Raw genomic sequence first — 57,671 nt, 5'->3', positions numbered from 1 at the left:
AGCGGCAGTTCAGGAAGCTGCAAGACGCCGTGTAGACGCGTCGCGGCTGGGGTGCCGACTACGTTCCCACGCTTGAGACTGCCAAAGCCGATGACATCGACTTCACCGAGGTCGTCGGGTTGATCGAGGAACACGCACGCTAGAACCAGACACAGCTGCACCAGGAAGAAACAGACCCCGGCCTCGACGAGGCCGGGGTCTGTACTGGTCGTTCCTGCTCAGTGGTCTAGAAGATCCAGTTAAAGAGATATCCCACGATGATGATACTGAATCCGACAATACCCGCGAAGGTTGCCAGGAGTTTCAGTTTCATCACCTGCAGGACGGCCCGCACCCCGATCCTCCGCCCCAGTCCATGGATCCGCCGATACCGCTGCCTCCACTCTGTGCGTGGACAGTCTCTGCAAGCCTACACTCGGCTCCACAGGTTGGACATACTGCGGTCCACCGTATGCAGGGTCCGTACGTGCGGTCGATCCACTCAGTCCTGGTACCCTCCGTCTCAAATTTTGTGCGGCATGCGTCGCAGTAGAATACGTTCATGTCTCCTCCTCGATTCGCGCTCCGGAACACATCCGGACACGTTGGATGACGGACCAGTAACCTTGGTGTCCAGTCTCCCAATCCTCACAGCGTCGACGCATTGCCAGACGCTTCCTCCGCCAGACTGGTTGACCATCTGCTGTGTTCTTGACTGCTTGACAAAGTAGATTCCCCAAGCTGATCGAGCCCCTCGACGAACACTCTGGATGACAACATAGGACTCACGAACAACGCAGGCTGCCCATCTCCATCAGATCCGATACAGCTTACGTTGTCGTTGCTGTGTCAGTGCGTCAGCGTCGAGTCTCGACTCCAGTCTTCTTGCCGGTCAGTTCCTTGATCTTAAGGTAGAATGTATCATTTGAGATGCCACCATAGAACGACCACTTGCTGTTCAACGCTGTCAGTGGCAGAGTGTACCCGCTTTCGGCCAGATGACGTACCTCATTGACCTGAGAGTCGCTGTCCTTCATGACATCTATGAACCTCAGCGAGCATTGATCTACTATATCGCTCGCACCGAGGGACGTCCTCAGACTCTCGAACATCTCGCCCATTGTCGGCGTTGGCGCAGCGTTGGGGCCACACCCACCCCCGCCACAGCCGCACGACGAGGCTGCAGGAGCCTCGTCCCAGATTCCGTAGACATCAATCTGAACAACATTCTCTGCCATTATGCAACTCCCTCAAATACGATTTTGTCCAGCATGTCCAACTTGTCGATACCACGAATGTCGCTGTCCATCATTGGAACCCGTAGCAATGCAGCTTCTGCAAAGCGTCGCTTTATCTCTTCCAGGTATCCCAACTGAAGCTGTCTCCGCTTCTGGAAGAAGGGTGTCGTCGCCTGTTCCTCCGCAATCAGCAGGTTCGCCACGACAAGCTGCGTTGCCACACCGATGCCCGCCAGTTCCTCCGATGCGCGGGATGCCTCAAGAATTGGGGTGCTCTCGGGATACATGACGAAACTGAACGTCGTCAGATCGGGATCCCGCATCGTCGTGACTGCCCGGTCAAACCGGTCCTTCTGTTGGCGGTCTCCAGCAGACAATGTCTCAGTGCCGCCAGTGGCCTTGAGCTTGATCTGTTCACTCCAATCCATAGGCAGCTCGAGCAATCTCAGCGTGTGACCCGTCGGCGCCGTATCGAAGACGATAACATCGAACCCTGGAGTACTCGAAAGGTCAATGAAGCGCTGGAACGAAGCCATCTCCTCAGTGCAGGGGGAGGCCAGTTCTTCGGTCATCGTCCGAATTGTGTCCTCATCGAACTTGGCTCGCGCATCGTCGAGAATACCCTTCTTGTAGTCCTCTGTTGCCTGCTTCTGGTCGATCTTGGCGGCAAACAACCCCGGGACGCCGTCGATGACTTCTACCTGATCCGTCACTTTTTTCCCAAGCACGCTGCCAGTATGTGCCGCAGGATCCGTAGTGAGGAGCAGAGTTCGGTACCCGCGTCTGGCAGCATGCACCGCGGCCAGACATGCCATGGTCGTCTTGCCCACGCCACCCTTGCCCGCGAAGAATACCTGCCTGGCACCCTTTGCACTTGGACGCAACAAACTCTCGATGTCAGCCATTGCTCGCCCCCCTCTGAAACAACATTGGAGCGACTTTACGGAACATCTCCACTCCCTTGATCTCACTGTCGAGCAACTCCATCGTCTGTACCGGTATCCCCGCATACGATTGCTTGGCGCGCTCCAGGTATGTCAGCTGCATGTCGCGTCGTTTCCGGAAGAACGGATTCACCGTCTCAGCCTCAGGGACAAGCCCGTTCACGATGATTCTCGACGTCGTCACGCCTATTGCTGCCAGCTCAGTGACCGAACGTGACGTCTCCTCAAGAGATGTCTGTTCTGCCTGCATGACGAAGATGAACTGCGTTCGGCTTGTGTCACGAAGTCGCGCCACAGCATCGTCGTACTTCTTCTTGCTGTCCTGAATCAGGGCGACGGGTCCCATGCATGTCTGACCACTGCCCTCCGCACTATCTTTGATGTGCTTGCTCCACTCGACCGGAAGCTCCAGAAGTCGCAACGTATGGCCAGTTGGCGCCGTATCAAAGATGATGACATCCCAATTGTCGTCCTCCATGAAATCGGTGAACTTGTCGAATGAAGCCATTTCTTCTGTACACGGACCGCTCAACTGCTCTTCGACAACCTTCAACATTTCGTCGTCAAAGAGACCCCGCATGGGGGCCAATGACCGCTCCTTGTACTCACGGGTGGCTTCGTCCGGGTCGATTTCCATGGCCCACAGATTGGGAACACCGGTAATGGGCGTTACGTGGTGGCCTATGGGCTGCTCGAATACGTCGGCCAGGTTCGATGCCGGGTCTGTTGTGACGATGAGGGTCTTCTTGCCGTTGTCTGCATGGTAGACCGCCGCCGTGCATGCCATAGACGTCTTGCCGACACCGCCCTTGCCTGAGAAGAAGACGTACTCAGGATTCATGCTATTCCTCCAGTCAGTGCAATTTTCATCTCATCGTACGATGGGTAGCTCATAGTCTTGAGAACCTTGCCGTCGACAGTAGTCACCGGAAGGATCTTTTTGCCATTGCCCGTTACTAGCTTATAGACGTCTGCATTGTCGCGAAACTTGAATGGCTGCTGATTGATCGCATAGCGTTCAACGATCATGCCAGGCTCCTCCCCTTGAAGACGTTTGAGATCTTCATTGAGCTGAACAAGATGTTCATCTACAGACGGTCCACACAGCCCCGTCGTGCAACACATAGGTGGTTCATAGAACTCGATTTTCAACGTGACCTCCTTGAAGATTCATATGAAGCAGTTCTACTTGCTTGTACTGGGCTTTCGAGAGTGCTGCTCAGCTTGGTGCCGTCCAGCGGGCATTGGCTTGGCAATCACATTACAGACAAACGCAGGAGTATCTGTCAAGCGGTTCCGGTCGTCGGGAAACTCGGCATGAACCTGGGCCGTGAGAAGAGACATAAAGCCGAGGATCCCAGACGGCAAATCGTCGCGAATTGTATACAACGTCCAGTAGCTCCGCTTGGACGTCATCAGGAGCCCCGCCTCAACCAGAACGCGCAGATGATCCGAGACGGTCGCCTGCGACAGACTCAAAGCAACTTTCAGCTCACAGACACACAAGGCACGTACACCCAGGAGCCCGACAATGCGTGCTCTTGTCTGGTCCCCCAGCGCCTTTGCAACCCAAATCCTGTTAATCTTCCCTGCACTAGTCGTCTGCATCGCCATTCTCCGATTATATCGTTATCAACCGATATAATATATGCCGACGCTCCAATGTGTCAAGAACGTACCATCTTCTTCTTTCAGGGATTGGAGGTCAGGGAAGAGTTCTTCGACACGAAGGACGCAGAGAATGTTACACTTCGGGACGGTTCCATACGTGTAACAGTCTCACCGCAACAAGGCACTTCCCCAGCGTGGAGGGGGAAGTGTACTGGCACCCTTACCCCTTTGTGGCGAATCAGAACGACTGCTGTTCGGTGCGTGCGATGATCTCCTCCTGCAGGCCAGGCGTCAGATCGCAGAAGTAGTCGCTATAGCCGGCCACGCGCACGATGAGATCACGGTACTTGTCCGGCTCGGCTTGGGCGGCACGCAGGGTCGCGGCGGTCACGACATTGAACTGGATGTGATGCCCATCCAGCGTGAAATAGGAGCGGATCAGGTGCGTAAGCGCGCCGAGCCCCACATCCCCTTCCACCAGTGACGGCGAGAACTTCTGGTTGAGCAAGGTGCCGCCGGTGCGTACATGGTCCATGCAAGCAGCTGAACGGATGACGGCGGTCGGGCCTTTCCTGTCAGCCCCTTGAACAGGCGATATGCCATCTGACAGCGGCTGCCATGCGCGGCGACCATCCGGCATCGCGCCGGTCACCGAACCAAAGTACACATGGACCGTGGTCGACAGATAGTTCACGTGATACGTCCCGCCCTTGGTGTTGGGACGACCGTCGATCGCGTCGAATACCACATCAAAGAGCCGAGCAAGGATGTCGTCGGCAGCCGGGTCGTCATTGCCATACTTGGGCGAGCGGTTCCACAGCAGCAGCCGCGTTTTCTCATGATCTACAAAGTCCACATCGACCGCCGCCAGGATCTCGCCCATAGTCAGGTCCTTCTGGTCGAAGACATGCGCCTTCAATGCAGAGAGGCTGTCAGTGCAGCTCCCCGGTGCCGTGACCTGGATGTACGTCGAATTGTACCGCGGGCCACCGTCGTTGTAGTCACGCCCGCGCGCAATGCAGTCCTCCACGAAAAGCGACAGGAACGGTGCCGGCATCTGCTCGGCATACAGCCGCTCGATAACGTTGTTGCCACGCACCTTGATGTCCACGAAGTGATACAGTTGCGCTTTAAATGCTTCAAACATCTCGTCATAGCTGGCAAAGGTTCGCGGATCACCCGTGTGCAGACCGATGACCTTGCCTGTACGTGGGTCCAGACCGCCATGCAGGGTCACTTCGAGGATCTTGGGCAGGTTCAGGTAGCCAGTGAGGATATACGCTTCACGGCCGAACGCACCGGTTTCGACACAGCCGGAAATGCCGCCCATGCGGGCATCGACCACGGATTTTCCCTGGCGGAGGAGCTCCTCGACGACCATGTCGGCATTGAAGACAGAGGGCTGACCCCAGCCTTCGCGGATGATCTCGGCGGCACGCCTGAGGAAGCGGTCTGGACTCTTGCGGCTGAGCTGGATGTTCGAGGACGGCTGCAGCAGGTGCATGTCGTCGATGACGTCGAGCAGGAGATAGCTGACGTCGTTCACACCGTCAGAACCATCGGGGCACAGTCCACCCACATTGATATTGGCAAAGTCCGTATACGTTCCGCTTTCGGCAGCCGTCACACCCACTTTCGGCGGCGCAGGCTGATTGTTGAACTTGACCCAGAAGCACTCCAGGAGTTCCATGGCCGACTCGCGGGTCAGTGTGCCGTCGGCAAGCCCTTTTGCGTAGAACGGCTCCAGGTGCTGGTCGAGGCGCCCGGGACAGAACGAATCCCAGGTGTTGAGTTCGGTCACGACGCCCAAATGCACAAACCAGTATGCCTGCAGCGCCTCGTGGAATGTGCGCGGAGCGTGCGCCGGAACCCAGGAGCAGACCTCGGCGATGCGCAGAAGTTCCGCCTTGCGCACGGGGTCCTGCTCTGCATTGTCCATTGAATGGGCCAAGCCGGCATTGCGCTCTGCATAGCCCATCATCGCATCTGCGGTAATGGCCATTGCCTGCAGCTCTTCGCGACGTGCGGTTGCCTGTGGGTCGTTCAGGAAGTCGAGGCCGGCAATGGCTTCTGCCACCTCCGCCTTCAGCTCCAGCAACCCCTTGTGATAGATGACGTCGCCCAGCACAGTATGACCTGGTGCGCGCTGCTCCATGAACTCGGTAAACACGCCGGCTTCGTAGGCGTCCTTCCATGCGGGTTCCATCAGAGCAAACATGCGGTCACGCATAGACCGCCCGTTCCATACAGGAATGACCTCCTCCTGCTGAATGCGGCGACCCTCATCGTCGACCTTGTAGGAGATCTTCTCCCGCGTATCGAGGACAGTGAGGTCCTGCATGCTGTGACAGCACAGCTCCGGAAAGGACGGCACGGCTTTGGGCGCGGGGCCACGTTCGCCCACGATCAGCTCGCCAGGTCCGATGAATAGCTGCTTATGTTCAAGAATGTACTGCAGGAGGCGTGCGCGGTAGACAGGTACCGACAATCCCCGCGCCTGCCGGTCGAACTCCGTCACCAGATGCGCTCGCTCCAGGGACAGCCGGGGTACTGCGTCAAGACTCTCCTGACGCAGACGTGCAACGCGCTCGTTCATGTTAACCTCCCACCGATGCTTCGATGCCGGCGTCTGCGAACATGCACCGGATGTTCTCCATGGCTTCCGCTGAAGGAGGCTGCAGGTCGGCCAGTTGGTACGGCCTTCCAAGCCTCCGGTACTTGTCCGTCCCGATGCGGTGATAGGGCAGAAGATCAATTCGACCCAGCCTCAGATGATGCATCATGCCGACCATCGCTGTCAGATTTGTGTCATCATCGTTGAGTCCAGGAATGACCGGAAACCGCACAACCACCTGCGCACCATGCTCCACCAAGGTGGCTAGATTCACCAGAATCGTCTCGTTTCCCACGCCTGTCGCTTCTCCATGTCGCGCGGTATCCATCAACTTGACGTCATACAGGAACAGGTCGACCTTGTCCGCCATCCCCAGCAATTCCCCTTGGTCAGTCATCCCGCAGGTCTCGACCGCAGTCGATATGCCCTGTTCTCGACACGCCTCAAGCAGATTTCTCAGGAATGCCGGCTGCATGAAGGGCTCGCCACCAGAAAATGTGACACCACCGCCCGACTCCTCGAAGAAAACGCGGTCCCGAACGAGTTCGCTTACCACCTCTGCCACTGTCATGATCCTGCCCGCAATCGTCCTGGCCCCGGCGAGACAGGCATCGACACACTGTCCACATGCGGTACACGCGTCAGTGGCCCCAGGTACTCCACCCTCCAGGATTGCCGCATGCGTCGAGCATGCCGTCAGGCAATCCCCACACCCGGTGCACCGTTCCGCCACAACCATTAGTTCAGCATCTGGGTTCTGGCTCTCGGGGTTATGGCACCACCGGCACGCCAGTGGACAGCCCTTGAGGAACACGACCGTGCGGATCCCCGGCCCATCATGTAAAGCATAGTGCATGATGTTAAAAACGATTCCATCCATAATGATATTCTAGCATAACGTCTTAGAAGTCCATGTGGATATTCATCATGGGATACAAAACGTACCAGGCTGGAGTGATCACTCCAGCCTGGTTACTCGCAATATTCTGGAACGTCCTAGCGCGTGATCACCAGGTCTTTGCCAAGATCAGTGATAGGCGTGCAGCCATCCTCTCTCACGATGACCGTATCCTCGATGCGCATCCCGAAGTGATTAGCAACATAGACCCCGGGCTCCACAGTCATGACATACCCGGGTACGAGCGTTGCATCGGAGTACGGCGAGAAACGGGGGTTCTCATGGATCTCGAGTCCGACACTGTGGCCAAGCCCATGGCCAAATCCAAGACCGTCCTCTGCCAGCTTGGCACGGACAGCGGTATCGACAGCCCGTGAGCTGACGCCGGCACGCACCATGCTAACTCCAACCTGTTGGGCAACACGCAGCCTGGCATAGGTGTCGACGATCTCCTTTGAGGGTTCACCGTCTGCAATAGTCCTTGTGCAGTCTGAAAGGTAGCCTTGATATTGCACACCAAAATCGACGACAACCGGCTCGCCCTTCTGGATGACGCGGGATGTCGGCATGGCATGCGAGATGGCGCCACGTGGACCCGATCCGACGATCGTCGGAAACGCTGTCCCGAGTGCCCCAGCTTTGTGCATCTGATATTCCAACTCCGCATCAACATCGTTCTCGGTCATGCCGGCCTTGAAATGAGTAAGCATGGCACGGAAGGCAGTATCAGCCAGATGCCCGGCAGTCTGGATAGACTCGAGCTCGGTGGCATCCTTTGCCCTCCGCAAGTCCTCCACCAGATTCCTCGTCGGCGCCAGCGTTGCAAACGCTGTGGCCGCTTGAATCGTCTCCAGTTGTGCAAACGGGATGCGCTCGCGTTCAAATCCTACCCAGTGCGCATGATGTTTTGCAAGAAGCGATGCAACAGCACTGACCCACTGGTTGCCTTCAGACGAAGAGTGTTCAATAACGTCAAGCCCCGGTGAATCCTCGTGCGCCTGCGTCGTAAATCTGCTGTCAACGATCAAATGAGGCTCACCGGCAACGATAAGCAGGAAACACTCATCGCCGGTAAATCCCGTGAGATACCGCTGGTTTGAAGGGGCCATTGTGAGGAAGGCGTCGATATTGGCCTTGTCCATGATCTCTGCAAACTGCACAACCCGTTTTTGATAGTACTGGTTCTTCATACAAACTTCCTTTCCGCCTTGTCGGCAAGTTTCAGACGTTTGAGAAGACAATTTTCATCTCGACAATCAACGACCAGTAGCCAGCCGGGGGCTGACCAGCCTCCAACAACAGTTGGAAGCCTGGCCGCCCCCCGCTTGTCTTCTTGTCTAGATCCTGAGTGCCACCGTCAAGAAGTTTCTGACAGCTATCCCATATAAGCGGTCTTCCAGTCAACAGTTCCAAGCGTCGACTGGTAGAAGTTCTTGATGCTCTTGCTCACGAGCACAGGGTTCGTGTAGAAGTAGATTGGAAGAATAGGCATCTCCGTCATGAGGATCTTCTCTGCGGCATGCAGGGCTGCCATGCGTACCTTCGGATCGACAGTGGCCTTTTCCTTTGCGATAAGAGCATCGTAAACCTTGTTACTCCAGCCAGTGCTGTTTTGTCCACCACCCGTGACCCACAGGTCCAGGAACGTGTTGGGGTCCATGTAGTCACCAATCCAGCCCGCAAATGAAACATCATAATTGATATTGACCATGTCATCCAACCAGACGCCCCTCTCCTCGCTCCTCAGGGTGCAGGTGATACCGAGGTTCTTCTTCCACATCTGCTGGATCGCTTCGGCCATGGCTTTGTGCAGGTCAGAGCTGGAAAACGTCAGTGTGAAGGCAGGGAATCCCTTGCCATTGGGATAGCCGGCCTGAGCAAGCAGTGCCTTTGCAGTTGTGATGTCGTTGTCCTTGAAGTATGAACCACCCACAGTGCGGAAATCGCTGCCAGGAAGCGCGTCTGCAATACCATGAGGAACCACGGCCAGCGCGGGAATCTCCCCACCTTTCGTGACGGCCGTAGTGATCTGCTGACGATTGATTGCGAGCGTCAAGGCTTTGCGCACGCGGACATCGCTGAACGGCTTCTCGGGGACATTGAACAAGAAGTACTGTGTCCCAAGGTATGGAAGGATCTTTACATCGCCTGAGGCGACCAGCTTGGACAACTCTGAGGAGGGTACCAAGACCGCCGCATCCAGTTGACCGGTCTCATACATCGAAAGCGCAGTCGAACTATCATTGACCATTAGGTAGGTGATCTTCGTGAGCTTGACCTTGTCCTTATCCCAGTATGTCGGGTTCTTGACAAAGACCATCTTATCAGAGTGTGACCACTGCGTGAGCTTGAACGGTCCATCGGTGACATAGTTCGTCGGATCGAAAGCCCATTTCTCGTTCGTGCTGACAACAGCCTTGCAGACCGGGTAAAGCGTAGCGGTCGCCGTCAAGTTGAGGAAGTACGGAGCCGGAGACTGGAGATAGACCTTGAGTGTCTTGGCATTCAGTGCCTTGACGCCAATGTTCTTGCTGGGATCGATCTCTTTCGCCATGTTCGCAACGGGGACGTCCTTGCCCCCTTCTTTCTTTGTGAGAGGATTGCCTTTGGCGTCGACAGTCTGGACATAGTACTTGCTGCCGACCTTGATGGATGTGTTGAATGCCAGACCACCATATACATAGTAGAGCGCGTAGGCATACGGGGAAGCCAGCTCCGGGCTGAGAGCACGCTTCCATGCATACTCAAAATCGTATGCTGTGACGGGCGTTCCGTTTGTCCAGTACGCATCGCGAAGCGTAAATAAATACGTCTTCCCATCCTTGGAGATCGTCCAGCTCTTTGCGATTGCGGGCTGCGGCGCATTCTTGTTGTCGAGACGCGTTAACCCATCAAAGACCTGTGCCACAACATTGTTTTCCGAAACGCCATTGGCCATGCCCGGATCGATCGTGGCGGGCTCAGTCCCCATGTTGTACGTTACCTCCTGAGCGACTGCCTTAGCTGACGGTACAACAGACAGTCCACCAAACAGCGAGACCAGAAGTACTGTTACCAAGACAAGTGACAGTGCTTTCCTCATGCAATAGCCTCCGATTTCCCAACAGGATTTGTCGCTCGCGCGACTACACTTGATGCTATCAATTGGAGGGGAAAATACAAATCCTTGTCACGGCCAACATCGCCGTATGCAGAAGCGCTGGTCTTCGTGACCGGCGCTTCTGCACGCATCTGGTATGTTCGAGTAGGTTTGTTCATGAGGCAACGATGCGATTTCGAAAAGAAAATGGATGAGGCAATACGCCCTGTTGACATGACGCACGTCACGGCACACACTACCAATACGTAACGGAAACCGAGCTAGTTGATGTAGTTCCACCGGGTTCAGTCTGCGTGGGGGGAAGATGCAGTAGAAATCTACAAAAGCGATCACGTGGCAAGTCCAATATTCATGATGGGAGGAAAAGATGGAATACACAAAGACTCCGACATTCAGAAAGTTCCTGAACCCCAACTTTGAAGTGCATCCCGAAGGTGACTACTGGGAGAAGTTCAAACCGCTGAAGGCCAAGACTGCACTGCTGATCATCGATGTTCAGAAACACGATCAGGACCTGGCTGTCGAGCTCAGGAATGCAGGCAACAGTTACCTGGAGGACCGACTGAAGGGCACGGTCATTCCAAACGCCAAGCGGCTTCTCAGCTTCTTCCGTGACCAGCAGATGGTCGTCACGTTCGCAACGATCGGAAATCAACGTGAAGACGGTCGGGACCGTTCGCCGACCGAGGCCAGGCCAGGCAGGGGCAACACTCTGTTGAAGATTGGCTCCACGGACCAGGAGGTTGTCGATGATCTGAAGCCCAGAGACGGCGAAATTGTCGTCTGCAAGACCACGGACAGCGCCGTGAATGGCACTCAGTACGGCCACATCCTGAGATGGATGGGCATCGAGCACGTGGTAGTCTGTGGCCTGTTCACGGATCAGTGCGTTTCCAGCACCGTGCGCGACTTGTCGGACTGGGGCTATACCGTCTTCCTGGTGGAGGACGCTACGTCGGCCATCAACGCCGACCTTCAGGTCTGGGAGACCAGGATCCTGAACCAGATCTACTGCAAGGTGGTCTCAACCGAAGAAGTGCTCCAGGACCTGGCGGACCAGTAGAGGAGAGGTTTATGGTGGAGAGAAGGGAAGCCTGAAGCGGGAAATCAGTCTCTTGACATTGGGTCCCATATCGGCGGGTCCTGTTCATCGGCGAAGGGGTTGCCGAAGCGCCTTATTGGTTCAAAGCCACGAGGGCAGGATCAGTGCCATTGTTCCCCATCCTCGCGATCCTGCTGATTCCGGTTGGGCTTGCAATTGCGGAGATGACCTCAATGATGCCTCTTGTCCCCGTTTCATGAAATTATTTTAGCGCAACACCCGGCAAGGTCATATTGTCCACGTGATGATCGCTCCGCATCCGTCGCCACGCCCTCTCGCGTCAACTCACGTAAGATTGTGCGTGAACGTCAGGTCGTGAACGCACCAGAACAGCTGCCTCGACCACCAACACTTGACGGTATCTCAGCGAGGGAGCAGCAACGTCACCGTCGTTCCAGATGTGAGTGTACTGACAGCGCTGACGGACCCCCGCATACACAAAGCAGCCTGCTTCACGATAGCAAGACCCAGCCCTGCGCCACCATGTTGTGCATGACTGCGGCTGGGGTCGGCGCGATAGAATCGTTCAAAAACGTGTGGCAGAGCTTTTACGGGAATGCCTTCTCCATGATCAGTGATGCTCATCCGGATTCTGTGTCGTGAAGCCACCTCGGCGCTCATTTCGATCACCGCACCTGCCGGTGACCACTGTGCTGCATTTTGCACAAGATTCTTGAGGACCATGAGTATCAGACCACGATTTGCAGACACCATGACATCGGCGCCGGCGATCTCGAGCCGCAGGCTCTTTTCTTCCAGTACAGGCGTAAGACTTTGCTGGACATCGGCACAGAGCGTTCCGAAGAGAACGGGGGTTCCAGGGCGTGCAGCTGCATCGGACATGCGGGCCAGCAGAAGCAGTGACTGCACCGTTTCCGAAGCGGAACGCGCCTGCCGGAGGGTGGCTTCGGTGTAGCTGTGCACCTGTTCAGGTGTGGACTGCGGCCGCAATGCCATTTCAGCATTCAGCTGGATAGCGGCAAGCGGTGTCTTCAGTTCATGGCCGGCGTCACCGGTAAACTGGCCCAGGCGTTCCAGCGCTGCCGTCGCCGGGCGGGCAGCGATCCTGCCGAAGGACAGTGTCACAATAGCTATCAGCAAGGCACCAAACAGGACCATCAGCCATACTACGCGGCCCAGGAACATACCTGTCACCGAAAGATCGTTGGCTATACGGATGCCAAACAGGACATATACAGGCTGACCTCCGATGCTGATGGATACAGGGGTCGTCATGTATGATTGAGTCCACATGCCACCACCTTTTGCGGGAACACGGATGACGACATCTTTTTTGGCCTGCTCCCAGAACGTATCCACGTCCTCGGGAAGCCACCCCCATACTGAACGGACACCTGAAGCTGTCGTTACAATGGCAAATCCCCCCGGTATTCTGATGCTGTTTGTCAGCCGGATGGCATGATCAAGAAGGTCCGACAGCTCGCGCGCTGAGGTGACTGGTTTCTGTACCCTAGGAGTCAGGCTTTTCAGTGTGTCGCGGTCATTATAGAGCATCTCCTGCGTCAGGTTGTGTTCGGTCTTCGTCTGCGCATAATCGCCCAACCAGAACATTGACGAAAGAAGGAGCGCGACGACAAGCGCGACAAACAATGAATAGAACAGATAGGTACGCCGCACCGGCACAAAAGCGCCGGGTTCGAGGCGACTGTCGAAACTGATGGGCCATACAAGGAGCGCGACGATGGCTGCAACAGGAAGCACGATCAGTATCAGGTTCTGAAGGTAGTCGATATGTCTGTCGTGGAGGGCAAGACCAAACACCACCACCGCAACGGCCAGCACCACCAGCAGTTCTGCTTTAAGGAAACGACCGAAAGCACTCGAAGGCATTCTCTGTTTCATCTATTCCCCTTGCCTGGCAGGCCGATGCCATACCCGATGCCTCGCACCACCTGGATAAAGTCCGGGGCGCCCACTGCATCCAGTTTTCTGCGCAGCCGCCAAACATGGACTTTGAGCGTATCGGTCCACATTGATGATTGATCATCCCAGACGTGCTCTTCCAGCTGACTGCGCGGGATGACACGACCAACATTGCACAGCAGGTATTCAAGGACCCGCTCTTCGTGAACAGTCAGCGATACAAGTTTGTTTGCGACCGTGCAGAGACGCGTTGCCGGGTCAAATGATACGGTTCCTGATGACAGAACAGTCTGCTGCACGGCAGGTCCTCTGCGAAGCAGGGCACGCGCACGTGCCAGCATCTCATCGATGGAAAATGGTTTGACCAGGTAATCGTCAGCTCCCTGGTCCAGCCCGGCAACGCGTTCCCTGATGGTATCGCGTGCCGTGATGATCAAAACAGGTGTCCGGTTTCCTTCGGACCGCAGCTGGCGCAGGACCTGAAGCCCATCGATCTCAGGAAGCATCAGATCAAGGAGAAGAAGGTCATACACTTGCTCGACATGGACCTTCGCGAGCGCACTGGCTCCATCATCTGCCGTGTCGACGGCATAGTGTTCCTGCCGCAGTGCATCCGCGAGCGCCTTGCAGATATCCGGTTCGTCTTCTACGACTAGGATTCTCATATATCTGTTCTCCTTCTCTGGCCTGCCGCTGATGCTCTATAGCTCTTTGATGAGTATATCATTGATGTCCCGATGGTTGCCTTGCGGGTGACTGGGGAGATGCAGCGTCTGGCTCTTCGTGAACCCAATCACTGCGATGGCGACAAGAATGGAACCGATTGCACTACCACGATGATGCCATTGCATCTATCACCCCTTGTTACAGACTCCGCACAATCTTGTGCAGGCAACAATGGTGTAATCGTCGAAAGTAACGGAATGGTAACGGACTCTTCCCCTCAGGGACGGTTTTCTGATTATGAGGGTTGCTGCCACCTGTTGTTGAGCCGGTTCAGCTCCAGTTCTGGACGAGTCGATGCGCTTGATTGCCCTTTGTCTCTGCTCGCCTACAATGGTTGCTGAGGTGAGATGATGGCGACGGTGACGGTGAGAGTGTATCTGGCAGAAGATTTCAAACAGGGACCCGTTCCACTCTCAGCCTCGACGTATATCGAGGCGCTGCGAAGCCTTGTTGCGGAGTATCCCGTCCTGAAGAGCGTCATCCTCACCGATGACCTGAGATTGAAGCGGGACTACATCTACCTGCTCAACGGGAGAAGTGTCGAGTTTCTGGGCAAGGAAGATGCTCTACTCAAGGACGGTGACACCCTTTCACTGTTTCCACCGATCGGCGGTGGCTAGACAGCAGAGACGCTCGAGGGTCTCTTAGCCTTTTGACAAGGTGGCCCCTTACAGGGCCACCTTGAAAACAGACGAATACAAGTCTGCGTGCGCAATGGTTCCATGCAGAACAGGGTTGATCATGGTGCTGATGTCGGTCTGGTCTCTCATCATCCTGAGATAGACGCCGGGATTGACGACACCTTCGCCGACGAAGACAAAACCTCTCAACTGGCCGTCCTTGACGACGATCTTCCTGTACTCGCCGTCACTCACGTTCCTGTAGACATCACCTTCGTCGTGCGTGCTGATCCCACCGGTGAAGAGGGTCTGTCCAAAGACCATCAGGATATTCCTGAGGACATCGCCACCGTAGGGCATCTCCATGCCGAGCATATTCTCGGCAGCGTTGTTCGCTTGCTCTACGGCTACAGGCCAGAGAGCGTGAAGTGTCTTCTCACCCAGCAGGATGTCGTCTGTCTCGACGGCATCCCCCGCGCCATAGATACCCGGTACACTTGTCTCAAGATACCGTCCAAGAACGACACCCTTGTTGAGCCGTACATCCGTTCCCTTCAGAAAGCCAGTGTTGGGGCGCACCCCTTTGCCATAAACAACGCAGGAGCCGCTGAGGACTTTCCCTGATGCGAGCTTCACCTCCAAGGCGCCGTCCTTCTCCTCGATTTCCTGGATGTCTTCGCCCTTGAGCAGCTCCACATCGAGTCCTGCAAACGACTTCTCGATGATTGCAGAAGCTTCTCGATCGACGATCTGGGACAGGACCCTGTCCGAAGAAATGACATAGGTCACAGGAATACCAAGCTTCACAAGAGCATCACCTATTTCAGCATTGACCAGCCCGGCGCCTGCCAGAATGACCCTCTTCTGTGTCGACTCCGCTATTCTCTTCCGAATGACCTCAATATCTCCGATATTCCTGACACCGACCACCGAAGGAAGTCTGGAACCGGGGATATCGGGGATGAACGGAGAAGTACCCGTCGCTATCAGGAGTCTGTCATAGTCGAGCTGCTCGCCATCCTTAGTATGGACGGTTTTCGACACCGTATCGACCCCGTCGACGTACTTGTTGAGGGCAATCTCGACCCCGTCCACGGAAGGCAGCATGCAGTTCTCAAACCAGGTCATCCCGGAAAGAATGTAGGGAAGGGACATCTTGCCATATGGCTGGACTCCCTCCCCTGAGAGGACGATCACCTCCTGCTCTGGACTGAGTTTCTTTATCTTCGCTGCAGCCGTTATTCCGGCGACAGAGGCGCCGATGATCACATGTCTCATGACAGGTCTTCGAGTCCCAGATCTTTCAGTCTGTCCTTTGTGGGAACGCTGTCCTTGCCCCATCCTCTCAGGGAGTAGTACTCACCCAGCATCTTATCGAGCTCTTCGATTTCGCCTTTGGAAGGGCCTGATGGGATCGGCTCGTTGAGGATTCTCGGAGGCAGGGTGTCGTCCTTCCCGGTGAGCCCTGACTTCAGGTTGAAGAGTTTCTCCATGTTCCAGATCCTCTCGCCGATCTTCAGGAACTCCTTGTCATCACAGTCAAAACCGGTAGCAGCTGAGTAAAGTTGTGCAAGGTCCTTTGCCTGCAGTCCAAATGTCGTAAACAGGCATGTCCCCGTAGAATCAAGTGCTGCCGTCAGATCCTGCAGGAACTTGGTGACAGCCGCCTTGCCCTCATAAGCCAATCTGTCAAGACCCGGGGAGAGTATTTCGGCAGCTATGGTATAGCCCCTGACATGACAGGCTCCTCTATTGCTGGTTGCATATTCCAGACCGATTCCCTTGATACCTCTCGGGTCATAGGCAGGAAACTCCTGCTTCTTCACCGACATGGACAGCTCTGGATGTCCATAGTGCTCAGCAAGTCGGTAGGAACCCTGCGCGAGCAGTCTTCCAAACTCATCCTTCTGCTCTCCCATTGCTCGTATTGATTCTACAACTGCATCCGCGTCGCCGAACCTCAGAGGGAAGGGCGCATCCTTGGCAGGCATGTACCCCTTCTCATAGAGCTCCATCGCACAGGCAACCGTTGATCCGGCAGAGATCGTATCGAGGCCGTACCGATCGCAGAGGTAGTTTGCCATGGTGACAGCATCGAGGTCCGAGTTGCCACACATTGCACCAAGTGACCAGATAGACTCCCACTCGGGCCCACCACCGTGCTCGCCTTTGTACTTGCCTTCTTTGATTGCAGTGACTCTTCCGCAGGCAATAGAGCAGTCAGAGCAACCTTCATTGCGTACCAGGTTGCGCGTCCGTAGCGTCTCACCACTTATCTTGTCCGCCTCAGGAAGATATGCATCCTGCGCATTTCGCACAGGCATTGAACCAGTGGAGTTTATGATGTTCACAAGAACTGCAGTTCCATACAGAGGAAGTCCTCCACTTGCAACGGGATTCTGTGCAAGGATCTCTCTTGTTGCCCGCACAGCCTCTGCAAACTTGTCATGATCAGCGACGGTGACGCCCAGATTTCCTCGTACAACAATACCCTTGAGGTTCTTGCTGCCAACGACGGCGCCGACGCCTGTCCTGCCCGAAGCTCTGTGCCCATTGAACATGACATTGGCGATCATGGACATCTTCTCGCCGGCAGGTCCAATCTCCATCGTCTCGGCTTCGAGATGTGTTTCCTCTCTCATCAGCTGATCAGACTCGTTGACGAGTTTTCCCCAGAGGTGTTTGGCATCACGGAACTCAACCTTTCCTTTATTGATCCAGAGGTACACGGGCTCACTGGACTTTCCCTCCAGGATAATCATGTCATATCCGGTTCTCTTCAGCATCGGTCCAAAATACCCGCCGGCATTCGAGCAGGCGATCGTGCCGTTGAGTGGTCCCTTGGTGATCACCATGACCCGGCCTGACGACGGCGCTGTCGTACCATCCAGGGGACCTGTTGCAATGACAACCTTGTTCTCAGGGGCAAGGGGGTCGACCTTTGGATCGACTTCATCACAGATGATTCTCGTGCCATACCCTCTGCCGCCGATGTATCTCTTCGCCCAGTCTTCCCGTAGAGCTTCTTCCTTCACGACGTGGTCCGTGAGATTCACCCTGAGGATCTTGCCCTGATAGCCGCCGTCGATCATGGGTTCACCCCCTTCACCATCTCCGCTGCAATGCGTCTGTACGTCTGTGCAACCCCCTGCTGCTTGCTGGCAACAACATCCTCGACTTCAACATACGTCAGCGCCTCGGCCTTGCAGACCTTGACGCAGGCAGGATCTCCGCTGCAATGGTCACACTTGATGATCTCCTTGCCCAGATGATTGATCCTGATGGAGCCCCAGGGACATGCTACGATGCACTGCTTGCAGCCGATGCATTTCTCTTTGAGGAAGTCCACAAGACCCGTTGTGGTATTCCTGACCAGTGCCGCTGTAGGGCAGACCTGCGCGCAATACGGCGTTTCGCATTGACTGCATACCGTCGGGACAAACATCAGGTCTTCGTGGAATGTGATCACGTTGACGCGGGAATCCAGTGGATTGAAGACCCCCGATTTCTCGAACGAACAGGCGTCCATACAAGCCCTGCATCCGGTACACTTCGCCGGCTCAAGCACAAGTACCTTCATGCTCACGCCTCCCTGTTTCGATTCCCTTTCCGAATGCGGGAGGTATAAGAGTTTTCCCTTATGCCCTATTGGCTTCACTCCGTAGCAACTGCCGTAGGCCATGAAGCTCGGGTGCCCTCCTTGTACCTTTTTTCACAGAATTGTCAACCGTATCGCCAACGGCAAACGGGATGTCATATACCAGCCTAGCGCTTGTTGGGTGCCTGTTTCGGCCTGACAATAATTGTATGCGTCGGCCGTCCGAGCGTGTGACGATACCTGAGCACATGGCCTACGTCATCTTTGAGGAAGGTGCCGTCCGTCATCCAGACGGAATAGCCATATGCGTACTGCGACGGTGGCACGAAGATCTCGGTGGGCTCCATGATGCCTGGGTCGTGACGGAAGGTGAAGCTCAGGACCTTGTGACGCATATCGAAGGAGAGATGCAAGGGTTCGCCGGCCGTGGCGACCGGATATGGGCGAACGACGGCACACAGCGCCCGTCCCCCACGGTCGAGGACTCTCGTATCTCGTCCCTGGTCCGCGCTCCAGATGGACAGGTCTTCGCCGTTCCAGCCGTCGCCCCTCTCGTTGGTGTTGCTGGCCGTGTAGTTCCAGATCGTGGCTGAGCAGAGGCTGCTTTCCACGGCACGAAGACTGCAGTCCATGAGTGCTTCCTGCTCCCGGTAGTCGCCGGTCCGGAAGGCCCTTCCCCCGCGAAGGTCATATGGGACGCCGATCTCACCGATGACGGTGGGTCCGTGCAGGCGTTCGGTTCCAGCCCGGCGGATGGCGGCGAGCTGCCAGGCGGCGCTGCGGCGTACAGCCCACGGTCCGAAAACGATCCGGCTGTGCACGACGTCATAACCGAACCATGCACTCGGCCGCTTCAGCAGCAGTGGAATTGCGTCGTACCAGTGCGGCGCGGACACGAACCCCGAACATCCTTCGCCGACCTGCGGCGGCAAAGACTGTGGTTCCCCCTCAGCAAAAATGAGCGCTTCGGGGTCTGCCGCCCGCACAGCGTCTGCATAGCGCCGTATGAACGGAACCAGGTAGTCGCACTCGAAGTCAACGTCTCGTCCGCCGACGTGCGAGAAGTAGTCTGGAACGAGCAGTTGGGGCTTACCCTCGTCGTCCACCGTCCAGACCCCGTGGTCGCGCCAGATGCACGGCCTGCCTTCCTTCCAGGCCCGGACGTGTCCTGTGTTGAGCAGTCGGTGTCCTTGCAGGCGTGCGCCGCTCCGTCCCATGCCCCAGACTCCCACCTCCTGCTCCAGCCCGTCGCCCAGGGCAAATGACTGGAGGGGTGTCGGTTGCAGGTCGGCCTTCAGCAGGCTTTCGTGGCCCGTGAGGTCTTTCCTGCCGATGTACCCGTGTGACGGCTCATTAAACGTGTCATAGCCGAGGACGCAGGGCATCCCCTTCAAGCGTTGCATGACCTGGACAACGGCGTCCACATAGTGCCGCTGCAGGTACTCCTGGACTGGTTCGCCCTCGACGAGAAGGTGTGGGGCGAAGTCGTTGCCTCCGAAGAAGAGTGTGAACATCGTCGCGGACGCCAGCCGATTCGCATTGCTCGGCCAGATGACACTCGAGAACGGGTCTCCGTGCGTCTGATGAACGATGGCGGCACACGTGTCTGCAAACCGGGTCATGTCGAAGCCGACCGCCTCCAGCGTCCAGCCGGGGGCCCCGTCGCCTCCCGTGAACCTGCTCCAGACGTCCTGGTGAGGGTCGATGAACACGGTGAAACCCATCTCCCCGGCCAGCCGGACGACCCGCTCGACGTAGTCCAGGTACTCGGTATCGTAGAGCCCCGGCCCCGCGTGCTCGATCGCCTCCCACGTCACCAGGAACCGAAGCATCGTCAGTCCCCAGGACTTGAGGCGCGACAGGTGCTCGGACACCTCCGAGAGCGGGAACGGCTGACCCACGAAGGAGACCATGCGGTGGTCGAAGAACCCTTGGGCCAGATGCGTCGCCCCATCCGGGATGACCGGGACCTTGCTGTTTCCTCCGAGGTTGACGCCACGCAGGAGGAGCGTGCGCCCCGCGTCGTCCTTGAACCAGTTGCCGTCAGGATGCAGCATCGCCCCACTCGAAGGGAGTCATGCGCCTGCCCTCACCGAGTCCCTGTGGCGTCCATCGTACGGGCAGTACGTGCCGAGAGTGGCAAGAGGTCGAGGACCGCTGTCGTTTCATCCCCGGTCAGCCCGAACAGGTCTATGTGCTCCCCATAGTCCTGCAGGACGAAAACCTGGTCTCCGTCACGTGTCAGGGCTATCTGCCACCACCAGAGAGACTCGTGGCCGGAACCGTGTCCCCCGACGACAGCCCTGGTGACCTCAGGGGTGACGGCACCCCAGAACATCAGGGCTCCGTCTTCACGTCTCCGTTCGATCGTCTCAGCGACCGGCATGAGCAGCTTGATAGCATCGGTGTCTTCTCGCAGACAGACGACCTCGAAGGTTCCCGAGCGACGCAGGACAAACTCGGCGAGGGGGACCCAGAACGCTGTTGAAACCGACGCTTGAATGCCGGGCAGCATGCCCCTCAGCTCAGGAATCGTGATGTGCAGCGATGTGAGTTTGTCGGTCGTCATGTCACAGCAGGCCGTATTCGTCCAGAAGCTGGAGCAACGGTGCCTCCAGCATAACGTGGACATCTCGTGCAACAGTCTCAGACACCATCGTTCTCCCTGTTCTCATGCGATATGATACCAGACACCATCAGTGTATCCCGCGCGGCAGGGAATCAAGAGACTCCGCCGGTCGTGTCACGGACGAACCGGGCCAGGTCCTGCCAGGGTCCGATATCGAAGAAGCGCCGCGCCAGACCGGAGGTCGATGGCAGGACCCACACCACTGTTCGCCCGACGCAGTCCGGCTGTCGACCCAGCACGGCGCGCCACCCCAGGAATTGAGCCGCCACGGTCCTGCTGGTGAACGCCAGCACGCGCGGCTGCCACCGCAGGACCTTTGCCCTGAGCAGTCTGCGCGCCTCGTCCAGGTCGACATGGCCGTCGAAGATGTGCACGTCCTGCCCGTGATCGGTTTTGACCAGGTCGGTCAGTCCAATCCCCCAGTCGACCAGCTGCGGGTATTCCTCAGCCACAAGCCGGCGAGGCGTCAGTCCGACCTCTGCCAGGGTCTGCCAGAAGCGATTGCCCGGGTTGGCATAGTAGGCCCTTCGTTCCCAGGAGACATCCCCCAGCGCCGAACCGCAGAAGACGACACTCAGACCATCAGTCAGTACGTCCGGGATGAGCTCTCTGGCACTTCGGCCATCAAGCGCTGGTTCCAGCTCGCCCCCGCCCTGTCCATGTTGGTTTCTCATATTTTCAGTATAGCAGTGTGAAGCCGACGGCTTGCAAAAATCGCTCCCGACTGTAGTCTCAGGAAAACTGCATCGAGGAGGCCCTATGAACGGCAAACGCATCTATAGCATCGCTGGAGGCCAGTGTGGCCGCGAGACCCTGCTCGCCATCCTCCGCGAGCATCCCGAGATTCGCTTCGTCTCTCTTGTGGCGATCGACCTTGCCGGCAACGACACCGACGAGCGTATCCCCATCCAGACCTTTGTCGCCGACATCGACGCGTTTCTGGCCGGAAAGGCTGTCCAGACCGACGGTTCGTCTGTCGTGCTGGGCGGCATGACCTCGCTGGACGATGCGCAGGTCGATCTTGCGCCGGACCTGACTGCCACCTGGTTCGTCGACTACAACGAGGAACACGTGGACCACGAGACCGGTCTCCCGGTGGGGACACTGCGCATCCCGTCCTTTCTGGTACACCGCGGTGAGCGCATCGACTCGCGCTCTCTGCTTGCAGCCACAGTGGAGTATGCACGGGCGGAAATCCTGAAGCTTGTGCGCGACCATGCCTCGTCCCCATTGCTTGCTCACCTCGAGCCCGCGCGACTTGCGGGCATCGAGTTCACCGTCGGGACAGAATTGGAGTTCTGGGTCAAGACTCCGACCGATACAGCAAACGTCGAGGAGCTCTCGGCAGCGCAGATGCTGCAGGAAAACTACTGGCAGCGCACGCGAGGCGTCGCCCGAACCGCTCTCGAACAGGCGGTGATGGCACTTGAAGCATATGGTCTGCAGCCCGAGATGGGCCATAAGGAAGTCGGCGGCGTCAAGGCAGCCATCGGGGCCGGCGGCGAACTGACCCACATCATGGAGCAGATGGAGATCGACTGGCGGTATGCCCCAGCGCTCCAGGCCGCCGACAATGAACTCCTTGCGCGCATCCTGGTGAAGGAAACGTTTCGCGCCAACGGCCTCACGGTCACCTTCAAGGCCAAGCCCATCCCGGGCGTCGCAGGTTCCGGCGAACATACGCACCTGGGCATCGCGGGCGTCCTGCCCAGCGGCAGGCGCATCAACCTCTTCGCACCCGCGAACATGCATGCCGACTTCCTGAGTGTGATCGGATACGGAGCGCTGATGGGTCTTCTCCGCAACTACGAAGTCGTCGGCCCGTTCATCTCTGCAAGCAACGATGCCTTCAACAGGCTCAAACCCGGTTTCGAAGCACCTGTCTGCATCGTCGCGGCGCTGGGACTCGATCCCGCCACCCCGTCACGCAACCGCACGGTCCTGGCAGGCCTAGTCCGAGACGTCGACAACCCGCGAGCAACGCGCTTCGAACTGCGGGCTCCCAACGCCTACACCAACACCTACCTTGCCGTAGCCGCGTCCATCCTCGCAATGCTTGACGGCATAAGATGGACGATCGAGTCCGGCACGCCACCCGAAGCGCTCCTCGCAGAGATCTCCAAGAAGGCAGGTGAACCCGGAAGCTACCTTGAACAGGACCGGGCGTACCGGGCGGAAGAGAACGTCTTCGAGAACTACTCACAGGAAGAGCGCGACCATCTCTTTGGCGTTCCTCCGGCCACCGTGTGGGAGAACATGCAGAATCTGGTGGCTTTTCCGGACCGCATTCGCGTTCTGACCGCAGGAAGTGGCCTGACACCACGCGTGATCAATGCGTTCCGCACTGCAGCCACTGCTCGCTGGAAACACGAGCTGCTGGTCCGCATCATCCCCGAAGACCTGGACGTTGTACGGGCCTGCCAGCCACTCGACCTGGCCAGCGACCGCGCTCAGGACCTGTGGAAACGCATCGACGCTCTGAGGCACGAGATGACCGACGATACAGTCGGGAATCCCGCCCTGTGCACCCGACTGATGTCCGCTCTCCTCAACAATTCTCTGCAAGAAGCATCAGACCTTCAGCTCGTCCTCGCCAACCGTATGAACCATCTGCGGCAGCTGGAGGACGAATACCGCAAACTGGTGTTCTAGCATGCAATCGGGCGGACCCGGAAGGTCCGCCCGATTGTTCATTCCGATCCGGAAAGAAGAGCCTCCTACTTCTCCACCGTCAGCTCACTGGTGCAATGTGGACACCGAGTAGCGTCGATCGAAATCTCCGACTTGCAGAAAGGGCACTCCTTGGTCGTGGGAGTCGGGGGCGTGACCACGATCTTCTTCTCGGTCATCTCTCTCAGCCTGTTCATCGACCTCACCATGATGAAAATGACGAGCGAGATGAGGAAGAAATCGATGACCGCGTTGAGAAACAGCCCGATATTGATAGTCGGCGCTCCGGCAGCCTCGGCCAGGTCGAATGTCGGATACTTCGTGCGTCCCAGATTGATGTAGATGCTCGAGAAATTGACGCGCCCCAGCAGCAGACCGATCGGGGGCATCAGGATGTCGTTGACAAGAGACGTGATGACCTTGCCGACCGCGCCGCCGATGATGATACCGATAGCCAGGTCGATCATGCTGCCTTTCAGAGCGAACCGCTTGAACTCATTCCACATGGGTCACCTCCACGTGCAGTATAACACCTGTCCCACGGCACGTCATTCCACGGGCGCATTCGTCGTTCCCGCGCAGGAACGACGGAAAAAGGCTCACCGGCGAGGGAGAGCGTTGCATGTGGTTCCTACAACGGTATACTTCTGCTTGTGAACAGCAAATGGAGAACCTTGGAGTGTCGCAAACCTGCACCGGTTCGCCAGTCAGCACCGGTTGTGACGCATCAGACATCGCTGCACCATAGCGGCTCGGCGCTGCGCCTGGTCGCCGGCATACTTGTTCTGGCAATGCTGATGAGCGCACCCGGGTGTGCGGCTCCAGGACGCCAGGTCGTCGCCATCGGCTCCTACGACATGACCGAGGTCGACCATCTGCTGAGTTCGGCTGCGCCCGCTGCACGTGGCATGGCCCTGGTCGTCGTGAAGGATAGGAAGGTCATCGAGAGTGCCGGCTACGCCAAATTCGGCCCCGGGACAGTCGTGGACATTGGCTCCGCTTCACGCTGGCTGGCCGCGGCGGCGATGATGACCCTGGTGGACCAGGGCACGCTTGCGCTGGGCGACCCCGTCTCCAAGTATTTGCCCGAGTTCACCGGCGAGAAGGCCGGCATCACGATACGACAGCTTTGGTCCTATGATTCCGGACTGCCGGCGACAGACGCCTCGATCACCGACCGGACGCTGACGCTGGAGGAGTGTGTCAAACGTATTGCCGCCGGACCCCTGCCCTCTCTGCCCGGAACCTCGGTGAGCGACGGGTCCGTTTCCATCCAGGTCGGAGCCCGTGTCTGCGAGGTCATCAGCGGGATGACGTGGCAGGAATTCTTCCGTGTCCATATCGCCGAACCTCTGGGGATGGACGACACGACCTTCAACCTGATGGGTTTCAACCGGAATCCAGACGTCGCTGGAGGTGCACGTTCAACAGCCGACGACTATTCCCGGTTCCTGACCATGCTCCTGCAGCGCGGCGTCTGGTCCGGCAAGCACATCCTCTCGGAGCAGGCCGTCGCCCAGATCGAGCAGGACCAGGCTGCCGCGTCCACCATCGCTGCGACTCCCTACACGACAGTCTCGTCACTTCTCCCTTCGACCAGCGGTGCTCGTCCAGGGCTGGGCATGTGGCGGGAGGAAACCGACCCCGGCATTGGAACCCTCCTCATCGCCTCCTGCCCCGGTACCTACGGGTTTACGCCATGGATCGACTACAAGCTGAACCTCGCAGGAGTCCTCTCCATGAAGTACGACCTGGCCAAAGCCGCCTACGACATCATGCGTGTGCGCCAGCTCGTGCCCCAGGCCATCGCCGCCGGGCTTCGATTCAAAGATGTCCCCGCCTCATCGTGGGCCTTTGCTGCAGTTGCCGACCTGAGCGCCCGCGGTCTGGTCACCGGGTACGAAGACGGCAAGTTCCATCCGGACAGTGCGATAACGCGAGCAGAATACGCCAAGCTGATCTGCAGTGCCCTCGGTATCCAGCCGCTCGCCATCACGTCAGATCCCTTCAAGGATGTCACGACGGCTTATTGGGCTGCAGGCTATGTCGCCGCCGCTGTCCACCAAGGTTGGCTGATCGGATACCCCGGCGGCCTCTTCAAGCCCGAGGAACCCGTGAGCGTGGCACAGGCACTCGTCGTCATTGCACGCTCACAGCACTGGAAGGACACGGCGATACTCCCCTATGTTGACGTCCAGTCCGGCTATTGGGCCCACGCGTTCATCGAGGCCTGCTTCACCAGGGGCATTATCAAGAACCCCGACCCCGGCATCGAATCCGATGGAAAGCTGAGTCCCGAGGGTCATTGCACACGCGCCCAGGCATGCGTTCTCCTCAGCCGTCTGCTTGCGCTGAAACCCTGACCCTCCGTTCAACGCTGTAACATTGGGCCTGTCCCCAATACTACAAACGCCCCGGATTACTCCGGGGCGTTCTGCATTCAGGAAACTTGGGCAAGCAACTAATCGTCTTCGTCGTCCTCGGCTTCGTCCGTTTCTTCCTCTTCCTTTTCCTCGTCGTCCCAGTCGATGTCGCTGTCGGCAAGGTCCTCGAGGATATCCTGAAGGTCGTCCAGCCGATCCATCAGATCATCGATAGCATCGTCCGCCAGGTCGGATGCATCGATCTGTTCATATGCCTCATCAAGCTCTGCACGCAAGCGTGCTGCTTCTTCCACTGCAACGTTGTCCTCGTCCAGCTCGCTGACCTTCAGTTCGAGCGCACTGACTATTCCCTCGAGCCGTACTCTCTCGTCATCCATGACTTCCTCCCATGCAAATATGCGGGTGTGATGCCGGCACTATAGATAAAACGCCCCACGTTTCAAGTCTCTGAGAGAGAAATGCCAGACGGCCGGGCAAAAACCCGGCCGTCTGCAGTGCCCCAACGAGGGCAGATTGCTGTGCCTAAACCTCGGTCTTGTCGACGGATGAGCCTTCGACGGTCGGTCTCGCCGGCGCGTCGACAAGTTCTACGGCAATGGTATAAGACGCCGCGAGAGCGGCGACTGCCCCGATGGCCGCCCATACGGGAAGCAAGACCGCGCCCACGACACCTGCGGTGAGCGGTACCTCAAACAGCGCGATGCCGTCCTTGTTCTTGATCGTGACACGTCGGACGTTGCCCTGATGGACCAGGTCCTTGACCTGCTGCAGCAGCTTCTCACCGCTGACTTTGAACTCTTCGGTTCGATTGCTCATATCTCATCTCCTCTGATGTTGTCGCAGATTCGCAGGATCACTGCACTGCGCCTGTCCTGCCGTCACCATGTTTACGCAGGTGAAGGAGCCAAGGTTACATGGGCCGCTGGTACGGCTGCCCCGTGAGGCTATACTAATGAAGAACGCGGCTCCACCGCGGAAGGGAGAAACCTCATGGAGAAACGACCATTTGGCAAGACTGGTGTTGAACTCCCGATCCTGAGCCTCGGATGCCAGCGACTGGTGGATGAGGAAGGTTGCAGCCAGGACCAGGCTGTTGCCATCCTTGAAGAGGCCCTGAAACGCGGTGTGTGCTACTTCGACACGGCACCTGCCTACTCGGAGGGCGAAAGCGAACGGCGTGTCGGGTTGGTGGCTGCCAAGCGGCGCACGGACATGTGGATAGCGACCAAAGTCAATAAGACCACACGAGATGGTGCCCGTCGGCAACTCGAGGCGAGCCTCGACCGACTGCAGACCGACCACGTGGAAGAAGTGCGTCTGCACAACGTCTTCAGCTTTGACCAACTGGATGCCATGACCGGCAAGGACGGAGCGCTCCAGGCTTTGATCGAGGCGCGGGACGAGGGACTGATCCGGTTCATCAGTATCTCGGGACATGCAAACCCCCAGGTACTTCTCGAGGCCATCCGGCGATTTCCTTTTGACACAGCTCTGTGCGCCGTCTCGGCGCTGGACCATTTCATCTACAGCTTTGCAGAGGAGTTCCTGCCATTTGCGCTCCAGAAATGCATGGGAATCGTCGGCATGAAGGTCCTGGGCTGCAAGGCCCTGGCCACCGACTGGCAGCGGGCGCTGCGGTACAGCATTGGCCTGCCGGTCACCACCGTCATTCCCGGATGCTCCACGATCGAGCAGCTGGACGGCAACATCGACGTCGCCGAGAACTTCGTACCGATGACCAGCGTCGAGCGCCTGGCATTCTTTCGCGACATCCTGCCAATGGTCACACCGCAGAATATGCCCTGGAAGTCGAAGGACTGGGGACGCAAGGAGTGGATAGAACGGAAAGAACCGTTTGGATTAACGCACACCGGTTGCCAGTAATGGTGAGTCACACCGAAAAGGGGGATGTCGATGCAGCATGAGCTGACCACGCAGGTGGACCTGTTGAACGACAGGGGCGAACTGAACGAGAAGGGCTGGGCACGCCGGCTGGTGGCCACCTACAACCGCGAACGCATTGCCACAAGCTGGCTGCGCATCAAGGAGTGGGACTACTACTGTGTCCTGACCCCGGACTACGGCGTAGCCATGACGATCTCAGACATCGGCTACCTGGCCAACATCTCGGTGACCTGGTTGGATTTCGTGAGCCAGACTGAGGTCACGGAAACCATTATGAAGCCGTTTACGCGGGGGTCGCTCAACCTGCCACATACGTCCGAGACAGGTGACATCGCGTACAAGGACAGCCGCATCGACCTGCGCTTCACTCGCAACCCCGCGTCACGCGTGCTGACCCTGGACTTTCCGGGTTTCGACTATGGCAAGGGGATCAAGGGCAGTCTGAGGCTGGACCAGGACCCGTCATTGGAAAGCATGGTCATCCTGACCCCGTTCGAACACGCACCGAAGGCCTTCTACTACAACCAGAAGATCAACTGCATGCCCGCGACTGGAACCATCACCGTCGGCGGCGTGGACCATGTCTTCGACCCACAGACCTCGGCCGGCATCCTCGACTGGGGTCGGGGCGTCTGGCCATACCGCAACACGTGGTATTGGGGTTCCGGCTCCGGCCGTATGGACGGGCATTCCTTCGGGTTCAACATCGGCTACGGGTTTGGCGACACCAGCGCCGCCAGTGAGAACGTCATCTTCTGGGATGGCAGGGTGCACAAGTTCGAGCGCATCGAGTTCCAGATCCCGCCGGACTCCTTCATCAAGCCCTGGAAGTTCGTGAGCAGCGACGGTCGATTTGACATGGGCTTTGAGCCCATCCTGGATCGCCATGTCAAGACTGATATCGGCGTCATCAAGACCGTTCAGCATCAGGTCTTTGGGCGCTTCACCGGTGACGCCGTCCTCGACGACGGGACCCGGGTGCACCTCGACCACTTTCTCGGTTTTGCCGAGAAGGTATTCAACGAATGGTGAGGCCATCATGAGCGCAACAAGGATTCTTCCGGTAGCAGTACGCAACGCAGGCGACCTTGCCACGATCTGTGCAGGAGAAGGCGCAAAGTCCGATCCATTGTGGGAACGGGCGACCAAGGCCAAGAGACAGTGGATCCGCGATCGTCTCGCCGAGCTGGGCACGTTTGCCTGGGTCGCCTACAACGGAGCTGACCCTATCGGCATGATCCAGTGTCATCCCGACCGTGACCCCATGGGCGTGGGTGTGGCCGTTATCGACTGCATCTGGGTCCCCAAGAAGTCCCGCTGGGGACGTGGCATAGGCAGCAAGCTTCTGGCAGAGGTTGAGACGACCATGCAGCGCCAGCATCGCTGGTTCGACGGCAAGCCTGCCGATGGCATTGCCGCCATGGCCTTTCATGGCGAAGCTGAGGGCCAGCAGTCCGCCGAATCGTTCTATGTGCACCACGGGTTTGTCCACGTGGATGGCGACCCGGACCTCATGTTCAAGCCCTTCCTGCCGGAAACCGTCTGGACCCCAACTCCCCGCGCAGTCGTGACACCGACGTCGCTGCCTGACGATCAGGCTCGCGTCACGGTGCTGCTCGGACCTCTCTCGTGTCCGTTCCAGTACCGCATCCTCGGCCAGACCGCCACGTATGTCGGCGAGAAGCTCGGCTTGACGGTCACCGAGGTGGACGCCGTGAACGATCCCGAAGGCTACCTGGCTCACGGCGGTCTCACTGGCATCCTCGTGAACGGCCACCTGCTCGGATATGACCTTCTGCGGCGTGAGAAACTCGACGAGGAGCTACGCGGATTGTAGGATCCCCCTGAAGAACTAGACCCGCTCAGTTTGCAGGCGGCTCAGACGGGGCCGCAACACCAAAGAGCGGCCCCGTCGTCTTTCGGAGAACATCAATGTTGGGGATGACATACGACACGCCGTCCACATACTGCGGCATCCCGGTGAAAGGAACCAATTCCACGTCTTTCTCCGCGACGTCCTTGTACGTCATTCCGATGAGCGCCATGACGTTGAACGACATGTCGGTTGTCACCACCGCCTGCACAGCACGGATGACGGCAGGCAAGCGCAGCAGTGTCCGTACGTCTTTCGTCTGATCGATGACAGCCGCCACGAGTTTCTTCTGGCGCTCCACACGCCCGTGGTCCTCGCCAGACCACGTGCCGAAGTCCCCGACAGCATCCATCCTGAAGCGCGCGTACCCCAGCGCCTGCTCGCCATTGAGATGCTGGACGCCCGGCTGCAGGTCGATGAATACGTCGACCGCCTTATAGTACATCCTCTCCTCGACGTCGATGGTCACGCCGCCCAAGGCGTCGATGATGGCGGCGAACCCTGCAAAATCGGTTTTGACCGTATAGTCGATGCGGAGGCCCGGCAACAGGTCCGTTGTGATGGTATCGATCAACAGACTGGTTCCGCCGTCCCGGTAGTACCCGCTGGAAGCCTGGTTCAGCTTGTTGACGCCATGGCCGGGGATCGTGACGCGTGTGTCACGTGGAAGAGACAGCAGGCGTACATGTTTTGTCACCGGGTCCAGCCGCACCAGCATGATCGTGTCTGCACGACCGGGGTCACTCGTCACGCGGGAGTCGGCCCCGAGCAATAGAATGTTGATGGGTTTGTTGAGATCGGGCTCCGGTTGGAGAGGTATCGGGGGTACCATACGCTGCGCAGGAGGGGGATGGTCGACAGCACCCGGCACCGAAGGGTTCACAGCGTCGTAGTATATGGGCACAGCACGTGACACAGCGACGACGCCGGCAAGCAACGCCGTTATCGCCAGTAGTGCCAGGATCGTGTGCAGAGTATGTTTCTGTACCACCTTCTGCTCCTTGTGCTCGTCAGCAAACTAGTTTTTCAGTATACAGCGTCGTCGAGCATTTCCAACGTCGGCGCGCTTTGCCACGATGTTGCATGTGAATGACGCTGTGTCATACTATAAATAATTAGATATGACAGGCAGGTTCAAATGGTTCTGACGGCCAGTAGGCCCGGGAGGACACTATGAGCATCAGACTGCGCCAGATCGACCGACATCACAAAGAAGAGTTCATGGACGCCAACGTCTCCGAAGAACTCGAGCGGTTCATGTCCCGCAACCTGGACACGATCTCCGGCAGCGGCCCGGACACTGACTATGCCCCCTATGCTATCGTCAGCGATGACGGCAGAATCGTCGGCTTCATCATGGTCGGGCAGAAACCGGAGGAGGGGAGCTATTGGCTTGCTAAGCTCCTGATCGATAGCTGTGAGCGCCGCAAGGGGTATGGGACGTCGGCCCTGCGGCTGGCGATCCAGATGCTGAAGGAGAGTCCTGGATACAAGTCCGTGCAAGTGACCTACCACCGTGACAACGTTGCGGCCAAAACCATGCTTGAGCGCCTGGGGTTCGTCTCCGCCGGCGATGGAAAAGACGGCCCGATCGTGGCCACCTTCACTGTCAGCAAGTAACAGGGTTATCGGCGGCCTGCAGAGCCCGATTCGTGCTGCGACTGGTTGAAACCGAACAGAGCGGCCACGCTTGGGACAAGATACAGGAGAGTCCCCATCACACGCGAATCCCGATTGAGACGCAGCGGCTCTGCCAGCAGGAGAACCAGCATGAGTCCCAGGGCCGCGCCGAAGATGCCGCGCCACAGGCTGTGAGGAAAATGCAGTCGCCACGCCACCAGCCACATGCCGGCCACGAATCCAACGGGAAAGGCAAGGACACTTCCAAACAGAGCCCCGATGATGTCCCCCCAGCCATCGCTGGCTCCACTGCCCAGCTTCGCTCCCGCCCAGCTGCCCAGCAGCAGCATGCAGCCTCCCAGGACAACGCCCCCGACCAGTTCCAGAAATGTCACCCGCAGTGACTGTTTCATAGATACGTCACGCTGCACTGCCGGCACACCTAGAGGACAGGCTTGAGCAGTTCGACCACGTCGCGCGCCGTCAGGATGCGCAGTTTTCCGAGCGGACCCTCGGAAAGCGCATTGAACGCGATGTCACGGAGCTCACCGGCTGCAATGCCAAGGTCTCCCAGCGTCGACGGAGCCCCCCAGCGCTGAAACGCTGTCTTCATAGCCGTGATGCCTTCTTCGACGGTGCCTGCGCCCCAGACGGTTCTCGCCCACCGCTGGAACTGGCCGGGGTTGTTCTCGCGCTGGTAGGTCATCCAGGCGGGAAGGATGACCGCCATGCCAGCTCCATGAGCTACTTCGGGGTGCAGAGCACTCATCGCGGATTCGATACTGCGGGCCGACCAGTCGCTGTCCTCGATGCCGGCGGAGCTCAGGCCGTTCATGGCCAGCGTGGCCGCCCAGGCGAGGTTCGCGCGCGCACCATAGTCGGCGTGGTCTGCCTGCAGCTGATCTACCATCTTGATGACCGTGCGCATCAGCCCCTCGCCAAGCGCAAGCGTCGTCTCCTCGAACGACCCCACCAGGTAGGTGGCCATGATATGACTGAGGACGCCAATTGCGCCGTTCACGGTCTGGCGCCATGGCAGGCTGGTCTGCACACTCGGATCCACGATCGCAAACCGGGGATACAGGACAGGAGAGGAAATACTCCACTTCCTGTGCTGCTCGCTCTCCGTCAGGACGGCCCACGGGTCCATCTCACTGCCGGAAGCCGAGATCGTCAGAACGACGAAGACCGGGAGCGCCTTGTCGATCGGACACCGTTTCTCGAAACAGCTCCAGAGGTTGTCGACATATACACCCGCTGCAACGCATTTGGCCGTGTCGATGACGCTGCCACCGCCGACAGCCAGCACGCTGTCCACCTGCTGCTCACGGGCGATCTGTACCAGCTGCTGGGCAAGCGCCAGCTCAGGATTGGGCCGAACACCCCAGGCTTCTACCACATTGATACCCGACACGCTCAGGGACTGGGTGACAGCCTGATAAACACCGTTTTCGCGGATGGAACCGCCACCGGCTATCAACAGCACTTTGTGAGCACCTTCGCGAGCAACGGCCGGGCCTACCTGCTGTACGGTCCCACGACCGAAGATCACCCGCGTCGGATTGTAGAACTCAAAACTGTGCATGCGTCACCTCTTTCGCGCCGGTCCAGCGCGTCCTTTCAGACTAGCACCTGTGATTGATGACTTCAAACATGCCGCTCCAAGCTGGCCAGTGCTCCAAACATGTACCAGACACCCGGCCCAACGGTTCGACCAGCAGCCTGCTCGCTCAGGAGGAAGGCTGGAATCTCATCTTTCATCAACAGGACGACCTCGATTTCCTCGCTCGGCTCCAGCTCCTGCTGAGGATGCTGATTGAGCGGGTCCGTCTCGTCGATCTCCGCGCTGAGAATATACTGGTCGTCGTTGGACATCCCGACGTTCACCTTCAAGGGACCGCTCGACGCGACGATGTGGCCGACGAAACCCGTCTCTTCACGCAATTCGCGCAGAGCCTCGACCTCGGGGTCGCTGCCCGCCGGCGCGGCACCCGCGCAGAGCCCGATGACAGTGTTCTCAATGGCCTGGCGGTACTGCCGCAGCAGCACGTATCGTCCGCTGGGCATCAGCCGCGCCACAACCACGACGACGTATGTGTCCGTTGCATGGGCAATGCACTCCCAATGCACCTCTTCGCCACTCTCGTTCACGAAGGTGTCTTCGCGCAGAACCAGCCAGTTCCCTTTCCCGATGATGCGTTCCCCTGTCTTTTTTATGTCCCTGTCTCCTTACCGTCCACAGCACGACACGCTGGACAGACGGTATCAGCATAGTACCTTTTCGCCACAGTACTCGTCGTGCCTAGTCCGGTTCCACTGTCAACGCGCCAATCCCGGGACGCCAGTCGAGCACAGCGATATCTCCAACCTTGTCGAAGCCAAGCCGGACATATAACTGCACGACCTCGAGGTTCGCCTGCAACACGAGATGCGAATAACCCATACGAGCTGCCTGGGCCAGAGCCTGTCGAGTGAGCAGGATGCCTGCTCCATGTTTTCGGAACATCTGAGGCACACCAAGCCAGTGCAATCCCGCCACTCCGTCACCTGCAAACAGCAGTGCGCCACCCACCGCGGTCCCGTCCTGCAATGCCGTCAAACGATGCCAGCGGCCGGAGAGGACGCCGGTCTCCGTAAGCATCGACTCCATGTCATGAAACTGTGTCAAACCAAACCCTTCCAGCACGACGCGCATCCACTGCTCTCGTTCATCCGCGGAGACTGATTCGACTACTGTGACGCCCGACGGTACCTCCTCTACTCCCTCTGGATCGTCGACCGAGCGGACCATGCCCGTCCAGACATATCGCAGCTCAAGCCCATGGCTCGCCAGCCGTGTCGCGAGGTCGCTGGGTCTGGAACAGCCGTCGACGTACCAGGTGACCGGCACGGCAGCGCGGCGAAACGGCAACAGGAGCTGCTCGATGCCCTGATCGGCGGTGTCCGCACCAAGACGAGCCCTGAAGATGCGATTGCGGTCGACTTGCGGCGCCCGTACAGAGGAAGCGGACGCGTCCCCCAGGATATATGTTCCTGGCTGACCGTCCACGGTCAGGAAGTACTGCGCCATCTCCTCGCTGACGAGGCAGGCACCGGCATCCATCGTCAAGCTTCCCAGAGCCATATCAGTCCTCTCCCTCTCCGTGACCGCCGTGATCATCGCCCAATGCCTGCTCAACCAGTCCTCGCATGTTAGCCATCGTCGACCTCCTGTTGCCGGAGCATTGCTGTTACTGCACGGCAACGCTGTTCCTGCCCCTATTCTATACACTGAGTTCTCCAACGCAACCATGTTGCGCTATACTGGAAATACGAGTCTGGTGCGTCTCTGCCAGACCATTCAGGAGACAACATGTCCAAACTTGTCAAAGCACCATCAACAGCACTGAGTGTGGCGCCGGCAGTCCTCGTGACTGCGGGCACGATGGAATCATCTGACATCACGACCCTCGCCTGGGTCGGCACACTGTGCTCAAAACCCCCGATGATCGGCATCGGTGTCCGTCCAGAACGCTGGCTGCATCACTTTATCGTCGAGGGAGGCGCCTTCGTCGTCAACGTGGCGGATGTTGCACATGCCCGGGAACTCGACCTCTGCGGCATGGTGTCCGGCAAGGATACCGACAAGTGGAAGCTGAGCGCTCTTACCCGCGAACAGGGAACGGCCACAGCCGTGCCTCTGGTGGCGGAGTGCCCCCTCAACATCGAATGCGTCGTGCGCCAGACCCTGCACCTCGGCAGCCACGACCTGTTCATCGGCGAGGTCGTCGCCGTCCACATGGACGAGCGCGCCCAGAAAGGCGGGCATGCCCTGGACCCAGTCTGCTTCGTGGGTGGGCAGTACTGGAAGCTGGGGGATCTCATCGGCTCCATGGGATTCTCGCGCAAGTAGCCAGGGCTTCCAGTCCGCAACCCGCTCCCGACGCTGTAGCGTGACAACGCAGTCCGGCGTTCATTCGCATTTGCCCTTGTAGAAATCTCGCCATGCTCTATTCTTCAGCTAGAATACGAGAGCAGAGCACCCGCCGTAGCCTCGGCCGATAGGCAGTAGTCTGGTCTCGACACATCAAGTTCGGGAGAGAAGGAGATGCGAATGAGGAAGATACTTGTTGCAGTGACACTCTTGGCGCTTGTCGTCGGTCTGGTTGGGTGTGGAGCGCCCAAGCAGCCTGCGACGACCAGCCCAGGTCTGGATACCTCAGGAGACACCAACAGGACAATTGTCGAGATCGACGCCAAGAAGCTCGAAGAACTTATCCAGACGGACCGTGACCTCGTCATCATCGACGTATCTGGCAAATGGGCCGAGGGGCACATCGTGGGGGCACTCGACACGCCGCTGGACAAGTTGCAGGGCATTATCAACGGCAACTTTACGCTCAATGCCAGCAAGCACTTTGTTGTATACTCGCACGATGAGGAATCCAGCAAGAAGGCAGCCAACGTACTGTTGACAAGCTCCTTCACGGTCATCAACCGCCTGGTAGGAGGGTATGACGCATGGGTGGCATACGGCGGCTATACCGAAAAGCAACCCTGATCCCCATAGACGACAACAGCCCCGACCTCATATGGCCGGGGCTTCTGCATTTCCTTCCGTCCTCCAGTTCAGGAGTGTGCCCCTCGTGGCAGGTTGACGTCGATAGCATGACCCAGGCGGCGCTCGACCTCTTCGGTGTACGTGCCTGAGCGTTTCTCGCCATCTTCGATTGCCTGCTCCGCGCGCGCATGGCCGGCAGCTGCGAACCAGTCCCGCGCAGTGATGCGCTCCATCCACTTGTGGATCCGAGTCAGCTCGGTCTCGTTTTCCTCGATCTCGGCGTACGTGAACTTCTCCTTCTCGGTCTCGCGGTCCAGCTCGTACACCAGGCGTTCGCACTGTTCCACGATCTCATCGTAATCTCCGTCGCGCTGCAGTTGAAACGCAGCAATCACGCGTGTATTGTCTTCTTCCTCGACGAACTCCATCCTCCCGACGAGAACCTCTCCCCCACTGGATACCACCTCGGCTTTGAGAACGAGTACCTGTGCGAGGAGCGTGTCCGTCATCGGCAGGACGGCGGCCCCCTGCTGGACGTAGACCGCGCCCAGCTCCTTCAGCTTCCTCCACAGGTACACGCGCGTGCGCGAGGGCTCTGTGGGGACCTTGTATGTAATCGTCAGCCAAGTCTTCATATTGCTCTTTCAGTCTCCTTACCAGAGTTTATGAGTACTGTCAGCGCGATCATGGCTACAAAGGCAAGAACGGACCCGAAGAGGAATGGGGCACTCGGGTTGATGTACTGCCACAAGATGCCCGCAATCAAGCTGGCGGGAAGGGCGCTGACGCCGATAGCTGCGTTGTAGATTCCATACGCAGTTCCACGCTTCTCAGACTCTGGTACCATATCAGCAACAAGCGCGGGACCGACAGCGTCGGTCATGGCGTAAAACACGCCGTAGATAGCATACAGGATCCAGACCTGCCACCCCTGCGTTGCGAGTCCGAAGCCAAGGTAGACCAGCGCATACACCAGCCAGCCAAGGCGAATGACACGCCCCCGGCCGATGCGGTCAGACAGGATGCCGGCGGGGATGGACAACGCCGACGTGACAGCTTTCCACATTGCCAGCATCAGAAAGATCTGCACAAGGTCCAGACCGGATCTCTGCGCCTTGAGCATGAGAAATGCATCGCTGCTGTTGCCCAGAGTGAAAATGACCATAATGGCAAGGAATAGCTTGAACCTCGTGTCAAACCCACGCAGGGACAGATTCAACGTGCGGTGGTTGGTTGCACGTGGTGCATTTTCACGGATAAAGAATGCGATGAGAGGTAGCGTAAGGAGGGCGGGAACGCTGACAAGAATAATGAGCCGTTGGTAAATGCTGCGTGTCAACGTCATTGCCATGGCCGAACCGCCCGCTGCAATCATGCCTGCTGCCGCCAGCATACCAAACACGGAGCCAAGGGTATCCATCGAATTGCCGTATCCGAACGAACGTCCCATCTTCTTCTTCTCGGAGGAGTCAGCCAGCAGAGCATCCTTGGGTGATGTGCGGACCCCCTTGCCCGTGCGGTCGGCAAATCGCAGGAATGCTGCCCATGGCCATGAGTTGACGAAGTAGAGAAACGGCTTGGTGATATTGGAGATGGCGTATCCGGTGAATGCCAGCCACTTCCGCTTCTTGAGCCGATCTGACAGCCAGCCGAAGACCCATTTGAGGATGGTCGCCGTGGTTTCGGCAAACCCCTCGATGAACCCGATGATCGCGGGCTGAACGCCGAGCGCATTGGCCAGGAACAATGGGAGCGTCTTCACCGTGACTTCGCTGCTGAAATCCGTCAGCATCGAGACAAAGCCGAAAACGAAGACGTTCTGGCTGAGACCGAAGAACTTGCGCTGCGGTTTCTCCTGGCTCGTCTCCACTCCCGTGTTCACTTCACTTGGGCCTTCCATAAGGTGCACCTCTCGCAGGGGATATGTAACTGTCGTTACAGTATATTCACCGTTACACGACGTCAAGAGGGCGGAACGAGACAATGGTTGCGACAATTAGAGTCGGAACATTTGACATTAAGTCGGGAGATTTGACAAAAGAGTCGGGCAATTGATGATGGCCGCAGTGACGGAATGAGCTTCAGTATCGCCTCCAACACTGATTGCGCCAGCGATGACGTCATCGCTCCGAGAATACCCCAGGTATCGTTTCCTTCCCAGTCTCTCTTGTTTGGCTTGTTTCAGTCGCTACAATTCGTTGATGATGCTGCACTAGTATTGGAAAGTACGGCGCGGCTGCCTTGATAACTGACGCCAAAGGGGGCACCATGGCACGCGGAAAGACAAAGGACAACACGACGGGAGCAAACCTGGGTTTCGAATCGAAGCTCTGGAGCATGGCTGACAGTCTGCGCGGTAGCATGGACTCGGCAGAATACAAGCATGTCGTCCTGGGCCTCGTCTTTCTCAGCTCTGCAATATTCATAGTGTAAGGAGGTGAATGATGGGTCGTGAATCCACGTACTTCACGCTGAGCCTGGAATCCCTCAGGGCCCTGGGGCACTGGGCTGCGGACTGCGCTGAAAGAGCGCTGCCGGTGTTTGAGAAGCATGCGGTTTCAGATACCCGACCCCGGGCGGCGATTGAAGGCATCCGGGTGTTTGCCGGTGGGGGAAGGCGCACGGCTCAGCTGCGCTCCCTTGCTTTTGCAGCGCTGGCCGCTGCCCGTGAGGTCGGCGATCCGGCTGCAGTTGCAGCCGCTCGCGCCGCTGGCCTTGCCGCATCGTCCGCCTACACGCATCCTTTAGTGGATGTCCACCAAACCAAGCACGTTGTCGGTCCAGCGGCCTATGCTGCCCTGGCACTGGAGCTTGACCACGCCGGCGATCCAACCATCGCTGATGGCGAGGTTCGCTGGGCGATCGAACACGTCCCCTCGGAAGTGCGCGAAGTCTTGCTTCAGATGCCCGCTCGTCAAGCGGGAAACAGCCGGTTGGACAAGCTCCTCTATGCCCTGGATGCGGGCGTCCGCAGTCGGACCTTGCCGCAGGATGCCTAACATCAAAATCGATACCGACAACGCTCCGCTTCCCCTTGGGGAGTGCAAATAGAGTTGCGTGATTTGGAAATGGGTTGCGTAATATCGAATTGAGTTGTGTGGTATCGAAGTGGAGTTGTGTAATTGATGAGCGCGGCACGACAAGCTGGTTGTCAGGCATTTCCTACCAAAGTAGCTCGATCCAAAGCATTCTCTCTGACGCTTCCAGAGCCACTTCAGGCAGACTGTGCTTCTTCTCACTTCGGCTCGTTCTCCTTACGTTGCATTCAGAGACGCCGAGTGGCTTTGCCAACGTCTATGCGCCCAGATTAGTCAAGACATAGCTGTTGCGTTATACTTATTTGAGAAGGTGCGATCTCTGTTGCGACGCCGCACCGATGTGGCGCAATGATGATAGCAGTGGCCGAGTTTCGATCGAGAAAGCACCTGTTGGAGGGCGCATAGCATGAAAATAACGAACGCACGACACAGTTCAAGAATCACGGCATTCACGGGAATCCTGCTTGCACTTGTGCTTGCAGCTGGCTGCACACCGAAAGCTGCCACTGGTACAGTTGATGTTCCTCAAGGCAACACCATGGCTCAAGATATTCAGAAGGGTACAACTCCATGCAAGGGTATCGTTCCCGCGTTTGTCCTGGACGGAAAGAGCCTTTACATAATGAATACTCAGGCTACCTTCAAAGTAACGGATGTCATCGACACCAGAACGGTGCGGGCAGACACTACCGCCCTGGTCACCCTTGCTGGACAGACTTCGAAGAAGCAATTGTCTGTTGTTTTCTATCTCTGCCAGCCGCTTTCAGACAAAGCAGACAGATCGCCTGATGGGACCATGACGTACAGTAGTGCAATCCCTCAGAAAGATGTTCCAACCCCCACGATCATCAAAGGACAGACCTACACAGTCACAGGGATTCTCCAACCTCACTGGCAGGGAATTCCTCTTATCTACCTTCCTTCCGCGTTCTGCTTTGTACAAGACACAGCAAATGAATCCTTCTTCTATGGTCCCAGCGACCAATTTGCACAAGAACCATCATCCATCGCCGCTAGAAAGGTCATCGAAGAGTACTTCAAATACTGGAATGGGAAAAACCTCGCTGAAATGGAAAAGCGCATGACACCGAACAGAAAGAACATAAATTGGGGTTTTGATGCAATAGACTATGTGAAACTGATAGATATCAACGAGAGGCATTCACAAGAGGCTCCCGGCACCAAGACCTTCAACGTGGTCTTTGAGATTAAGTACAAGAAAGGAAAGAGTTCATCCATAGACGAAGGAAGGGTTAGTTGGGGCTATTTACTCAAGAGAGACAATGCAAACTCGCCGTGGCTTATTTATGACTGGGGTGGTGGTGGGTATGATTGGTAGAGGTTACGAGAATAGCCGATTCGGTCACCAGAACTAACACCCCCGGTGTTCACTCTCTGTTTTCCCGGTTCATTTCCCAAAAGCCGTGTTCATTTCTAGATTCCCCGATTTGCCACCAACTTGCCAGATTCGCGATGACGTCCCTCTCCAACTGACCCTTCTGCCGTTTCTGTCTCTTTCTGTGTTGTCAGCCATGTCGGCCCATCATCAACCTGCCCCGGGAGTAATATCGTGTAATTCTGAGTGCCCTATGCAAGCATGCGGGTTTGCGGACACGGAATCACAGGACTCTAGTTGCAGAAACCACAAGAAGAGGATTCTCTATGAAAAGAGCACGGACGGCCCTCTCCTTTCTAACCACTTTCAGTGTTCACGATCGCTAGCTATACTTTCCTGTGTGGAGATGTTACAACGCGCTTGCTTGCTAGATGCATGAAAGGAATACATGCTTGTTGAATGCCCGAACTGCCATGAGCTGTACGACAATGCCGTTGATGATGCATGTCCAAGATGCACCGTTACGCACAAGATCGTCTGTCCCAAGTGCGGCAACACATATTCTCCTTCATTCGCAAAATGCCCATATTGCGGTGTCAATAACGACGCGTTCGTCCCAGTGCCAGCTGCAACGCTTCTCTATCCGAGCGTTATGTATATTGATGGCGAAGGCAAAGACAGAAAAACAGCTGCCATGCTCGCTCTCCTTCTCGGTGGTTTCGGCATACATGAGTTCTACCTTGGAAATACAAGAGCTGGAATCTTCATGCTGCTTTTCTCCTGGACCGGTATTCCGAGCGCAATTGCTATCGGACAGGGTATCCATTATCTGAGAATGACGGACGATGCCTTTGTTCAAATGATGAAGGTCATGCGCCAAAACGAGGAACTCCGCAAATCCATTCGTTAAAAAGGAAGTTGTATCTCACAAACGAACTCTCGGTGCCTATGAGCAGGACTAAGTAAGCGGAGGTTCAATATGCCATTGAAAGAAATTGATAAACGGCGAGGATTTACCTTTCTGGAATCCGGCCCGGTCGTGCTGGTTTCCACCAACGACCATGGCAAGAACAACGTGATGACGATTTCCTGGCACATGGTGATGGACTTCACCCCGCACATTGCCATTTCCACCGGCCCGTGGAACCACTCTTTTCATACCATGCTGGAAACAAAAGAATGCGTCATCAATGTTCCTACGGTTGAAATGCTGGAGACTGTGGTACGCATCGGCATGGTTTCCGGTACAGAAGTGGACAAGTTTGAAAAGTTCCATCTGACCGCACTTCCGGCAAAAGATGTGAAGGCACCGCTGATCGGCGAATGCCTTGCCGCTCTGGAATGCAAGGTCGTAGACTATGTGAAAAAACACGGTCTTGTAATACTGGAAGCAACCCGCGTCTGGTACAACGAAGGAAAAACGGAGAAGAGAGTCTGCCATGCCATCGGAAACGGCAGTTTCTCTGTGGACGCCGAAATCATCGACTATCGCAGCTTGATGGAAGAGAAGGTGCCTGACGGGGTCTAGTACAAAGTTCCCCGCGGTGGGCGCGACAATTGGAGTCGTGTAATTTGACAATATGCCGTGTAATTGATGACGGCGGCATGGGTGGGTGAGTTGCAATATCCCATTTACAGTTGATTGGGCCAGTGTCTGTGGTGGTGACGATGCCATTGCTCACGGGCGTTCCGAGTGTTACATCCTTCCCTTTCTCTATTGTCTGGTTTGTCTCGTCGGCTATAATACGTTGACAATGATGCACTAGTACTGGAAAGCACGGCGCAGCTGCATCAATATCTTGCGCCGAAGGAGGGCCTGGGTGATGCACGTGACGAAAGGCACTCAGCACGTTCTATTTGACGTTTGAACAGCATGGGGGAGGCAGACATGATCTGGTGGCCGATACTCTTGATAGCAGCAGTCATTATCATCGCGGTGTTGCTTACATTGATTGCGAAACGCGATAGAGCCGGACGTACAGACGACCCTGAGAACGAGTACCTTTCCATCGACGACAAAGAAGACGTCATCAGGAAGAACTCCGTCTTCTCAGCGTCAAAAGATACGTATCTCAACCACGAACCATATGGAGGTATGGTTCCGCGCGATATTGGAGACGAGAAGTCGGACGCTGAACGCCTGTAGGGAACTCGCTCAGAGCACGCCGGTTCATATTGACCAGCAACTGGCAAGCGCCCCCGATCAGTAATCCCTACGGGGGTCTTGCTATCCGTGACCATTCCTTGCACTTGCCGTAGACTCTCTTTCAAATTCCATTTCTGATCGAAAACGTCCCTCAATTTGTCATTGACCTTACTGGATCCTCAGCATGCCGCCTGAAGATTAATGTCGTGTAATCCTGAGTGCCCTACGCAACCATGCGGGTTTGCGGACCCGCAATTACACGACTCTAATTGTGCAGATACTAGTGGCGGTGAAAGGTGGAGTCAGACATTGAAGCACTGGCATTTCACGCCCACACTGGATTGCATCAGAGTCCATGGTGATGACGACTTGTTCCTTCAAGTAGCGTCTGCGCGTCGCCCATCGTCCAAGTTAGTCAAAACATCGCCACGCGTTATACTTGTAGTAGACGATACGATCTCCGCTGCGACGCCGCAACGATACGGCGAGCTGATGGCGCTGGTGTCCAGGTTCCATTCCAACGCCCCTGTTGAAAGTACGTGTTGGAGGCGCATAACATGACAACAACCAAGGCACGAAATCACTCACCTGCTGCGACCATCATGGTTCTAGCTCTGTGTCTCTCGCTAAGTCTCTCGGGTGTTCTGGTTTACACTCCTGTCGTGAAAGCGGCAGATGCCAACGCCTGGAAACAGCTTCCGATGTATGATGGCGGCGTCTCCATTCTTGCCGTTGATCCCGTCCATTCTTCCACCCTGTACGCTGCCACAGCAGGTGGCTTGTTCCGTTCCAAAGACAGCGGCGCCACGTGGGCGGCAATAAACGGCAAGTTCTCCACCACGCCCAGCGCTCTGGGCAACACTTCTGATTTCAGCAATATGACTTGCTTTGCCATCAACCCGAAATCCCCCTCTACGATGTTTGCCGGCACCAATGAAGGCCTCTTCCGAACCGTTGACGGTGGCACCACTTGGACGGTGTGCGGCACCATTTCTGCTCAGACAACTCAACCGTCCGTCACTTCCGTTGTCATAGATCCCCTCACTCCAACCACCCTGTACGTCAGCACCAATGGACATGGTGTCTTCCGCTCTGTCAACAACGGTGGATCATGGAAGGACATAAACTCTGAACTGACAAGAAACCAAATATGCTGGGAGATTGCTGTCGACTCAAAGACGCCAACCACGGTGTACACCGTAACCCAATCCTATATCTGCCGCTCCATCGATAGTGGTGCGACCTGGACAACACTGGGCAAAGGTTCTACTCTGGAAGGGGTTTCCTATTTTGCTATCGACCCACTGGCTTCGACAACCCTGTACGCAATTGGCTATGTGAATAGCTTCTCCAGGCGCGTCATCCTCAGAAGCGTCAACGGCGGCAGCACTTGGAAAGCATTGAGCATGCATATTGATAACGCGGCCCGCGTCGAGCTCGTCATTGGTTCGAAGACTTTTTCCACTCTGTATGTGAGGACCGACAATAGTGTCCTGTCGTCGACAGACAAGGGCGACACGTGGAAGACGATAAGTGCCGGTCTTGCCAGCAGAACGGTCAATTCTATTGCCAGTGATCCCAAGATCCCAACGACACTGTACGCCGGCACGAGTTCCGGACTCTTCCGTTCCACCAACGGCGGAGCCACCTGGACAAAGGTGAGTTTCCCGGTTGCCTTCACCGGCGGAAAGGTCGTAGGGGAGATGATCGTCGATCCGAAGACTTCCACCACCATGTATCAGAGTTGCATCAATGGCGTTCTCTACTCCCACGACGGTGGCATGACGTGGCACACGGCGAGCGCAACGTCAACCATTGGCTACGTCAACCATATCGCCTTCGACCCCAAGACTCCTTCTATTCTCTATGCCTCTGTCGCGAAGAAGATCTTCCGCTCTACAAACAGCGGGGCAACTTGGACAGCAGAAGCCACTCTACCGTGTACAAATGGGGTTAACTGCCTGATCGTCGACCACATTACTCCAACAACCTTGTACGCCGGAACCGATGCTGGCATCTTCCGCTCCACAGACAGCGGCGCTAACTGGACGGCGGCGAACACTGGCCTCACACGCATGATGGTCTCGTCTCTTACCATCGATCCTGTCATCCATACGACGCTATATCTCGGGGCCGACTACTTCTATCGCTCAACAGACAGCGGTGACCACTGGACTGCGATGGTCGTCAAGACGGGCCCGGATCAGATGGACAGCATTGTCGCACTGGCAATCAATCCAGCAAATCCTTCGATCATGTATGCAGCCTCCACCTATGGCGACTTTCAACAGATATTGTGCCGAATCCTGCGTTCCACCGACGGCGGTAGCACGTGGGCCATAGCGCTTGACTCCGACTCTCCACTTCTTGGCATGGACCTTTGGGAAATTGTTCTCGACCCTGCAACACCCACGACCATCTATGCCGCTGGGGATACTGGTGTCATTCGCTCAACCGATGGCGGGAACCACTGGACAGATACGGGTCTGCATCAATGGGTCACTTCCCTTGTCGTCAACCCGGGGGCTGCCACCTTGTATGCCTGCACCTCGCACGGAGTGTTCAGCTACAACATGTCCTCATCCCATACCTTGACGGCCGTGACATCCCCTTCTGCGGGAGGCTCGGTCGTCAGGTCCCCCGATGCGGTTTCCTACGCTGTGGGCACAACAATTGCTCTTACTGCAACTCCTGCCACCGGTTACTCCTTCACCGGATGGTCAGGCGACCTGTCTGGCACGAAGAATCCCGAAACCATCACGATGGACACGGACAAGACAGTCACAGCCTCCTTCGTCATGAACGCGGGAAGCCTAATGAAACTGACGATCGGCAGTAAGATGATCCTGGTAGACGGGAAGCAAGTCCCAATCGACGCAGCCCCCGACATCTTCAGCTCACGCACCTTCATCCCCATACGGATAATTACTGAAGTCTTTGGAGGAAGCATCGCCTGGGATGCGGCGGAGCAGAAGGTCACTATTGTGAGGAACGGTACGACGCTGAACCTGTGGATCGGAAAGAACGCTGCAGAGATAGACGGAAAGTCGGTCAGCATCGACACCAATCCCGCTGTTGTACCGGTCATCTCGTACGGAAGGACTCTCCTGCCTCTCCGGTTCGTCTCGGAGTCGCTTGGGCTGGACATTCAATGGGATGGGACCGCACACACGATCACGATAACAGCGAAGTCGTAAGAGATAAAATGATTACGCGCCCCCGGTCAATATCAATGACCGGGGTTGCGCCTGCGTGATACAATTCCCAATTCGTCGATATACTCCGTTATAGATACTACTCTTCAGGCAATAGGAGAAGACCACATGAGAACAGTGTCAAAACGAGCGCTTCTATCGGCGCTGTGCGTTGTAGTCATAGCCGCAGTTGTTTTGGTAGTGATCGTCACATTCGACAAGACTCAATATCGGAACGCTCAGTATGGTTTCTATGTTTCGCTGCCATCGACATGGAAAGGGTACTCCGTCATTGACCAAACGTGGACGGGGTATACGAATGGGCCAAACGGCCAGGTGGCGAGTGAGCACGGGCCTGAGATCCTCATCAGGCATCCAGCCTGGACAACCAAAGATCCACGCCAGGATATTCCCGTCATGGTCTTCACGCTCGCTCAGTGGAATGCGATTCAGCAGGAGAAGTTCTACATCAGCGCTGCACCGATAGGACCAAGCGAGCTTGGACGCAACAGCACCTATGTATTCGGGCTGCCGCCGAGGTACAACTATGCCTATATCACGGGCTGGGAAGAGGTAGACAAGATCCTGCAAGGACATTCATTTCACGCCTTCTAATCCAGACATCGGTTCTTTCTCCAATTTCCCGATTCGCGGCCAACTTGCCGGATTTGTGGTGACACAGCTGCTGAACTGACGTTTCTGTCACTTTCAGCCACAAACCGCCCTCCGTTTGTCATCAACCCATCCAGATTGTCAGCGTTTTCTGTGATGGCGATATATTGGCTCGGTTAGCGTCTGTACGTCGCCCGGTCGCCCAAGTTAGTCAAAACATCGCCACGGCGTTACACTTGTGGTGGAGGGTATGATCTCCGCTGCGACGTCGTATGGATACCACGCGCTGACGGCTCTGGTGACCGGGTTTCAGTCCACCGCTCTCGTCGAAGGCACGTGTTGGAGGCGCATAACATGGCAACAGTCAAAGCACGGGATTACTCACTTACTACGACCATGATGGTTTTGGCTTTGTGTCTTGCTCTGAGCTTCTCGGGTGTTCTGATGGGCGCTCCTGCTGTTCAGGCAGCAGATGCGAATGCTTGGAAACAGCTTCCGATGTATGATGGCGGCGTCTCCATTCTTGCCGTTGATCCCGTCCATTCTTCTACCCTGTACGCTACCACGGCAGAAGGTTTATTCCGCTCCAAAGACAGCGGCGCTACGTGGACAGCGATAAACGGAAGATTCTCCAGTGTGCCGGACTATTTCGGCATTGTTTCTGATTTCAGCAACATGACTTGCCTTGCCATTAACCCGAAATCCCCCTCTACGATGTTTGCCGGCACCAATGAAGGCCTCTTCCGAACCGTTGACGGTGGCACCACCTGGACAGCGTGCGGCATCATTCCTGCTGAGACAGTTCAACCGGGCGTTGAGTCCGTTGCCATAGATCCCCTCACTCCAACCACCCTGTACGTTGTTACCGGCTATAGTGTCTTCCGCTCTGCCAACAACGGTGGCACATGGAAAAGCATGAATACCAGCCTGACAAAAAGTGGCGTCAAGTCTCTTGTCATCAATCCAAAGACCCCCACCACGCTGTACGTCATAGCTGACTACAATGGCGTCCTCAGATCTACGAACAGCGGCGCTACGTGGACGGCGATAAACACCGGTCTCACCGGCTACGATGCGACTTCTCTTGCCATCGACCCCCGGACCCCTACGATTTTGTACGCCAGCAGCACTGCAAGCGTTGCGAATTCGCAGGATCGCCTCTTCAACTCCGTGGATGGCGGCAATACCTGGAAATCGTTGCACTTCGGCCGAGGTAACTGGACTTCGTCCTTCTGTCTCGCCATCAGTCCCAAGGCTCCTGCCACTGCGTATGCCAGTACCAACGACCTCGGCGTTTTTCGATCCACAGACAACGGTAGTACATGGAGTGGCATAAACAGCGGACTTACCAACAAGACACCCAATTCGCTTGTCGTTGATCCGAGACTCTCCACGACACTGTATGCCGGCACCAATGCTGGCCTTTTCCGTTCCACCAACAGCGGCACCACTTGGACAAAGGTGAATTTCCCAGTTGCCTTCACTGGCGGAAAGAGGGTTGGAGATCTTGTCGTCGATCCCATCACTCCCTCCATCATGTATCAGAATTGCGTCAATGGCGTTCTCTACTCCCACGATAGCGGCATGACGTGGCACACGGCGAGCTCAACGTCCACCATTGGCTCTGTCAGCCACATCGCCATCGACCCGAAGACTCCCACTATTCTCTATGCGTGCACTGCAAAAGAAGTCTTCCGATCAAACGACAGTGGGTCAACGTGGACGAAGAAAACAACGTTCAAGACCGTCTATGAAATTCTGCGCATCATCGTTGACCCGGTCACTCCGGCAACCTTGTATGTCTATGTTGACGGTGCAGATGCCGCCGGCGGTGTCTACCGTTCCAAGGACAGCGGCGACCACTGGACTGCCATGAACAACGGCTTCGACCACAAATACCGATTTCAGTCTTTGACCATCAATCCTGTCATCCATACGACGCTGTATCTCAGTGATGGCTACTTCTATCATTCAACAGACAGCGGCGACCACTGGACCCTGATGCCCATCAAGATGGGACCGGAAGGCGGGGACGGCGTTGTCGCACTGGCGATCAATCCAGCAAATCCTTCGATCATGTATGCAGCCTCTGCCTATACCTACTATCAGCAAACACGGTGCCGGATCCTGCGTTCCATCGACGGCGGCAACACGTGGACTGTAGCCCTTGCTGCCGGCGATGCGCTCCTTGGCATCGACCTTTACGCCATTGTCCTCGACCCCGCAACGCCCACGACCGTCTACGCTGCCGGCGATACCGGCATCATCCGCTCGACGGACGGTGGGGCCAATTGGACGGACACCGGTCTCCATCAAGGGGTTACGTCCCTTGTCGTTAACCCGGCTACTGCTACTTTATATGCCTGCACCTGGCACGGCGTGTTCAGCTACAACATGTCCTCATCCCATACCTTGACGGCCGTGACATCCCCTTCTGCGGGAGGGTCCGTCGTCAGATCCCCCGATGCGATTTCCTACACAGCCGGAACAGCGGCTACTCTCACCGTCACTCCTGCCACCGGCTATTCCTTCACCGGATGGTCAGGGGACCTGTCTGGCACGAAGAATCCCGAAACCATCACGATGGACACCGACAAGACAGTCACGGCCTCCTTTGTCATGAACACGGGAAGCATCATGAAGCTGACGCTCGGGAGCACGACGATCTCGGTAGACGGAAAGCAAGTCCCAATCGACGCAGCCCCCGCCATCTTCAACTCGCGTACCTTCATCCCCATACGGATAATTACTGAAGTCTTTGGAGGAAGCATCGCCTGGGATGCGGCGGAGCAGAAGGTCACTGTTGTGAGGAACGGCATGACAGTGGACCTGTGGATCGGAAAGAACGCTGCAGAGATAGACGGCAAGTCGGTCAGCATCGACACCAATCCCGCTGTTGTACCGGTCATCTCGTACGGGAGGACTCTCCTCCCTCTCCGGTTCGTGGCGGAATCGCTCGGGCTGGACGTCCAATGGGACGGGACCGCGCACACGATCACGATAACAGCGAAGTCGTAGGGTAGAGTGACTCCGCACTCCGGTCAGTGATCCTGACCGGAGTTACGCTGTTTCTTATGACCGCCGCAACTTCGCCATCCATGTTGCCAGTTCGTTCCAAAAAACCGTGTTCGTCCCCCAAATTCCCGATTCGTTGCCGATTTCCCTGATTCGCGATGACGCATCTGTCCGACTGACGTTCTTGCCATTCCTGCTCGAAAACTGTCCTCAAGTTGTCGTCAGTTCGGACAGATTGTCAGCACTCTGCGCCTTGAGTAATGTCGTGTAATTCTAAATGCCCTACGCAACCATGCGGGTTTGCGGACCCGCAATTACACGACTTTAGTCGCAGATACTAGTGGCGGTGAATGGTGGGGTCAGAGATTGCATCAGAGTCCATGGTGATGACGACTTGTTCCTTCAAGTAGCGTCTGCACGTCGCCCAGGTTAGTCAAAACATCACTACCGTATTATATTTATTGTAGAAGGTACGATCGTGCTGCGAGCCGTATGGATCTTGGATACATCCGTCGCACTGATTGAGAGCACCTGTAGGAGGGCGCACAGTATGACAACAACGAAATCGCGAATCTGTTCGACGACCGCAGCATTCCTGACCGTTCTGCTTGCCATAGTTCTACTGGCAGGTTGCAAGCCGAGAACCGTTGGAACAGTTGATGTTCCCGTTGAGGTCGATCTGGAAACGCAGTTACTTAATGGTGGGGCTCTCTACGGTGACAGTATACCTGCTTTCATCCAGAATGGGACGACTCCAGACACTACGGACTTTTCGGCCACGGTGAAGGTCATGAGTATTGAGGGCACCAGGACAATTCGTGGCGAAATAACTTCGCCAACGGATTTGTGGTCGCAAGATCCAGAACATGCCACTGTTGTCTTCTATCTCTGCCAGCCACTCTCGTCCAAGGCCAACAAGCTCTCCGACGGAAGCATTGTGTATGGCGGAGACGGGTATCCCAAGATTGTTGCCGGACAGTCGTATGACGTCATCGGAGTCCTTCAGCCTGGATGGCAGGACTACCCGTATGTCTATGTTCCAAGCGCACTTGAGTTCAAGCAAGCGTGTGTGGAAACAGCCGCGCAAACAGCCGCCGATGCGAGCAACAAACAGATACTCATGACGGCTGCACGTTCCTTTGCTGATCAGGCAGAAACGACAAAGGGTTATCACGCGACCGCCGACCCCGTCATCACCTTCAGAAGCAAGCAGATTCAAGCGGGCAAAATGGAAGTCAGGATGGGCATCAGTATAATGGATGCCCCGGACAATGGGTCCCCGGACGCTGAGCCGATGGTTGCCGGAGAACTCCAGTACCTTCATGACCATGCCACCACGCTCTCCGCTGCCTCCAGGAAAGCAGTTGAAGACGACATTGCCGACTGGCGCAGATCTGTCAATTCGGCTGTAACCACGTCGGCCGAAGTGCTTTACATGATCAAAGTTGCCGCTGATGTGGATGCTGCTGGAATCATCAATGTCAATACTCTTCAAGTATATGCGGATGAGGGAACACAAGCCCGGCCGAGTGACTTTGTTCCTGCGGCCACCTTCCTCGATGACGTGCGCTCGATCAGAGCAACCGTTGCTCAAGCCTCTACGAAAGCTGAGTTTCTGGCCTCGGCCGCATCCGAGAGGTCCGACGACAACCTCACATCCTATGAGAACGTGGAGTTGTTCACGCCAGACGGAATGACTTTGAGGTACAGGGCACTGGACTGGCGCAACAAGAATGATACTACAGGCAAGGTATGGCGTACGATTGATGCATCTCTTGGAACGCTGGATGCGGCAAATCCGTCTGCCATTCAATATTGTGGCGGATTTGCCTATTTCACGCTGAGAGATGACGTATCCCACATATATTCCTGTAGCCAGACATCGAAGCCCACCGTCGTCCTTACCGTTGCCGGCAGCATAGGCATGTTCTCCATCTCTCCGGACAGGCGCTTTGCTGCCGTCGCCATGAAAAAAGCCGGGAGCGCCAGTCCAGGATGGGCCAAGACACTGGACCTCTGGTCGCTCGAAGACAAGAAGATCATTTCTACGATCAAAGCCGACGATCGCACGGGCTACTACGACCTGAGCCCGGAATGGGGAGATCAGGGTTGGTGGGTCGTAGCACATATGTCGCAAAGCCAATCCCCTGTCTTGACCTACATATTTACGTCATACACGCATTTCATGCCGGCTGCCTCAGGCTTCGTCCAGGCTTCCTTCGACAGCAATTCTCCCGACCATGTATCGGTCACGCGATATGAGGCCAAGACAGCCATTCCTCTCGAGAACGAGGCTGGTAACATTGGCGTTGCTTTTGATCCGACAACCAACACTGTAGCATATGGTAGCTGGGACAACCTACTTGATGCTGGAACGGTTGCACCGAAGCTGTTCCTGTACGATATTATCACTGGAAACACTCACGGCATCGGTTCGCTTCCTCTCACCACATTGCCACCTGTGTGGATCGGTCCGGACGCGCTCGAATATAGCACGACCTTGGGACTGCGCGGCACCAGTACTTCGAACTGGGTCACGCTGTATAACGTGCTAAAGCCTCGCTGATGCGATGAGATCATCCCGTTGCGACGCCGAACCAATATGGCACGCGTACATGCTTGTCGCGTTGCATCGATAGAGGGTGCCTGTTGGTGGGCCCATAGCATGAAGACAATGCAATTTCACAAAATAAGTATCGGAACCAGACTCACCATGGTTGTGCTCTGCTGGTTCGCTGTTCTGATGGCGTTTGGCATCCCCGCTGGAATCATACGCAGCTACACAATGTGGAAATACGCAGCCTATCTGGCGTACTTTGGGTCTCCCGTTCTCGCAACAATCATTCTGGTCATCGCTTTGCGGCACTATCCTGCCTCGCGACTGTTTCTCAAGGGATTCGTTGCTGTCATTCTTGTGGCGACGGCCCTTGCGGGAGGATTCTACCACTGTGCGACCATAGCCAGCCACGGCAGTCTTCTGAAGGCCATTGAACTCGCCGCTAGAACCTCCACAGGCATCTCCTCCTCCTTCCCCTCGTTCTATCCCACACAGCTGCCCATCTCCAAGTTCAACGCAGCATTCTACTACCTCCTGGGAATGATCTACTCCCCATGGATGTCACTTGCGAGAGTCATTCCGGTAGGGTATCTCCTGTACCTTGCGGCTATGCCCTGGCCATACTTGGTGTTGCTTATGCTCATCACTCCACGCTTTCTCGCCATGCCAGTTTTCTGGCTGCTGATGTTCCTGGGCATCCCGTATGTCGTGCCTCAACGAGCGTGGGTGTGGATGAAAACTGTGGCGGCACGTGTCTACTCGGGAATCAAGGAGAACAGAAATTGGTAACACGCGGCTCACTCTGGCGTCAGCCAAAACATCTCCACCGCGTTACACTTGTAGTGGAGGGTACGATCTCCGCTGCGATGCCGTGCTGATACGGTGCGCTGACGGTTGGATGACCAGGTTCCTATCCACCAGTCTCGTCGAACGTACGTGTTGGAGGTGCATAGTATGAGAACAACCAAATCACGATCCTGTTCAATCGTTGCGATGATTATGAGCGCTCTGCTTGCTGTGATTCTTGTAGCGGGTTGCTCACCGAGAGTCACTGGAACGATTGATGTTCCAGTCGGAGATGACTTGACAACCACGGCTGTGGAGGGAACGGTTGTGTCACCCTATGGAAACACCGTTGCTCTGTCGATCTTCAAGGGAGAAGGAAAGTACCCTGCGAATTTCTCTCTCACCATGACAGTTCGTGAAGTTCTTGATACAAGGACTATCAGAGGGGAGATTATGCCTCCTATTCCATTTGGGGAGCTGCAGCCGGGAAACAAAGTATTCCTCTATCTCTGTGTTCCTTTGTCGGAGAAGGCGGACAAGCTTTCCAACGGTACGATAGTGTACAAGGGCGACGGATATCCGCAGATCGTCGTCGGAGGGAAATACGATGTAACCGGAGTCCTCCAGCCAGGTTGGCAAGATTACCCTTTTGTCTACGTTACTACTGCAAGTCAGTTCAAGCAAGCTTCGGCGGGGAACTAAGGTAGTGGAGAGAATGATCTCCGCTGCGACACTGTACGACTACGGTGCGTTGACGGCGCCACACTCGATCAGAAATACTCTCAGACGACGCCCCGCCCCTGTCTCTCTTGTTTTGCCTCCTCCAGTGACTACAATTCGTTGATGAGGCTACACGAGTGCTTGAAATTGGCGGCGGCGTTGACGCTCTGCTAGCTGGTGCCGAAGGGAGCAGCTAGGCACATGGAAAGGCAAAAGACAGCACGACATAGACAAAATACTGGTAATAGGAGTGAGGAGTGCTCTATGGGAATGAAAGAAGAGTTTCTTAGCAAGAAGTTCAGTTTTCCTGGCAGTTTTTTGGAGCAGAGAGACAGAAGTCTCTTACTGACGAGCATAATAGCAGAAAGAAAGGTCTTCTTGTCAAAGAAAGTCCTAACCTATAGGTGTAGAATAAAAGTAAACGACAGTGAAAAGAAGGTCTATTTTTTTGAGATCCTGGATGAAAGAGGTTCTGGTATGACTATGGGAAGTGGAGATGATGAAACATTTTCAACTCCAGGATTTGGGTTCAAGGTGGAGAAATACAATACCAAAAATGGTACCAGAAGAGGAACAATAGAAGAAGAATCTGTTTTATTTGGAAAGAATTATACCTATAGCTTCAATTGGAATGAAGTAAAAGACTTTGCAACAGAAACCGCCAATAAATTTGGTTACCAAATAGAGTTTGTTCTGGATGAAGGAGCTCTGCAAAAGAAATAGTAACTACGGAAAAAGAAACAAAACAATGATTGAGACCATAGAGAAGCTCTATGGCTAGACTGTGACACCGCACTAATGCGTAGAGTTCACTTCACCAGCTAATTGCCCGCAAGCTCCGCTGATATCACTTCCAAAGCTGGCTCTGCGGGTCCAGGCAATCTCCCTTTTGGTCAGGATCTCTTCGAATGCTCTCAAAGCCGCCAGGCTTGGGGATCGGAATCTGTCCCAGTGGCCATCACTGTCTTTGGTGGGATTGTAGATGATCAGGTTCACCACGCTCAGGCGAAGAATCTCCCCGTAAGCATGGATGAGATCGGCCAAGGCGTCAGCCTGTCGAGGACTGTCGTTTATCCCCCCGAGAAGCAGGTACTCGATCATGAGTCGTCTGTTGTTTTTTGCGACATACGCATCGAGAGCGGGCATCAACTTCTCCAAAGGATACGTCTTGTTGATGGGCATCAACCGGGAACGCAAGGCATTGTCGGGAGCGTGCAGGGAAATCGCCAGATTGATCTGCCAGTCTTCAGCTCCAAAACGTTCAATACCCGGAATAATACCGCTCGTAGAAACCGAGATGCGTCGTTGTCCCAGATTGAAGCCATCTTTGTCGTTCAACAGCAGAATGGCCTTCTTGACATTGTCGTAGTTGAGAAAAGGTTCCCCCATGCCCATGAACACAACGTTGGTGACCTTTTCTCCTTTGGCTTTCAGCTCGCGGGAAAAGGACAGCACCTGTTCAGCGATCTCAGACGGAGAGAGAACTCGCTTGAAACCCAAGTGTCCAGTAGCGCAGAAAGAACAATCAATCTGGCAGCCGGCCTCGGTGGAGACGCACACCGTGCGACTGCCGTCTCCGTGTTTGATGAGAACACTCTCTATGGCGAGATCGTCGCGCGTGAAGAACAAGTTCTTACCTGAACCATCAAGGGACTTCTGTTCCGTCTTGAGGATGAGTTCGTTGAAAGGCAAGAGCCGATTCAAATCCTGCCTCAATGCTATGGGTATATTCTCGATGGCATCAAACCCTTCCTTGAGGTCTCGGTACATGGCCAGCTTGATCTGCTTGAAACGATACGCAGGTTGTCCCAGCTCTTCTAAGGTGGTTTGAAGTTTATCCAAGTCCATACGTTAACTATAGCCCACTTTCGCAGATTCTTTGAGGTGTTTGTGCAGAGGACGTGGAGTCAGACGGGAGGCCTCACGTCCGTTCGAACCTGAAGCCTCTTCTGAAGATGTACAGGATGAGCAGGATGTGTAGTGCTGCAAATGGGAGCGTGATGAGGAGGATGTTCCAGTAGCCGCCGATGACGGCAAAGAGCACATTGCAGACATGGAAACCGATCAATATCATCAGGACCGGGTAGTCTTCGCGCAGCGATAGCCCTTTCTTCATCTTGCCTCGCCAGATGACCATCACCATTATAAAGAGCGTGAATGCGAAGCAGAGCATGATGACTTCCGTGATTCCACCCTTCTTGAAGATGGGCGCCAGCCACAGCAGGAAACTTGAAAGTGGGCTTACCAGAACACCAAGCGAAAGCAGCATGGCAAGAGGCGGATACACGAAGCCGATCGTGGCATTGTATCCGGTTTTCTTGTGCCACCACCGTCCCAGCACGAGCAAAGCAGCTGCGAAGCCGCACAGCAAGAACCAGCCCGTGAAGTTGTAGATGGGGATATTGTGGATCCGAATGTCAGCGGCACCGGGGTACCATGTCCATCGCCCGATTGTGCCCTCATGGGTGGCGAACCTCTGGCTGACCGCGAGCGGATCGAGCGAGAAATCGGTCAATACTCCCATCACACCGACAAAGATCGGCTTGCACCATGTTGGTATCTTCATCGCATCTGCCAGCCTCAGCCCACTGTAGACGACCAGGTACTCCATGACAGGTACCGAGGCCGGCACGTTGAAGATCATCAGGACCGAACGGCCGTAGCCATACCAGCCCATCAGTGTTGCGAAGTTCTCGAAGACGGCTGCGTAGAACAGCACGAAACAGATAAACTCCAGGATCACGGACACCGGGTGCTTCTCATGCCTGATGATGAACACCACCGTTATGGTGGCCACAAGGTACACAATGATATCCTGGACTATCCAGGTGGGAATGAACGTAAATGTGCCCATGCCAGCCTCCTCAGCCCGTCATTCGATTCGCTGCCAGCGGTCTGCCAAAGACGCTCTTCCTGCTTTGTTGTACTCCGACGCTTTGACCCCTGGCAGACAAACCGACCGGTTGGTCTGATTATCGCCGGACGGAGGAGAAGGTCAAGCCCGCCAATGGCGTGAAATGGGACAGTAAAGTTCTGGCATTTCGGACCTTCTGTCCTGCCGATTAGCAAAAACATCACTAACGCGTTACACTCGTGGTGGAGGGTATGATCTCCGCTGCGACGCCATATGGATATGGTGCGCTGACGGCTTGGTGACCGAGTTTCAGGCCACCCATCTTGTTGAGAGCACATGTTGGAGGCGCATAGCATGAAGACACTGACATCACGATCCTTTTCGATAATTGCCACGTTCATGAGCATTCTGCTTGCCGTGGTTCTTATGGCAGTGGGTTGTGCGCCTACCCGAGATCAACTGCCGACAAAAGATCAACTCCTTGGCAGAATCATGTCCGCCGACAACTACAGCGTCGAGTTTCTTCGGGGTGAGATCACGAAGTTGCAGGGAGACATGGGCATATTGACAGCCTCGACCGGATACATGACACCACTCACGAGGAGTCAGTTGGCAGGGTCCATTGCAGGACGCTTTGAAACGATGGCCAACATCGGCATAGCAGCGATGCCACTGAATGAGAAGGATCTAGGGTTTGATTCTGTTGATTCGAAGGAAATCCAGGCAGCACGACTCATGACCGATGTGTGTCTGGCCTGTTCCGAGGCGCCCCATGAACCGATCGCCAGCGTTCAGGACATTGCCGGACGCGTCTCCCAGAAGGGGACGTTGACACCACAGGATTCCACCTATCTGCAGAATCTCTCCCTCAATCTGAAGAAGGCATCCGACCTCATTGGGAGATATGTCACCGAGACGGATTCCTCTGCTCGCACGGTAATAGTGGAGCAGGTAGCCGAGGTCTGCACCCAACTGAAGGGCCAGTAGACCATGAACGACGATAGGATTCTGGAGCCGCGGGAAATGGAAGATATCCGGTCGAAAACATCGCAGCGACGCATACGAGGCTGGCTCACTGTATGTGGTGATGCGCGCATGCTGATTCCATGGATGGCGTTCGCGATTGTTGCTGACACCCTGCGGTTGAAGGTCCTGAGCCGTGGCGACCTGCTGCAGCACCACCAAGGGAACGTGTAGACTCATGTCACCATGGCAATGGGAGACGGGGGACGGGTAGCTTCAGCAAAAATCCCGTATTCGCGTTGTTCTAGTGGAACGAGGAATCAATTGCGGCACGGCTCTGGTGATTGGGCCCCATCCAGCATTGGGTCAAGAGGGGAAGACGGAGGACAAGAAGTGAACACAAACAAACGATCACAGAAGCGCCCATGGATCATTGCGGGACTGCTTGTACTGGCGCTGCTCAGTACTGCCATAGCTGGATGTAAGAAGTCAACAGTACCGGGTTCTGGCAACAG

Annotated in this window: 55 protein-coding genes, 1 pseudogene and 1 riboswitch (2 of these 57 cut by a window edge); of the genes and pseudogenes, 26 read left to right on the top strand and 30 right to left on the bottom strand. The window is 56.3% G+C overall.

The window, feature by feature from the left end; translation table 11 throughout:
* The 10 genes from SMC3_RS07110 to SMC3_RS07065 all read right to left on the bottom strand — a co-directional run.
* On the bottom strand, positions 1–134 hold the 5' portion of the coding sequence (locus SMC3_RS07110) for a hypothetical protein (protein ID WP_126850808.1). Its footprint begins 103 nt before the window's first position; 134 of the gene's 237 nt are visible here — the first part of the coding sequence; it begins with the start codon at positions 132–134; its stop codon lies off the left edge, out of view.
* Positions 135–836: 702 nt separating this feature from the next.
* Entirely contained in the window at positions 837–1,217 is a 381-nt protein-coding gene (locus SMC3_RS07105; RefSeq protein ID WP_119086913.1) for a hypothetical protein, read from the bottom strand.
* Positions 1,217–2,122, bottom strand: a complete 906-nt coding sequence (locus SMC3_RS07100; RefSeq protein ID WP_119086914.1) for an ArsA family ATPase — start codon at positions 2,120–2,122, stop codon at positions 1,217–1,219. The genes SMC3_RS07105 and SMC3_RS07100 overlap by 1 nt, the downstream gene beginning before the upstream one ends.
* A complete protein-coding gene (locus SMC3_RS07095) occupies positions 2,115–3,002 on the bottom strand; it encodes an ArsA family ATPase (protein WP_119089964.1) in 888 nt (295 codons plus the stop codon). The genes SMC3_RS07100 and SMC3_RS07095 overlap by 8 nt, the downstream gene beginning before the upstream one ends.
* On the bottom strand, positions 2,999–3,313 hold the full coding sequence (arsD, locus tag SMC3_RS07090) for an arsenite efflux transporter metallochaperone ArsD (RefSeq protein WP_119086915.1): 315 nt from the start codon (positions 3,311–3,313) through the stop codon (positions 2,999–3,001). Before arsD ends, SMC3_RS07095 begins: the two co-directional genes overlap by 4 nt.
* A gap of 33 nt (positions 3,314–3,346) precedes the next feature.
* Positions 3,347–3,769, bottom strand: coding sequence for an ArsR/SmtB family transcription factor (locus tag SMC3_RS07085; protein ID WP_119086916.1), 423 nt, complete (start codon positions 3,767–3,769; stop codon positions 3,347–3,349).
* A 241-nt stretch (positions 3,770–4,010) separates the two neighbouring features.
* Positions 4,011–6,368: a trans-4-hydroxy-L-proline dehydratase gene (gene hypD / locus SMC3_RS07080; RefSeq protein ID WP_119086917.1), complete on the bottom strand. Its 2,358-nt coding sequence runs from the start codon at positions 6,366–6,368 to the stop codon at positions 4,011–4,013.
* A gap of 1 nt (position 6,369) precedes the next feature.
* On the bottom strand, positions 6,370–7,266 hold the full coding sequence (locus SMC3_RS07075) for a glycyl-radical enzyme activating protein (RefSeq protein WP_207799011.1): 897 nt from the start codon (positions 7,264–7,266) through the stop codon (positions 6,370–6,372).
* Positions 7,267–7,382: 116 nt separating this feature from the next.
* Positions 7,383–8,474: a M24 family metallopeptidase gene (locus tag SMC3_RS07070; protein WP_119086919.1), complete on the bottom strand. Its 1,092-nt coding sequence runs from the start codon at positions 8,472–8,474 to the stop codon at positions 7,383–7,385.
* A 185-nt stretch (positions 8,475–8,659) separates the two neighbouring features.
* On the bottom strand, positions 8,660–10,366 hold the full coding sequence (locus SMC3_RS07065) for a peptide ABC transporter substrate-binding protein (RefSeq protein ID WP_119086920.1): 1,707 nt from the start codon (positions 10,364–10,366) through the stop codon (positions 8,660–8,662).
* A gap of 385 nt (positions 10,367–10,751) precedes the next feature.
* On the opposite strand from SMC3_RS07065, the gene SMC3_RS07060 reads away from it, so the two are divergent.
* Positions 10,752–11,447, top strand: coding sequence for a cysteine hydrolase family protein (locus SMC3_RS07060; RefSeq protein ID WP_119086921.1), 696 nt, complete (start codon positions 10,752–10,754; stop codon positions 11,445–11,447).
* 402 nt (positions 11,448–11,849) lie between these two features.
* On the opposite strand, the gene SMC3_RS07055 is transcribed toward SMC3_RS07060, so the two are convergent.
* Together SMC3_RS07055 and SMC3_RS07050 are read right to left on the bottom strand one after the other, a co-directional pair.
* Positions 11,850–13,349, bottom strand: a complete 1,500-nt coding sequence (locus SMC3_RS07055; RefSeq protein WP_119086922.1) for a sensor histidine kinase — start codon at positions 13,347–13,349, stop codon at positions 11,850–11,852.
* On the bottom strand, positions 13,346–14,035 hold the full coding sequence (locus SMC3_RS07050) for a response regulator transcription factor (RefSeq protein WP_119086923.1): 690 nt from the start codon (positions 14,033–14,035) through the stop codon (positions 13,346–13,348). The genes SMC3_RS07055 and SMC3_RS07050 overlap by 4 nt, the downstream gene beginning before the upstream one ends.
* Before the next feature lie 408 nt (positions 14,036–14,443).
* Between SMC3_RS07050 and SMC3_RS07045 the strand changes: the two genes are divergently transcribed.
* On the top strand, positions 14,444–14,716 hold the full coding sequence (locus tag SMC3_RS07045) for a MoaD/ThiS family protein (protein ID WP_119086924.1): 273 nt from the start codon (positions 14,444–14,446) through the stop codon (positions 14,714–14,716).
* A 48-nt stretch (positions 14,717–14,764) separates the two neighbouring features.
* Here the strand turns inward: SMC3_RS07045 and SMC3_RS07040 are convergent, their stop codons facing one another.
* The 6 genes from SMC3_RS07040 to SMC3_RS07015 form a co-directional block, all read right to left on the bottom strand.
* Positions 14,765–15,994 (bottom strand): NAD(P)/FAD-dependent oxidoreductase, encoded by a 1,230-nt coding sequence (locus SMC3_RS07040; RefSeq protein ID WP_165846656.1) that lies wholly within the window; start codon positions 15,992–15,994, stop codon positions 14,765–14,767.
* Positions 15,991–17,808: an aldehyde ferredoxin oxidoreductase family protein gene (locus tag SMC3_RS07035; RefSeq protein WP_119086926.1), complete on the bottom strand. Its 1,818-nt coding sequence runs from the start codon at positions 17,806–17,808 to the stop codon at positions 15,991–15,993. Before SMC3_RS07035 ends, SMC3_RS07040 begins: the two co-directional genes overlap by 4 nt.
* Positions 17,805–18,296: a 4Fe-4S dicluster domain-containing protein gene (locus SMC3_RS07030; RefSeq protein ID WP_119086927.1), complete on the bottom strand. Its 492-nt coding sequence runs from the start codon at positions 18,294–18,296 to the stop codon at positions 17,805–17,807. The genes SMC3_RS07035 and SMC3_RS07030 overlap by 4 nt, the downstream gene beginning before the upstream one ends.
* Positions 18,297–18,319: 23 nt before the next feature.
* A riboswitch (molybdenum cofactor riboswitch) is annotated at positions 18,320–18,408 on the bottom strand.
* Positions 18,409–18,481: 73 nt separating this feature from the next.
* Positions 18,482–20,371, bottom strand: a complete 1,890-nt coding sequence (locus SMC3_RS07025) for a cellulase family glycosylhydrolase (RefSeq protein WP_119086928.1) — start codon at positions 20,369–20,371, stop codon at positions 18,482–18,484.
* A gap of 32 nt (positions 20,372–20,403) precedes the next feature.
* Entirely contained in the window at positions 20,404–20,883 is a 480-nt protein-coding gene (locus SMC3_RS07020) for a hypothetical protein (protein ID WP_119086929.1), read from the bottom strand.
* A gap of 152 nt (positions 20,884–21,035) precedes the next feature.
* Positions 21,036–21,617 carry a mismatch-specific DNA-glycosylase gene (locus SMC3_RS07015; RefSeq protein WP_119086930.1) on the bottom strand — a complete coding sequence of 194 codons (582 nt, stop codon included), beginning with the start codon at positions 21,615–21,617 and terminating at the stop codon, positions 21,036–21,038.
* Positions 21,618–21,702: 85 nt separating this feature from the next.
* Between SMC3_RS07015 and SMC3_RS07010 the strand changes: the two genes are divergently transcribed.
* Entirely contained in the window at positions 21,703–23,595 is a 1,893-nt protein-coding gene (locus SMC3_RS07010; protein ID WP_119086931.1) for a glutamine synthetase, read from the top strand.
* Positions 23,596–23,660: 65 nt separating this feature from the next.
* On the opposite strand, the gene mscL is transcribed toward SMC3_RS07010, so the two are convergent.
* Entirely contained in the window at positions 23,661–24,119 is a 459-nt protein-coding gene (gene mscL, locus SMC3_RS07005) for a large conductance mechanosensitive channel protein MscL (RefSeq protein WP_119086932.1), read from the bottom strand.
* A 168-nt stretch (positions 24,120–24,287) separates the two neighbouring features.
* On the opposite strand from mscL, the gene SMC3_RS07000 reads away from it, so the two are divergent.
* On the top strand, positions 24,288–25,976 hold the full coding sequence (locus SMC3_RS07000) for a serine hydrolase (RefSeq protein WP_119086933.1): 1,689 nt from the start codon (positions 24,288–24,290) through the stop codon (positions 25,974–25,976).
* 98 nt (positions 25,977–26,074) lie between these two features.
* Here the strand turns inward: SMC3_RS07000 and SMC3_RS06995 are convergent, their stop codons facing one another.
* Positions 26,075–26,374 (bottom strand): hypothetical protein, encoded by a 300-nt coding sequence (locus SMC3_RS06995; RefSeq protein ID WP_119086934.1) that lies wholly within the window; start codon positions 26,372–26,374, stop codon positions 26,075–26,077.
* A gap of 145 nt (positions 26,375–26,519) precedes the next feature.
* Positions 26,520–26,813, bottom strand: coding sequence for a DUF4342 domain-containing protein (locus tag SMC3_RS06990; protein ID WP_119086935.1), 294 nt, complete (start codon positions 26,811–26,813; stop codon positions 26,520–26,522).
* A 174-nt stretch (positions 26,814–26,987) separates the two neighbouring features.
* On the opposite strand from SMC3_RS06990, the gene SMC3_RS06985 reads away from it, so the two are divergent.
* The 3 genes from SMC3_RS06985 to SMC3_RS06975 are packed head-to-tail and all read left to right on the top strand — an operon-like array spanning position 26,988 to position 29,739.
* The gene (locus tag SMC3_RS06985) at positions 26,988–27,881 is read left to right on the top strand and encodes an aldo/keto reductase (protein ID WP_119086936.1); all 894 of its coding nucleotides are present in this window, start codon (positions 26,988–26,990) and stop codon (positions 27,879–27,881) included.
* 30 nt (positions 27,882–27,911) lie between these two features.
* On the top strand, positions 27,912–28,934 hold the full coding sequence (locus SMC3_RS06980; RefSeq protein ID WP_119086937.1) for a DUF2804 domain-containing protein: 1,023 nt from the start codon (positions 27,912–27,914) through the stop codon (positions 28,932–28,934).
* Positions 28,935–28,941: 7 nt separating this feature from the next.
* Positions 28,942–29,739: a GNAT family N-acetyltransferase gene (locus SMC3_RS06975; protein WP_119086938.1), complete on the top strand. Its 798-nt coding sequence runs from the start codon at positions 28,942–28,944 to the stop codon at positions 29,737–29,739.
* 25 nt (positions 29,740–29,764) lie between these two features.
* Here the strand turns inward: SMC3_RS06975 and SMC3_RS06970 are convergent, their stop codons facing one another.
* Positions 29,765–30,766: an LCP family protein gene (locus tag SMC3_RS06970; RefSeq protein WP_119086939.1), complete on the bottom strand. Its 1,002-nt coding sequence runs from the start codon at positions 30,764–30,766 to the stop codon at positions 29,765–29,767.
* Positions 30,767–30,948: 182 nt separating this feature from the next.
* Between SMC3_RS06970 and SMC3_RS06965 the strand changes: the two genes are divergently transcribed.
* Positions 30,949–31,395, top strand: coding sequence for a GNAT family N-acetyltransferase (locus SMC3_RS06965; RefSeq protein WP_119086940.1), 447 nt, complete (start codon positions 30,949–30,951; stop codon positions 31,393–31,395).
* 5 nt (positions 31,396–31,400) lie between these two features.
* Here the strand turns inward: SMC3_RS06965 and SMC3_RS06960 are convergent, their stop codons facing one another.
* From SMC3_RS06960 to SMC3_RS06945, 4 genes are all read right to left on the bottom strand, one after another.
* Entirely contained in the window at positions 31,401–31,808 is a 408-nt protein-coding gene (locus tag SMC3_RS06960; RefSeq protein WP_119086941.1) for a hypothetical protein, read from the bottom strand.
* 29 nt (positions 31,809–31,837) lie between these two features.
* Positions 31,838–32,980 (bottom strand): iron-containing alcohol dehydrogenase, encoded by a 1,143-nt coding sequence (locus SMC3_RS06955; protein ID WP_119086942.1) that lies wholly within the window; start codon positions 32,978–32,980, stop codon positions 31,838–31,840.
* A 62-nt stretch (positions 32,981–33,042) separates the two neighbouring features.
* Complete coding sequence (locus SMC3_RS06950; RefSeq protein ID WP_119086943.1) at positions 33,043–33,546, bottom strand: NUDIX domain-containing protein; 504 nt, start codon at positions 33,544–33,546, stop codon at positions 33,043–33,045.
* Between the two features lie 151 nt (positions 33,547–33,697).
* Complete coding sequence (locus SMC3_RS06945) at positions 33,698–34,519, bottom strand: GNAT family N-acetyltransferase (RefSeq protein ID WP_165846655.1); 822 nt, start codon at positions 34,517–34,519, stop codon at positions 33,698–33,700.
* 228 nt (positions 34,520–34,747) lie between these two features.
* On the opposite strand from SMC3_RS06945, the gene SMC3_RS06940 reads away from it, so the two are divergent.
* Both SMC3_RS06940 and SMC3_RS06935 read left to right on the top strand, forming a co-directional pair.
* A complete protein-coding gene (locus SMC3_RS06940; protein ID WP_119086945.1) occupies positions 34,748–35,287 on the top strand; it encodes a flavin reductase family protein in 540 nt (179 codons plus the stop codon).
* A gap of 201 nt (positions 35,288–35,488) precedes the next feature.
* Positions 35,489–35,935 carry a rhodanese-like domain-containing protein gene (locus SMC3_RS06935; RefSeq protein WP_165846654.1) on the top strand — a complete coding sequence of 149 codons (447 nt, stop codon included), beginning with the start codon at positions 35,489–35,491 and terminating at the stop codon, positions 35,933–35,935.
* A gap of 68 nt (positions 35,936–36,003) precedes the next feature.
* Here the strand turns inward: SMC3_RS06935 and SMC3_RS06930 are convergent, their stop codons facing one another.
* Positions 36,004–36,570 carry a Chromate resistance protein ChrB gene (locus SMC3_RS06930; RefSeq protein WP_119086947.1) on the bottom strand — a complete coding sequence of 189 codons (567 nt, stop codon included), beginning with the start codon at positions 36,568–36,570 and terminating at the stop codon, positions 36,004–36,006.
* Positions 36,567–37,835 (bottom strand): MFS transporter, encoded by a 1,269-nt coding sequence (locus SMC3_RS06925; protein ID WP_119086948.1) that lies wholly within the window; start codon positions 37,833–37,835, stop codon positions 36,567–36,569. The genes SMC3_RS06930 and SMC3_RS06925 overlap by 4 nt, the downstream gene beginning before the upstream one ends.
* Before the next feature lie 368 nt (positions 37,836–38,203).
* Here SMC3_RS06925 and SMC3_RS06920 point away from each other — a divergent pair.
* From SMC3_RS06920 to SMC3_RS06860, 13 genes and pseudogenes are all read left to right on the top strand, one after another.
* Positions 38,204–38,344, top strand: a pseudogene (locus SMC3_RS06920) (type I restriction-modification system subunit M N-terminal domain-containing protein); the annotation flags it as partial.
* A gap of 32 nt (positions 38,345–38,376) precedes the next feature.
* Entirely contained in the window at positions 38,377–38,934 is a 558-nt protein-coding gene (locus SMC3_RS06915) for a putative immunity protein (protein WP_207798958.1), read from the top strand.
* Between the two features lie 445 nt (positions 38,935–39,379).
* Positions 39,380–40,312 (top strand): DUF4829 domain-containing protein, encoded by a 933-nt coding sequence (locus SMC3_RS06910; RefSeq protein ID WP_119086950.1) that lies wholly within the window; start codon positions 39,380–39,382, stop codon positions 40,310–40,312.
* Positions 40,313–40,757: 445 nt separating this feature from the next.
* A complete protein-coding gene (locus tag SMC3_RS09760) occupies positions 40,758–41,219 on the top strand; it encodes a TM2 domain-containing protein (protein WP_119086951.1) in 462 nt (153 codons plus the stop codon).
* 69 nt (positions 41,220–41,288) lie between these two features.
* Complete coding sequence (locus tag SMC3_RS06900) at positions 41,289–41,837, top strand: flavin reductase family protein (protein ID WP_119086952.1); 549 nt, start codon at positions 41,289–41,291, stop codon at positions 41,835–41,837.
* Between the two features lie 360 nt (positions 41,838–42,197).
* Positions 42,198–42,455, top strand: coding sequence for a hypothetical protein (locus tag SMC3_RS06895; protein WP_119086953.1), 258 nt, complete (start codon positions 42,198–42,200; stop codon positions 42,453–42,455).
* 557 nt (positions 42,456–43,012) lie between these two features.
* Positions 43,013–45,652, top strand: coding sequence for a stalk domain-containing protein (locus tag SMC3_RS06890; RefSeq protein ID WP_119089963.1), 2,640 nt, complete (start codon positions 43,013–43,015; stop codon positions 45,650–45,652).
* Between the two features lie 126 nt (positions 45,653–45,778).
* Positions 45,779–46,264 (top strand): hypothetical protein, encoded by a 486-nt coding sequence (locus SMC3_RS06885; protein WP_119088206.1) that lies wholly within the window; start codon positions 45,779–45,781, stop codon positions 46,262–46,264.
* Between the two features lie 351 nt (positions 46,265–46,615).
* Complete coding sequence (locus SMC3_RS06880) at positions 46,616–49,279, top strand: stalk domain-containing protein (RefSeq protein WP_119089962.1); 2,664 nt, start codon at positions 46,616–46,618, stop codon at positions 49,277–49,279.
* 547 nt (positions 49,280–49,826) lie between these two features.
* The gene (locus SMC3_RS06875) at positions 49,827–51,842 is read left to right on the top strand and encodes a hypothetical protein (RefSeq protein WP_119089961.1); all 2,016 of its coding nucleotides are present in this window, start codon (positions 49,827–49,829) and stop codon (positions 51,840–51,842) included.
* 99 nt (positions 51,843–51,941) lie between these two features.
* Complete coding sequence (locus tag SMC3_RS06870) at positions 51,942–52,622, top strand: hypothetical protein (protein WP_119088209.1); 681 nt, start codon at positions 51,942–51,944, stop codon at positions 52,620–52,622.
* A 165-nt stretch (positions 52,623–52,787) separates the two neighbouring features.
* The gene (locus tag SMC3_RS06865; protein ID WP_119088210.1) at positions 52,788–53,321 is read left to right on the top strand and encodes a hypothetical protein; all 534 of its coding nucleotides are present in this window, start codon (positions 52,788–52,790) and stop codon (positions 53,319–53,321) included.
* 282 nt (positions 53,322–53,603) lie between these two features.
* Positions 53,604–54,062 (top strand): ribonucleoside-triphosphate reductase, encoded by a 459-nt coding sequence (locus SMC3_RS06860; protein WP_119088211.1) that lies wholly within the window; start codon positions 53,604–53,606, stop codon positions 54,060–54,062.
* A gap of 72 nt (positions 54,063–54,134) precedes the next feature.
* Here SMC3_RS06860 and rlmN read toward each other — a convergent pair whose 3' ends face one another.
* Entirely contained in the window at positions 54,135–55,187 is a 1,053-nt protein-coding gene (rlmN, locus tag SMC3_RS06855) for a 23S rRNA (adenine(2503)-C(2))-methyltransferase RlmN (protein WP_119088212.1), read from the bottom strand.
* Positions 55,188–55,260: 73 nt separating this feature from the next.
* Complete coding sequence (locus SMC3_RS06850; RefSeq protein WP_119088213.1) at positions 55,261–56,193, bottom strand: carotenoid biosynthesis protein; 933 nt, start codon at positions 56,191–56,193, stop codon at positions 55,261–55,263.
* Between the two features lie 354 nt (positions 56,194–56,547).
* Here SMC3_RS06850 and SMC3_RS06845 point away from each other — a divergent pair, with 354 nt between their 5' ends.
* From SMC3_RS06845 to SMC3_RS06840, 3 genes are all read left to right on the top strand, one after another.
* On the top strand, positions 56,548–57,180 hold the full coding sequence (locus SMC3_RS06845) for a hypothetical protein (protein ID WP_119089960.1): 633 nt from the start codon (positions 56,548–56,550) through the stop codon (positions 57,178–57,180).
* Between the two features lie 3 nt (positions 57,181–57,183).
* Positions 57,184–57,390 carry a hypothetical protein gene (locus tag SMC3_RS09290; RefSeq protein WP_126850806.1) on the top strand — a complete coding sequence of 69 codons (207 nt, stop codon included), beginning with the start codon at positions 57,184–57,186 and terminating at the stop codon, positions 57,388–57,390.
* A 159-nt stretch (positions 57,391–57,549) separates the two neighbouring features.
* Positions 57,550–57,671, top strand: partial view of a PQQ-binding-like beta-propeller repeat protein gene (locus tag SMC3_RS06840; protein WP_165846652.1) — the 5' portion only. The gene runs 1,354 nt beyond the window's last position; the window shows 122 of its 1,476 coding nt (coding positions 1–122); its start codon is at positions 57,550–57,552; the stop codon falls past the right edge of the window.

The organism is Candidatus Cryosericum hinesii (assembly GCF_003570985.1).
Taxonomy (GTDB): domain Bacteria; phylum Caldisericota; class Caldisericia; order Cryosericales; family Cryosericaceae; genus Cryosericum; species Cryosericum hinesii.
The sequence above is the reverse complement of the archived record's forward strand: the minus strand, read 5'-3'. Positions and strand labels throughout refer to the sequence as shown.

Excerpts from the sequence above, each read along its gene's own strand:
- SMC3_RS06960 (WP_119086941.1), bottom strand. The coding sequence starts at position 31,808 with ATGAAACAGTCACTGCGGGTGACATTTCTGGAACTGGTCGGGGGCGTT.
- SMC3_RS06880 (WP_119089962.1), top strand. The coding sequence starts at position 46,616 with ATGGCAACAGTCAAAGCACGGGATTACTCACTTACTACGACCATGATG.
- SMC3_RS06975 (WP_119086938.1), top strand. The coding sequence starts at position 28,942 with ATGAGCGCAACAAGGATTCTTCCGGTAGCAGTACGCAACGCAGGCGAC.
- SMC3_RS06860 (WP_119088211.1), top strand. The coding sequence starts at position 53,604 with ATGGGAATGAAAGAAGAGTTTCTTAGCAAGAAGTTCAGTTTTCCTGGC.
- SMC3_RS09760 (WP_119086951.1), top strand. The coding sequence starts at position 40,758 with ATGCTTGTTGAATGCCCGAACTGCCATGAGCTGTACGACAATGCCGTT.
- SMC3_RS07020 (WP_119086929.1), bottom strand. The coding sequence starts at position 20,883 with ATGACGACCGACAAACTCACATCGCTGCACATCACGATTCCTGAGCTG.
- mscL (WP_119086932.1), bottom strand. The coding sequence starts at position 24,119 with ATGTGGAATGAGTTCAAGCGGTTCGCTCTGAAAGGCAGCATGATCGAC.
- SMC3_RS07070 (WP_119086919.1), bottom strand. The coding sequence starts at position 8,474 with ATGAAGAACCAGTACTATCAAAAACGGGTTGTGCAGTTTGCAGAGATC.
- SMC3_RS07040 (WP_165846656.1), bottom strand. The coding sequence starts at position 15,994 with ATGAGACATGTGATCATCGGCGCCTCTGTCGCCGGAATAACGGCTGCA.
- rlmN (WP_119088212.1), bottom strand. The coding sequence starts at position 55,187 with ATGGACTTGGATAAACTTCAAACCACCTTAGAAGAGCTGGGACAACCT.
- SMC3_RS06995 (WP_119086934.1), bottom strand. The coding sequence starts at position 26,374 with ATGGATGACGAGAGAGTACGGCTCGAGGGAATAGTCAGTGCGCTCGAA.
- SMC3_RS07065 (WP_119086920.1), bottom strand. The coding sequence starts at position 10,366 with ATGAGGAAAGCACTGTCACTTGTCTTGGTAACAGTACTTCTGGTCTCG.
- SMC3_RS07015 (WP_119086930.1), bottom strand. The coding sequence starts at position 21,617 with ATGAGAAACCAACATGGACAGGGCGGGGGCGAGCTGGAACCAGCGCTT.
- SMC3_RS06985 (WP_119086936.1), top strand. The coding sequence starts at position 26,988 with ATGGAGAAACGACCATTTGGCAAGACTGGTGTTGAACTCCCGATCCTG.
- SMC3_RS06980 (WP_119086937.1), top strand. The coding sequence starts at position 27,912 with ATGCAGCATGAGCTGACCACGCAGGTGGACCTGTTGAACGACAGGGGC.
- SMC3_RS06870 (WP_119088209.1), top strand. The coding sequence starts at position 51,942 with ATGAAGACAATGCAATTTCACAAAATAAGTATCGGAACCAGACTCACC.
- SMC3_RS07045 (WP_119086924.1), top strand. The coding sequence starts at position 14,444 with ATGATGGCGACGGTGACGGTGAGAGTGTATCTGGCAGAAGATTTCAAA.
- SMC3_RS06845 (WP_119089960.1), top strand. The coding sequence starts at position 56,548 with ATGAAGACACTGACATCACGATCCTTTTCGATAATTGCCACGTTCATG.
- SMC3_RS06935 (WP_165846654.1), top strand. The coding sequence starts at position 35,489 with ATGAGGAAGATACTTGTTGCAGTGACACTCTTGGCGCTTGTCGTCGGT.
- SMC3_RS07105 (WP_119086913.1), bottom strand. The coding sequence starts at position 1,217 with ATGGCAGAGAATGTTGTTCAGATTGATGTCTACGGAATCTGGGACGAG.
- SMC3_RS07095 (WP_119089964.1), bottom strand. The coding sequence starts at position 3,002 with ATGAATCCTGAGTACGTCTTCTTCTCAGGCAAGGGCGGTGTCGGCAAG.
- SMC3_RS07025 (WP_119086928.1), bottom strand. The coding sequence starts at position 20,371 with ATGCTGCATCCTGACGGCAACTGGTTCAAGGACGACGCGGGGCGCACG.
- SMC3_RS06930 (WP_119086947.1), bottom strand. The coding sequence starts at position 36,570 with ATGAAGACTTGGCTGACGATTACATACAAGGTCCCCACAGAGCCCTCG.
- SMC3_RS06925 (WP_119086948.1), bottom strand. The coding sequence starts at position 37,835 with ATGGAAGGCCCAAGTGAAGTGAACACGGGAGTGGAGACGAGCCAGGAG.
- SMC3_RS06990 (WP_119086935.1), bottom strand. The coding sequence starts at position 26,813 with ATGAGCAATCGAACCGAAGAGTTCAAAGTCAGCGGTGAGAAGCTGCTG.
- SMC3_RS06895 (WP_119086953.1), top strand. The coding sequence starts at position 42,198 with ATGATCTGGTGGCCGATACTCTTGATAGCAGCAGTCATTATCATCGCG.
- SMC3_RS07050 (WP_119086923.1), bottom strand. The coding sequence starts at position 14,035 with ATGAGAATCCTAGTCGTAGAAGACGAACCGGATATCTGCAAGGCGCTC.
- SMC3_RS07010 (WP_119086931.1), top strand. The coding sequence starts at position 21,703 with ATGAACGGCAAACGCATCTATAGCATCGCTGGAGGCCAGTGTGGCCGC.
- SMC3_RS07075 (WP_207799011.1), bottom strand. The coding sequence starts at position 7,266 with ATGGATGGAATCGTTTTTAACATCATGCACTATGCTTTACATGATGGG.
- SMC3_RS06865 (WP_119088210.1), top strand. The coding sequence starts at position 52,788 with ATGAGAACAACCAAATCACGATCCTGTTCAATCGTTGCGATGATTATG.
- SMC3_RS06850 (WP_119088213.1), bottom strand. The coding sequence starts at position 56,193 with ATGGGCACATTTACGTTCATTCCCACCTGGATAGTCCAGGATATCATT.
- SMC3_RS07085 (WP_119086916.1), bottom strand. The coding sequence starts at position 3,769 with ATGCAGACGACTAGTGCAGGGAAGATTAACAGGATTTGGGTTGCAAAG.
- SMC3_RS06910 (WP_119086950.1), top strand. The coding sequence starts at position 39,380 with ATGAAAATAACGAACGCACGACACAGTTCAAGAATCACGGCATTCACG.
- SMC3_RS07055 (WP_119086922.1), bottom strand. The coding sequence starts at position 13,349 with ATGAAACAGAGAATGCCTTCGAGTGCTTTCGGTCGTTTCCTTAAAGCA.
- SMC3_RS06890 (WP_119089963.1), top strand. The coding sequence starts at position 43,013 with ATGACAACAACCAAGGCACGAAATCACTCACCTGCTGCGACCATCATG.
- hypD (WP_119086917.1), bottom strand. The coding sequence starts at position 6,368 with ATGAACGAGCGCGTTGCACGTCTGCGTCAGGAGAGTCTTGACGCAGTA.
- SMC3_RS07030 (WP_119086927.1), bottom strand. The coding sequence starts at position 18,296 with ATGAAGGTACTTGTGCTTGAGCCGGCGAAGTGTACCGGATGCAGGGCT.
- SMC3_RS06915 (WP_207798958.1), top strand. The coding sequence starts at position 38,377 with ATGATGGGTCGTGAATCCACGTACTTCACGCTGAGCCTGGAATCCCTC.
- SMC3_RS07035 (WP_119086926.1), bottom strand. The coding sequence starts at position 17,808 with ATGATCGACGGCGGCTATCAGGGCAAGATCCTCAGGGTGAATCTCACG.
- SMC3_RS09290 (WP_126850806.1), top strand. The coding sequence starts at position 57,184 with ATGAACGACGATAGGATTCTGGAGCCGCGGGAAATGGAAGATATCCGG.
- SMC3_RS06955 (WP_119086942.1), bottom strand. The coding sequence starts at position 32,980 with ATGCACAGTTTTGAGTTCTACAATCCGACGCGGGTGATCTTCGGTCGT.
- SMC3_RS06900 (WP_119086952.1), top strand. The coding sequence starts at position 41,289 with ATGCCATTGAAAGAAATTGATAAACGGCGAGGATTTACCTTTCTGGAA.
- SMC3_RS06885 (WP_119088206.1), top strand. The coding sequence starts at position 45,779 with ATGAGAACAGTGTCAAAACGAGCGCTTCTATCGGCGCTGTGCGTTGTA.
- SMC3_RS06875 (WP_119089961.1), top strand. The coding sequence starts at position 49,827 with ATGACAACAACGAAATCGCGAATCTGTTCGACGACCGCAGCATTCCTG.
- SMC3_RS07100 (WP_119086914.1), bottom strand. The coding sequence starts at position 2,122 with ATGGCTGACATCGAGAGTTTGTTGCGTCCAAGTGCAAAGGGTGCCAGG.
- SMC3_RS06965 (WP_119086940.1), top strand. The coding sequence starts at position 30,949 with ATGAGCATCAGACTGCGCCAGATCGACCGACATCACAAAGAAGAGTTC.
- SMC3_RS07060 (WP_119086921.1), top strand. The coding sequence starts at position 10,752 with ATGGAATACACAAAGACTCCGACATTCAGAAAGTTCCTGAACCCCAAC.
- SMC3_RS06945 (WP_165846655.1), bottom strand. The coding sequence starts at position 34,519 with ATGGCTCTGGGAAGCTTGACGATGGATGCCGGTGCCTGCCTCGTCAGC.
- SMC3_RS06940 (WP_119086945.1), top strand. The coding sequence starts at position 34,748 with ATGTCCAAACTTGTCAAAGCACCATCAACAGCACTGAGTGTGGCGCCG.